Origin of the sequence: Bacillus cereus group sp. BfR-BA-01311, from assembly GCF_022664295.1 — a bacterium.
In the GTDB taxonomy this organism is placed as follows: domain Bacteria; phylum Bacillota; class Bacilli; order Bacillales; family Bacillaceae_G; genus Bacillus_A; species Bacillus_A cereus.
The window spans coordinates 1-57671 of the sequence record NZ_JAKUHC010000003.1 but is presented as its reverse complement, the minus strand read 5'-3'; the positions used below and the strand labels follow the sequence as shown (position 1 = coordinate 57671).

Sequence of the window (57671 nt, the reverse complement as noted above, 5' to 3'; positions counted from 1 at the left end):
TTCGGTAGGAAGAAACCGATGTAACTCAAGGCTTAACAAAGAAAAATAGAGAATTAATCAAACGTTTGTTTAAGCTGTATGTTCGGTAGAAAGAAACTCCTGTAGTTCAAAGGTTAAGAAAGAAAATGGAGAATTAATCAAACGCTTGTTTAAGATATATGTTTGGTGCAGAATCTAAAAAATTTATATATTTATTTTTTTCTTAACAAATGGCGGAAAAATAAGAAAAATTCGCAGGATTATTAAAAATTATCACGAAATAAGTAAAAGTTTAGCGAATAATGGTTTGAAATAATAAAACGTTTTCTATATGATAAAGGTAAAGGTTAGTAAAAAAGTAGGTGAATTTATGACAGTAACATTTTATTCATATCCAAAGTGTGGCACATGTCAAAAGGCAAAGAAATGGTTTGAGGCAAACGATGTAGCATATGAGATGATTCATATTGTTGAAAATCCACCATCAAAAGAAGATTTACGTAATTTACATGAAAAAAGTGAATTACCATTAAAAAAATTCTTTAATACAAGTGGAATGCGTTACCGTGAACTTGGTCTAAAAGATAAGTTGAAAGATGCAAGCGAAGACGAAATGTATGAGCTTTTAGCATCTGATGGCATGTTGATTAAACGTCCAATTGTAACAGATGGAACGAATGTAACACTTGGTTTTAACGAAGAGCAGTTTGAAAGTGTGTGGAAAAAGTACCAATAAGGTATTTTTACATAATTAATACATTCACTGGAGGTACAGTCATGAGCATTCCAAATAATTTACGTTACTCTGAAGAACACGAATGGGTAAAAACTGAAGGTAATGAAGTTGTTATCGGTATCACTCACTTTGCACAAGGTGAGCTAGGCGATATCGTATTCGTTGAACTTCCTGAAGTAGGTGCAACAATCGAAGCTAACGAGCCATTCGGAAGCGTAGAATCTGTTAAAACAGTTTCTGAGTTATACGCACCTGTAAGCGGTAAAGTTGTAGCAGTAAACGAAGAATTAAGTGACCAACCAGAACTTGTTAACGAATCTCCATACGAGGGTGCATGGATGGTTAAAGTTGAACTTTCTGATGCAAGCCAAGTTGAGAAGTTATTAACTGCAGAAAGATATGCAGAAATGACAAACCAAGACTAATTATAGTCGACTAAAGGACAGCCTTTGTGCTGTCCTTTTTTATTTTTTGTGAAATAATGAAATTCAAGTTATATGTAAATAAATAAGCTATTATGAGAAAAACTGTTTTGTGGTAAGGTTTCATAAGTCTTCACAATCTAAACGAGCCGCTTGCGCTTTTCTTTTGCAAAAATAAACAGGAAACAACATGAAAATAACGAATATACTATATACTAAGTTCAAGGTTGTATAGTATATGGTGATCGGGTGATGACATATGATTTATGTAGAAAAAGTCATTATTGTAGAAGGTACATCAGATAGAAGAAAGATTGAATCTATTATTCGTGAACCGGTGGAAATTGTTTGTACAAATGGTACAATTGGTTTGTCGAAAATGGATGAGCTCGTTGATCAGTTTTTTGATAAGGAAGTGTATGTGCTAGTGGATGCTGATGATGCTGGAGAAAAGTTAAGGAAACAATTTCGAAAAGAATTCCCGCAAGCCGAGCATATCTATATTGATCGCTCGTACCGAGAAGTGGCAACTGCGCCATCTACACACTTAGCAAATGTATTATGGGGAGCCGACATTGACGTTTATACAGAATATTTACGGTAAGGAATGATAGAAGTGATTGATTGGACAGGAGCCGAAGCTACAGCCCTAATAGAGAACGAAGAAAAAACAGTATTATATGTATATACTCCAATGTGTGGAACATGCCAATTAGCAAAAAAGATGTTAACAGTGGTTGAGATGACAATTGAAGATTTGAAAATTGGGATGTTAGATTTAAATTATGCTCCGCATTTAGCAAAAGAGTATGGGATTGAAAGTGTACCTTGTTTACTTGTTTTTGAAAATGGGACACTGATGAAGAAGATATACGCATTTCATTCGGTTGAATATTTATATACGGAATTAAAGTAGGCGGCAAAAATTTTGCCGCCTCGACATATTTCTTGGGAAATATGTCGAGATGCAGGATGGATACAGTATTTGTCGAGCGAAAATAACAGGATTGCTCTTTAGTTAGAGGGAATGGTATGTAATAGAAAGTGATATGAAGGATGTGATTTAGGGTGAGATTATATTCTTTGCTTCAATCATTTGTAAATTACGCTAATGGTCAATATCATTTAGAACCGCTTTTAAGACAAGAAGAAAAAACTGTTAATTTTCGCTTTGGAGATGAAAGTTGTTCGTTACAAATTTCAAGAGATTATATAGAGTTGGTACATGAGGAAAGAGGAACGGAACAAATCATTTGCTTAGATGAAAAGGATATAGAACAATTGGTGAATGGAAATGTACGATTGCAAATGCTAATGAATGATGGACGTGTACAATATTCGGGAACGTACCGAACGATGTTATTAGTGGAATCGATGTTTCATATATGTAAACCGATGTCAGTAGGTGCTTAAAATTCTGAAGTTTCATTTTTTGCGAAAATTTCTGTTGACATGGTGAGTGTATATTGATACAATTCAAGTCATAAAATATAGACAATTTCATAAATTTCAAATCAGACGAAAATTGAATCTGATTTCTCTTATCAAGAGAGGTGGAGGGACTGTGCCCTGTGAAGCCCGGCAACCGTCAACTTATGTTGAAATGGTGCCAATTCCTGCAAAGCAAATGCTTTGAGAGATGAGAGAGAGGGATAATGTTGTTATATACGCATAAAAACCTTTCTGCTTCTCTAAAGCAGAAAGGTTTTTTTATTGTTTGAATGTGGAGGACATTCAAATAATAAAAGTAATGATAACAGTGGACTACACGCATTAAAAATAAAAAATTGCGGAGTCGACCTAAAATCTTTATGAAATCTAGCTCCAGCGGCTAGAACAGTCGGTCGTTTCATCCCTTCCTATGAGGCAAAAAGCGCCTCTACGTCAGGGATTCAAACGCCCTCTTGTTCTAAACGAGCCGCTTGCGCTTTTTATTTAAAAAAGGGGTGATACACCATGATTCTATTAGAGAATGTAAAGAAAATATATAAAGCAAAAAGCGGTGATGTCACTGCTGTAGATAATGCCAATTTAAAAATAGATAAAGGTGAAATATTTGGTGTTATCGGATATAGTGGCGCTGGAAAAAGTTCTTTAATTAGATTGTTCAATCAGTTGGAGAAACCAACTTCTGGCCAAATTACAATTGCAAATCGTGTCATTTCAGCAATTACAGGAAGCGAACTTCGTAAGGCAAGGCAAGAAATTGGAATGATTTTTCAGCACTTCAACTTACTTTGGTCACGAACAGTACGTGAAAATATAGAGTTTCCACTTGAAATTGCAGGTGTTGATAAAGCGAAGAGAAGAAAACGTGTTGATGAATTAATTCATCTTGTTGGATTAGAAGGAAGAGGAGACGCGTACCCATCTCAGCTGAGCGGGGGACAAAAGCAACGCGTTGGGATTGCAAGAGCATTAGCTAACAATCCACAAGTGCTTTTATGTGACGAAGCAACGTCAGCTCTTGATCCGGAAACGACAGATCAAATTTTGGATTTACTATTAGACATTAATAAGCGCCTTGGTTTAACAATTGTACTCATTACACATGAGATGCACGTAATTCGAAAGATTTGTAATCGTGTTGCGGTAATGGAGAAAGGAAAGATTGTAGAAACAGGTCCAGTACTTGATGTATTCCGTAATCCGAAGCAAGATATTACGAAACGATTTGTACAGCAGTTAACGGATTCTGAAGATACAAATGAAACGATTGAAAGTTTAATTGAAAAATATCCAGATGGAAAAGTAATTCGTTTGCAGTTTATCGGTGAGGCTGTAGAAAGACCAGTGCTTCAACGATTGATGCAACGCAGTGATATAGAAGTTAGCATTTTGCAAGGAAATATCGCACAAACGAATAACGGTTCTTACGGTAGTTTAGTTGTTCATTTAAATGGTGAGGAAACAGCGATCCAGCAAGCAATAGAAGGAATTCATCAAGATCAAGTAGAGCTGGAGGTGATTGCACATGGATAAGTTACTCACAAATGTTGATTGGAATCAAATGTTAGAAGCAACTGGTGAAACGTTATATATGACGGCAATCGCAGCTCTTGCGACATTTGTTTTAGGACTCATTTTAGGATTGTTACTCTTCATGACAGCAAAAGATAATTTATGGGAAAACAAATCAATTAATACGTTGATTGGAGCATTCGTAAATATATTCCGTTCTATACCATTCATCATTTTAATTATTTTATTAATCCCATTCACAAAGATTCTTCTTGGAACAATTCTTGGAGCAAGTGCAGCTTTGCCGGCTTTAATTATTGGAGCAGCACCATTCTACGCGAGAATGGTTGAAATCGCACTTCGCGAAATTGATAAAGGTGTAATTGAAGCTTCAAAAGCAATGGGAGCAAAAACAAGCACAATTATTTTGAAAGTGTTAATTCCAGAATCGTTACCAGCATTAGTATCTGGTATTACGGTTACGACAATTGCTTTAGTAGGCTATACAGCAATGGCAGGAGTTGTTGGTGCTGGTGGCCTTGGAACACTTGCTTACTTAGAAGGATTCCAAAGAGGGAATAACGATGTAACAATCGTTGCGACAATTTGTGTATTACTAGTTGTATTTTTAATTCAGTGGATTGGTGATAGTTTAACGACTCGAATAGATAAACGATAATGAAAAACGGGAGGATGTTTCAAATGAAAAAATTGTTACTTACGGCACTTATTTCAACTTCAATTTTTGGATTAGCTGCTTGTGGCGGGAAAGATAAAGATGAAAAGAAACTTGTTGTGGGTGCTTCTAACGTACCGCACGCTGTTATTTTAGAAAAGGCAAAACCGTTACTTGAGAAAAAAGGAATTGAGTTAGAAATTAAAAAATTCCAAGACTACGTATTACCAAATAAATCGTTAGCGGATAAGGATTTAGATGCAAACTACTTCCAGCACATTCCGTATTTAGAAAAAGAAATTAAAGATAAAAAATATGACTTTGAAGTAGCAGGAAAAATTCATTTAGAACCAATTGGTGTGTACTCTCAAAAGTATAAGAGCTTAAAAGAGCTTCCGGACGGAGCGACAATTATTATGAGTAATTCAGTTGCTGACCATGGACGTGGTTTAGCAATTTTACAAAAAGAAGGTATTTTAAAAATTAAAGACGGAATAGATCCAGTTAAAGCAACTCCAAAAGATATTGCAGATAATCCGAAAAATCTAAAATTCAAAACGGATATCGAGCCTGGTTTATTGCCACAAGTGTATAACAATAAAGAAGGCGACGCTGTTTTAATTAACTCTAACTATGCAATTGATGCAAAGTTAAATCCGGAAAAAGATGCAATTGCAATTGAAGGAAATGATTCACCATACGCAAACATAGTAGCTGTTCGTAAAGGCGATAAAGATAAGAAAGAGATTAAAGCTCTTGTAGAAGTATTGCATTCTAAAGAAATTGAAGACTTCATTAATAAAGAATATAAAGGGGCAGTTGTTCCTGTAAAAGAATAATTGCTGAAAAGGGCTGGTGTATGCCGGCTCTTTTTATAACTACATAACCATTGGGGAGAAGGGGAAATCATATGAAAAAGGTTCTACTGTCAGTTGTTACAGCGCTGTCTGTATTTACATTAGCTGCTTGCGGAGGGAAAGAGGAGAATAAGCTTGTTGTTGGAGCTTCTAACGTGCCACACGCTGTTATTTTAGAGAAGGCACAGCCAATATTAGAGAAAAAAGGTATTAAGTTAGAGATTAAAAAGTTTCAGGATTATGTACTGCCAAATAAAGCGTTAGCGGATAAAGAAATTGATGCGAACTACTTTCAGCATATTCCTTACTTAGATAAAGAAATTCAAGAAAAGGGATATAAAATTGTAAACGCAGGAAAAATCCATTTAGAACCTATGGGCATTTATTCTAAGAAATATAAAAGCTTAAAAGACTTACCAGATGGCGGGACAGTGATTATGAGTAATAACGTAGCGGAGCGTGGCCGCATGCTAGCACTGTTACAAAAAGGCGGCGTTATTAAATTAAAAGACGGAGTAGATGTTGTTAAAGCAACAGTAAAAGATGTTGTAGAAAACCCGAAAAACTTAAAATTTAAAACAGATGTTGAACCTGGACTTTCACCGAAATTGTATGAAAATAATGAGGGAGATGCTTTATTTATTAATTCAAACTATGCAATTGATGCAAAATTAAATCCAACAAAGGATGCAATTGCGATTGAAGGATCAGACTCTCCGTATGCAAACATCATTGCAGTTCGTAAAGGTGATGAGAAGAAAAAAGAAATTAAAGAGCTAGTAGAAGTGCTACATTCAAAAGAAATTCAAGATTTTATTAATAAAGAATATAAAGGTGCTGTACTTCCGGTAAGTGAATAAATATAAGGAAAGGGCTGGAAAATTACCAGTCCTTTTTTCTTTATATAAATAAGAAGAAAGGTGTATCATAGAAAGATGTGAAGGAAATACTTATATACATTTGTGAAAAAACGGTTACTTTTTTTCGTCGTTTGCGATATCATTTTATTTGATATAAAATTAGAATGAGAATAAAATGAGAATATGAACGTTTTAGGAATTTTTAAAATGTATATATAGGATTAATGGAGGTATTGAGATGGCTGGTTCTACATTAACGGTTAAAGACTTACACGTATCAATTGATGGCAAAGAAATTTTAAAGGGTGTAAACCTTGAAGTAAAAGGTGGAGAAATCCACGCAATTATGGGACCTAACGGAACAGGTAAATCAACTTTATCTTCTGCAATTATGGGTCACCCAAAGTATGAAGTAACAGAAGGTAGCATCATCATCGACGGTGAAGATGTATTAGAAATGGAAGTAGACGAGCGCGCACAAGCGGGTCTATTCCTAGCAATGCAATATCCAAGTGAAATTAGCGGAGTAACAAACGCTGACTTCTTACGTTCTGCAATTAACGCACGTCGTGAAGAAGGCGATGAAATTTCTCTTATGAAATTTATCCGTACATTAGATAAAAACATGGAATTCTTAGAAATGGATCCAGAAATGGCACAACGTTACTTAAACGAAGGTTTCTCTGGTGGAGAGAAAAAACGTAACGAAATTCTTCAATTAATGATGATTGAGCCAAAAATCGCAATCTTAGATGAAATCGACTCAGGTCTTGATATCGATGCATTAAAAGTTGTATCTAAAGGTATTAACGAAATGCGCGGCGAAGAGTTCGGTTGCCTAATGATTACGCATTACCAACGTTTATTAAACTACATCACTCCAGACTTCGTTCACGTTATGATGAACGGTCGTATCGTTAAATCTGGTGGCCCTGAGCTTGCACAACGTCTAGAAGCTGAAGGTTACGACTGGATTAAAAAAGAATTAGGTATTGAAGACGAAACAACAGAGCAAGAAGCGTAAGAGAGGAGCATAAACATGACAATCGGTACATTACCTTTCGATCAAGAAACAATCCGTCAACGCGCAAGCGAAGTAAACGAAGCAGCTTGGTTGACTGAGTTCCGCTTACAAGCTCTTGCACAAGCAACTGAACTTCCAATGCCAACGCCTGATAAAACGAAAATTGACAAATGGGACTTTATCGGAAAAGGCGACGCTGCTAAGCAAGAGCCTGTAAGTTCTTTAACTGAACTTCCAGAAGCAGTGAAAAACTTAATCGATGAAAATAACAGCGTATTAGTGCAACGTACTGGTACAACTGCATTCGTTTCTTTAGCAGACGAAGCAAAAGAAAAAGGTGTTATTTTTACAGACATCGTAACAGCAGCAACTGAGCACGCTGAACTAGTACAAAAGTACTTAATGAAAGACGGCGTGAAGGTAGACGAGCATCGTCTAACTGCACTTCATGCTGCATTAATCAACGGCGGTGCATTCGTATATGTTCCGAAAAACGTTGTTCTTGAAACTCCACTTCAAGCTGTATTCTTAGTAGACGGCGAAGAAGCTAACGTATATAACCACGTATTATTCGTAGCTGATGCGAACAGTACTGCAACTTATGTAGAAAACTACGTTGCAAATGAAAATGCTAAAGGTATTGCAAATATCGTAGCAGAAGTAATCGTGGAACAAGGCGCACAAGTGAAATTCGGTGCGGTTGATCTATTAGCAAAAGATGTAACAACTTACGTTAACCGCCGCGGCACAGTAGGACGCGACGGCCGTATTGATTGGGCTCTAGGCCTTATGAATGACGGAAACACAATTTCAGAGAACGTTACGAACTTAATGGGCGACGGTTCATATGCTGATACGAAAACAGTAACAATTGGCCGTGGTAACCAAACACAAAACTTTACAACTAAAGTTGTTCACTTCGGTAAACACTCTGAAGGTTGGATTTTAAAACACGGTGTACAAAAAGATAGTGCAACATCTATCTTTAACGGAATTGGTAAGATTGAACACGGTGCATCTAAATCAAATGCACAACAATCTTCTCGCGTTCTTATGTTAGATGAAAAAGCTCGCGGTGATGCAAACCCAATTCTTTTAATCGACGAAGATGATGTAATGGCAGGTCACGCAGCTTCAGTAGGTCGCGTAGATCCAGTCCAACTATACTACTTGATGAGCCGTGGTATTCCAAAACGCGAAGCAGAACGTTTAGTCATCCATGGATTCTTAGCACCTGTAGTTAATGAGCTTCCAATTGAAGGAGTAAAAGCACAGCTTGTTGAGGTAATTGAAAGGAAAGTTCGCTAATGAATATTCATGAAATACGCAAACAGTTTCCAATTCTTGATCAAAAAGTGAACGGCAAACAACTTGTTTATTTCGATAGTGCAGCAACTTCTCAAAAACCAATTCAAGTCATTGAAACGTTAGAGCGTTACTATAAAGAATACAATTCTAACGTGCATCGCGGTGTTCATACGCTCGGTACGAAAGCTACCGACGCGTATGAAGGTGCACGTGAGAAAGTTCGCAAGTTTATCAATGCGAAATCAATGGAAGAGATTATTTTCACACGCGGAACGACAACTGCATTAAATACAGTAGCAGCTAGCTATGGTCTTGAAAATGTAAAAGAGGGCGATGAAATCGTTATTTCTTACATGGAGCACCATAGTAATATCATTCCGTGGCAACAAGTTGCGAAGAAAACTGGTGCAACTTTAAAATATCTTCCGCTTCAACCAGATGGGACAATTTCAATAGAAGATGCTCGTCAAACAATTACACCGAATACAAAAATCGTTTCTATCATGTATGTTTCTAACGTACTTGGAACGATTAACCCTGTAAAAGAAATCGGAGCAATTGCACACGAAAATGGCGCAATTATGGTCGTTGACGGTGCACAAAGTACACCTCACATGAAAGTGGATGTACAAGATTTAAACTGTGATTTCTACGCATTATCTGCTCATAAGATGTGCGGACCTACAGGTATCGGCGTATTATATGGTAAAAAAGAATTGCTGAACAATATGGAGCCAATTGAATTTGGCGGTGAAATGATTGATTTCGTAGATTTACAAGAATCTACGTGGAAAGAGCTTCCGTGGAAGTTTGAAGCAGGTACACCGATTATCGGTAATGCAATCGGACTTGGTGCGGCAATTGATTTCCTAGAAGAAATCGGTCTTGATAATATTGAAAAGCATGAGCATGAATTAGCGCAATACGCTTTAGAAAGACTATCAGAAGTAGACGGCGTTACAATTTATGGTCCAAAGCATCGCGCTGGTCTTGTTACATTTAATATTGAAGACGTACATCCTCACGATGTAGCGACTGTATTAGATGTAGAAGGCATTGCAGTTCGCGCAGGACATCACTGTGCACAACCGCTTATGAAGTGGCTAAAAGCTTCTTCAACAGCACGTGCGAGCTTCTATTTATATAATACAAAAGAAGAAATTGATACATTTGTTGAATCGCTAATCAAGACAAAGGAGTATTTCACAAATGTCATTTAATAATTTAGATACGTTATATCGTCAAGTTATTATGGATCATTACAAAAATCCTCGTAACCATGGCGTGTTAGAAGATAGTGTTACCGTTAACTTGAACAATCCAACTTGCGGCGATCGTATTCAACTTACGATGAAAGTAGAAGAAGGTATTGTGCAAGAGGCGAAGTTTGAAGGTGAAGGATGTTCAATCTCAATGTCTTCAGCTTCAATGATGACACAAGCAGTAAAAGGTAAGAAAATTGAAGAAGCACTTCAGCTTTCGAAAATTTTCTCTGACATGATGCTAGGAAAAGAGTACGATGACAGCATCGATTTAGGAGATATTGAAGCATTACAAGGCGTATGCAAGTTCCCTGCACGTATTAAATGTGCAACATTAGCGTGGAAAGCGTTAGAAAAGGGCTTAAACGAAGATAAGTAATGTTAAAGGTTCCTAAAAACGAGGTTATCTAAGGAGGGACACACCAACATGGCGAAGCAACTGCCAGATATCGGCGATTATAAATATGGTTTCAAAGACAAAGACGTTTCGATTTTCCGTGCTGGACGCGGTTTAACAAAAGAGATCGTTGAAGAAATTTCACGTATGAAAGAAGAACCACAGTGGATGTTAGACTTCCGTTTAAAATCACTGGATAAGTTCTACGAAATGCCAATGCCACAATGGGGCGGCGACTTAAACGACTTAGATTTCGATGAAATTACGTACTACGTAAAACCATCTGAGAAATCTGAGAAGTCTTGGGATGAAGTACCTGATGAAATTAAAGCAACATTTGATAAATTAGGTATTCCAGAAGCTGAGCAAAAATATTTAGCTGGTGTATCTGCACAGTACGAATCTGAAGTTGTATACCACAACATGAAAGAAGACCTAGAAGCTCTAGGAATCGTCTTCAAAGATACAGATAGCGCATTAAAAGAGAACGAAGATATTTTCCGTGAGCATTTCGGAAAAGTAATCCCACCAACAGACAACAAATTCTCTGCATTAAACTCTGCAGTTTGGTCTGGTGGATCATTCATCTACGTTCCAAAAGGTGTTAAAGTTGATACACCACTTCAAGCGTATTTCCGTATTAACTCTGAAAATATGGGACAATTCGAGCGTACGCTTATCATCGTAGACGAAGGCGCACACGTACACTACGTAGAAGGTTGTACAGCACCTGTTTACACGACTAACTCACTTCACAGTGCGGTAGTAGAAATCATCATTAAGAAAGATGCATATTGCCGTTATACAACAATCCAAAACTGGGCGAACAACGTATACAACCTAGTTACAAAACGTGCGGTTTGTGAAGAAAACGCAACGATGGAATGGATTGACGGTAACATCGGATCTAAATTAACGATGAAATACCCAGCAGTTATCTTAAAAGGCGAAGGCGCTCGTGGTTTAACATTATCTATCGCGATTGCTGGTAAAGGCCAACACCAAGATGCTGGTGCGAAAATGATTCACTTAGCACCAAACACGTCTTCAACAATCGTTTCTAAATCGATTGCGAAGCATGGTGGTAAAGTAACTTACCGTGGTATCGTACACTTCGGACCAAAAGCGAAAAACTCTCGCTCTAACATCGAGTGTGACACGTTAATCATGGATAACCAATCTACATCTGATACAATTCCTTACAACGAAATCAAAAACGATTACGTTTCACTTGAGCACGAAGCGAAAGTATCGAAAGTATCAGAAGAACAATTATTCTACCTAATGAGCCGCGGTATTTCTGAGCAAGAAGCTACAGAAATGATCGTAATGGGCTTCATCGAGCCATTCACTCGCGAACTTCCAATGGAATACGCAGTTGAAATGAACCGCCTAATCAAGTTTGAGATGGAAGGTTCTATCGGTTAAATAGAAATGCGGAGCCAACTGTTCAGACCCGTTGGCTAAGGTTCTTTCGCACAGAAGATGCTTTTTTCTTCTCGTGCGGAAGGTTCTTAGACATGAGGGTCTAGGAGGCGAAGCTGGACATATTTAAAGTGGAAGCGGCTCGTTCAGAATGTGAGGAAGAAGTGAAGCCACCGAACATTCTAGCCGCTGGAACTGGATAATATATGTATGAAGAAAGCGTCCTGCTGTGCAGGGCGCTTTTTTGTTTTGCGGATTTGTCTTGGCCGTGGGAGAGGATACCCGGGTGGGTGTTCAGCTAAATATATCAACGATTTTTCAAATATATCGATCATAAACGGGAATATATCAACGATTATTTCAATATATCAACGTTTCGACAAGGAATATCGATTTGTCGACAAGATAAGACAAAAGAAAATCCTCACATACCCCAAATATTTTATAAGAACAGAGAACGACTAGGTTTAAGACAAAGATACTGACAAATCCACTTGAACAACCACCCACTGAATTCTCTATTAAACTTTTTGACAAATCCACCCCTTCCTCCACTATCTGGAATTCTTTCCTGCATTAGCAAAAGTTTCTCATATAAAAAGGACAATCTTTTGCTTTTTCTCACAATGCGAGTACAATGTAAAATAGCAAGAAAAGACGAAAAGTATTTACAGGATTATTGTGTGCGCATAGCGTAAATGGCAGTAAGGAACTGAGAGGAGGTTTTTTCTCTGAATACAAATAAAGAAACAATCATCCACCTTTATCATACAAACGATATACATAGTCATTTTGAAAATTGGCCGCAAATTTCTCGGTTTGTTCTAGGGGAGAAAAAGCGAAGACAGGAAGCGGGAGAGACGGTTTTGACGATTGATATCGGCGATCATGTGGATCGTTTTCATAGTATTTCGGAAGCGACAAATGGGATTGGGAATACGAAGCTTTTAAATGAGGCGTTATATGATTATATAACGATCGGAAATAATGAAGGCATTACGTTAGCGAAAGAGCATTTAAATCGGCTCTATGATGATGCTGGATTTGAAGTACTTGTCGCAAATTTATTTGAAAAAGAAGGTGTACGTCCATCATGGGCAAAGCCTTATAAATTACATACAACGACAGATGGGATTACGATTGCTTTTATCGGGTTAACTGTTGCGTATCCAGAGTTTTATCAAATGCTCGATTGGCATATTGAAGATCCGCTTATCCATTTAGAGTCTATTTTAGAAGAAGTGAGAGATGAGGCACATATTACAGTTGTCCTTTCTCACCTTGGAAAAAGTATGGATGAGTATATGGCAGAGCATTATGATATAGATGTTATTTTAGGGGCACATACGCATCATTTATTTGAGCGTGGTGTTCTAATAAATAATACTTTACTTTGTTGCTGTGAAAAGTGGGGACGTTACGTTGGGCACGTGCAGCTTACTGTGGATAAAGAGACGAAGAAGCTGTTGAAAAAGGACGGTAGAGCGATTAAGACGGAACGGTTAGGTGCTTATAGCGAGCCGTTATCCACAATTGAAATACTGCAGGAAGAAAGTAAGCATATAATGGCAGAGCCTGTCGTTCATTTAAAAGAGTCATTACAGGTTGATTGGTTTCATGAGACGCCGTTTTCTCATATGTTAGCAAGTGCGCTGAAAACATGGTGCGGTGCAGAAATTGGCATGGTGAATGCTGGTGTACTTCTTGAAGGGTTAGAAGAGGGTGTCGTAACGCGCGGAGATATTCACAGAATTTGTCCACATCCAATTAATCCGTGTGCTTTGAAAGTTCCAGGAAAGATATTAAGAGAAGTTATTTTGAAAGCACGTAAGCCGAATATGGAGAATCTTGAGGTGAAAGGATTCGGATTTCGTGGGAAAGTGATGGGGAAAATGATTTACGCGGGTGTAGAAGTAATTCCAGATACGATTCCTGGGAATAAAATTTTACTCGAAGATGTATTAATTAACGGGGAATCGCTGGAATTAGATCGTATATATACAGTAGGAACAATTGATATGTTTACATTTGGCTACTTATACCCAGAGCTATCCACACTTTCTGACAAACAATATTATATGCCAGAACTACTTAGAGATGTGTTAACAGATATGTTAATAACTTATAAATCTTCCGTTAAACTATAGGCTAGTTAACTTGTAACACTCATTTTTCTCTTGTCATACAGATAAGAAAGAGAGGAGTGTGAACTATGGTTAATGTGGAGCCAATTATAATTGATAATTATACGTTTATTGCGGTTAGCGTGAAACTTCCAAAGACAAATTTGCTAGCTGTAATGAGCGATAAAGGATATATTATGTGTGGTGCATTAGATGTAGGTCTTTTAAATGAGAAGTTAGGTGATCGAGGAATTATTGCTGGCCGTGCGGTTGGTGTAAGAACGATTGAACAACTTCTTGAAGCGCCGCTAGAATCGGTAACGACTGGAGCTGAAGCATTAGGCATTCCAGCAGGAACGATTGGAAAAGAAGCATTATTAAAAATGAGATAAGCATATATCGTCCCTCCTTCTTGCATAGAAATGATATAAGAAGGAGGTTTTTTTATGAGTATATTTCGTTCGAAAAACTCGCGGTTTCGAAGGGGACCTATTGCCTTTCGGTATATACTGCTTATGTCGTTTATTCTTTTTGTTATATTACTTACGCAAGGGTTGTGGATTGTGAATAATAATATTCAGCCGACCTTAATTAAATATGGGGAAGTAGAGACGCATAAAATGGCGACGGCAATTATGACGAAGGCAGTAAAGGATCGAATTAATGAAGGATTCGATGTAGATTCATTAATGAAAGTACAGAATGATAAAAACGGAAAAGTATCCACAATTAATTTAAATACAAAGCAAGTAAATGAAATCGTAACGTCAACGACCACGTACATAGAAAAATATTTGCAGCAAGTAGAACAAGGGAAGTTGAAGGAGCTAGGTATTTCTGAAAAAAACGGGGCGACTATGGCAGTTCCTTTTGGGCGTGTAACTGATAATGCGCTTCTTGGTAATATAGGACCAGATATTCCGATTCATTTCACGCCAATTGGGCATGTGAATACAGATATTAAACAAAAAATTGAGCCGCATGGGATTAATACTACAGCGATTCAAATTGTTATGGAAATGGAAGTAACATTGCAAGTAATTATTCCATTTCATACGAAAGAGATAACGGTGAAACAAAATGTTCCGATTGCGACGCGTATCGTTCAAGGGGAAGTGCCTACGTATTATGGAAGTGGAAGTGTTGCTGTACCTGATAAAAAGAAAACAGATAGTTAGTTGTAAATAAAGTGAAACCCGGATCAGCCAGGCTTTTAATGGATAAAAAATAACCGTAGCAATGCAGCTACGGTTATCGTTTTGTATTTGCTCGTTCTTTTCGCTCCCAAAGGCTTAAATGCATGTATGGATCGAAGGCCCATTCTGTATAGCCATTGTCTTTATACATGCCAAAATGTAAGTGGGGCGGAAATTTTCCAGCTGTACCAGGAGGTCCATAACCAGTGCTACCAACAAATCCGATTACTTTCCCTGGCTCAACAATTTGTCCAAGCTGTATTTCTTTTGAGAACCCGCCTAAATGAGCGTAATAATGGTAATTGTTATGAAGGTCGCGAATACCAATGCGCCATCCACCAAGGCGGTTCCAACCTTTCGTTTCAATAATGCCATAGCAAGTCGATCTTACTGGCACGCCATATCCGGCGAAAATATCTGTTCCTTCATGAATCCTTCTGCCGCCAAAACTTCTTCCAGCGCCGAAAGTACTACGGTAGCTATGGTCACTACGGATCGGAAGAGGAAAAGCATTTCCCTCTAAATTAATACGGCCATAATGTTTATAAATTTGGGCATATTCGCTAATTAAATCAACTGTTTTTGCACGTCTATAATATTCCCAGAGCATAATTTTAATACGGTCTTCTGACGTCCCTTGTTTCCTTAAAATAGTCGCTGCGGTATGCAGAAGATCACGGTCGCTATTTGCATTTGCAAATCCATCTTTGTCACCATCTAAACCTATTCCGCCAAATAGAGAAATTGTATGGGGGAGAGTATCGTTACTATTAATAGGTCCAGCCCATATTTCTGGTTTGAAATAAAGGGAAATGATGGCATCTGGTTTTTTCGGAATATCTTTTCTTACGCTCCGTATATTTCTTTCATATTGATCCATTGCAGCTAAGTAATACCATGGAATGCCTGAAGACTGCTCGGTTTCTTTATATAGTGCCATGCGCTTTTCGTATATGCTTTGCTGATTATCTTCACCGTAAGCGATGTTTTGGTGGAGAAGAAAACAAATAGAAAGCAAAAGAGAAATTTTTCGAAGCATGAAATAGACTCCTTTCACAACATCACTCTTTTTAGTGTGGGATATACGGAGTATTTCATTATAGGGAACGATTGGAAAAAATCTTAGAATCTTCATTTGAGCAAATCGCTTTCATACGTTAGAATAGATATGTTACATTGAAAGAAGCGAACACGGTAAACTATTTCATATTGTGCGGAGTTGATAACCATGACAAAACAAACAGAATATAAGCGCAAGCCCGAATGGTTGAAAATTAAGTTAAACACGAATGAAAACTATACAGGCTTAAAGAAAATGATGCGTTCTAAGAATCTTCATACCGTTTGTGAAGAGGCAAAATGTCCGAATATTCATGAATGCTGGGCTGTAAGAAAAACAGCAACATTTATGATTTTAGGTGCGGTTTGTACACGTGCTTGTCGTTTTTGTGCGGTTAAAACAGGCTTACCAACTGAGCTTGATTTACAAGAACCAGAACGCGTAGCAGATTCAGTAGTACAAATGGGCTTAAAGCACGTTGTTATAACAGCGGTTGCACGTGATGATTTAAAGGACGGGGGAGCAGCTGTTTTTGCTGAAACAGTACGCGCAGTACGTCGTAAAAACCCATTCACGTCTATCGAAGTATTACCATCTGATATGGGTGGAGTAGAAGAAAACTTAAAAATGTTAATGGATGCAAAACCAGATATTTTAAACCATAACATTGAAACAGTACGTCGATTATCTGACCGAGTTCGCGCTAGAGCAAAATATGAACGTTCATTAGAGTTTTTACGTCGAGCGAAAGAAATGCAGCCTGATATTCCAACTAAATCGAGCATTATGGTGGGCTTAGGTGAAACGAGAGAAGATTTAATTGAAGCAATGGATGACTTACGTGCAAACAATGTGGATATTTTAACTCTTGGGCAATACCTACAACCATCTAAGAAGCATTTACCAGTTCTTAAATATTACCCACCAGCAGAATTTGCAGAGCTTAAAGAAATTGCACTTAGCAAAGGATTTAGCCACTGTGAAGCTGGCCCACTTGTGCGTTCTTCTTACCATGCGGACGAGCAAGTACGTTCTGCAAAAGAAAAAACAGCAGAAGCTAAATAATGAAAAAAGAGAGCTAATGATTAGCTCTCTTTTTGTTTGTACTCTAAAATGGTATTTGGACATGTTAATAAAATCTTTTTTAATTCTTCTGTGGATAATTCAATTGTAAATTCAGGAACACCAGGTGTAATTAAAATTTTATCGTACGTATAAATAGCGTTATCCACAATAATTGTTACATCGTGTGAATATCCGAAAGGAGCTACACATCCCGGCGTACAGCCAGTTTTGTCTCGCAGTTCATCAGGAGAACAGAGAGATAAGCGTTCTCCTGATAGTTCTTTCATCTCTCCCCGGTTGAGCCTTGTGCCCTCTAACGTAAAAAATACGTAATAATCTCCAGACTTTGATTTTAAAAATAAGCTTTTACTTGGAGTGCCTTGTAAGCCAAGCCTTTCACGTACGATCCGATCGGTCTCATAATCGAGTACCGGTTCGTGTTCGAATTTTTCATAAGAAACATTTGTTTTATGTAGTAAAGCAAGTACGTCTTCGTACATATGAAATGATACCCCTTTCTATTGTTAGAACAGTCTCTTCTCGTGGCGTCAACTGAATGTTTTGGAAAGGGATATTACTTGGACGATGCTTCCCATAAGCGTTTTATAATACATTGTTCGTCGATTGTAATTTCGTAAATATCAGGATTCGTTAAAGTTCTCCATTCATTAAAGCCAATCGTATGATCAAAATGCTTTAAAATGAGCGTAAGTAAATTGCCATGTGTAACAAGTAGTGTTGTCGTATGGTTTAATTGTAAAACGTCTTGAATAAGCGATAGGGCCCGGTCTGTTGCTTGTTTTGTTGACTCTCCGCCTGAAAAGGCAATATCTATATTTGTAAAAGTAGATTCTAGTTTTTGCATCCAATCATCCATTGGAATGTTGCTCAATATGCGTTCAGTTAATCGTTCATCTTCTTGGATAGATAAGTTAGCTTGGAGCGCATAGGGCCGAATGGAATCGATAGCTCGGACAAATGGGCTTGAAATAATATGATCGATTTGTAGATGATTTTCTAAGAGGAATGTAGCAAGGGTGTTTGCTTGGTCTTTTCCATCGGTCGTTAATTCATCATCACGTTTTTGCCCAATTGCTGAACAATGTCGTATTACAATAATTTTCTTCATAATTCATCCCCATCTTTCAAGTTGACGCTATATACTTCGACAAATGTAGAAATAATTCCTTTTTATTGGAAACAGCATATTGATTTAAATATGTGGAAAAGTAATGTGGATAATGAACATTTGAGGTGCAATCATGAATAAAATGATATGTATTGTATTTAGTCTTTGTTTTTTTATACACTTGTCCACAACTTATGCAGAGTCGAATCAAAAACTAAATTATCCAAGCAATCGAAATAAGTCATTTGTGAGTGAGGATGTTTTTTATAAACAGTTAGATAAGAAAATCTATAAAGAATACAATAATGCAGCATATAGTGTTCGGAAAAAAATCTTATTTAAAGAAGTGGCTGATGAGGAATTTTCTTTCCTACAAAAAACAACCATGGGTTGTCGGAGTAGTGTGATGCTTCAAGATTTTTTTGTTCATCCTGATCGCCAAGTTTATTTTTTCGCTTCCTTTTCTCAAAATGAAGTAGAAGAGTTCCATAAGTACATCGTTATAGATGCAGAAACAAAGAGGGAGCTGCAAGAAGGAAAAAGCTATCACCATTGCGACAATCCATAAAAAATAACCCACCAATCGGTGGGTTATTTTTTACTCCGGCGCACTCATTAATTTCGCTTTCATCTTGCGAATAAGAACGACAGCCCCAATTGTGAAGAGAAGGGTAATTCCTTCGGCAACAAAGATATTGATTGTTTTTGTTTGGTAAAGTGCCGCGAAAAAGTCTACAAATGCGTGGAATAGTATAGCGTATACTAGGAAGATATATTTCTTCTGTTTGACTGCGTATAAAACAAGCATTGTAAAGGCGATTTGAAGCACGAGTGCCATAATTCTTTCTAAGCTACCAAGGAAGTATAAGTAGGCAGGTTGCTGAATTAACATGTCCTGTAAAATGCTAAGCTCGGGTTTTTGTTCAATCAGTCGAGCGAAGCTACCATCGTTAATAGAATTAGCAAAGATTAATGCTTGTAATGCAGAAAAACCGCCAATTAAAATAGATTCAATTCCGCCGTGACCAATTCCATAAGCGAAGCCATCTTTATATTCTAGATATTTTTTTAGTAAGAAGAAGAAGGCAACGAAGCGTCCTAATTCTTCAAAAATACCAGCAGTCAATCCGCCATAAATTGCGAAGACAAACGGATTTTCTAAAAATGGAGCGATTGTTGGATTACCGCGCATAAATAGGTGGAATGGTGTTTCAAGAATTTGGGTGAATCCGATAAAGATAAGAACACCAACGCCGACCACTTTCCAATTCATATTATATTTTTTACGGAAATAAACGAGTACGATAATTGGGACCAGAATCGAGATAATGAGTTGAAAAATGATGCTGGCAATTACAGTATTTGAAACCATACTTTCACCGCTTTCTAATATATGTACATATCTATTATGCATGAAATAGGGGAGAGATGAAACTTTTAGAAAGAAAATGAATTTACTTATTGACTCTAACGTTGCGTCATACTTTATCGTATGTACTAAGGGGGAGATACAAATGACAATGAGAGTAAAAGAAGTAGCTGATTTAGTTGGAATTAGTGTGCGCACACTGCATCATTACGATGAAATTGGGTTGTTAACCCCAGACGAGACGACAGAGTCTGGATATCGTCTGTATTCCAATGAAAATTTAGAGACATTGCAGCAAATTTTGTTTTTTAAAGAGCTTGGCTTCCCTTTGAAGAAAATTAAAGAGATTATCATGAGTCCATCATTTGATCGCGAAGAGGCACTACAGCTTCATAAGAAGATGCTTCTTGAAAAGCGTGCCAGATTAGATAAGGTGATTGCGACGATTGATAAAACAATTCAGCATACAAAAGGAGAGATTGAAATGACGAATAAAGAGAAATTTGAAGGATTCGATTTCAGCCATAACCCATATGAAGAAGAAGCACGTGAAAAATGGGGAGACGCAGCTGTAGATAAAGCGAACGAATATGCAAAAGGTATGTCAAAAGAGAACCAAGAGGAGTTTAATGCTATTTATAGAAATTTAGCAACGCTTAGACACGATGCACCAGATTCTAAAGAGGCGCAGGCAGCTATTAAAGTATGGTACGATTACTTGCAAAACTTCGGTGAATATTCGTTAGATGCTTTTAAAGGACTCGGTCAAATGTACGTCGCTGATGAGCGCTTTACGAAAAATATCGATAAGTTTGGTGAGGGATTAGCGCAGTTTATGTGTGATGCGATGGAGGTTTATGCGGATCGTAATAAAAAATAAAAAGTAAAACAGGTGGAGATTTTCTCCACCTGTTTTACTTTTTAATCATATCATTCAAAGTCTGATCTCCCGTATTGTTCAAATGAGGATTTTTACTCATTTCTCGTTTTAACATATCGAGGCTTTGCGTATACTCTGTATCATTTAATGCGCCAGATTGAAGCCCTTGAATTTGAGAAATCAACTTTTGGTCTGTTGATACATATGCTTTATAATAGCGAGGGACGATGGACAAAGCAGCTCTATATACTTGATCCGCTACGAGTTTTGGATTCGTTGTGTTTGCACGATATACAACGAACACTTCATCATCAGTAACGAGTGTAGCAGCGTTTGTAACGTCAGGAAGTTTGACTGTCATGCTTGTAATCATTTCAGCGACTTTCTCGCGATTAATGGCCCCTACTTGTTTGTTAGATACTTCATGCTTTTGTTTAGAAGAATAACCGACTCTTGTGAGTCTTGTATTTGTATTTTCCGTATGATACATGTCGTTTTTATTGGAAACAAGAACACGGCTTCCTTCTTCACGTTCCATTTCAGCTTTGTTCGCTGATTGGCAGCCTGCAAATAAGGAAAGAGTGAGAAGGGAAAGTAAAATTTGTTTTTTCACGATGTATCACCTCCTTCTCCATAGCATGTACTAATTTGCAATTTTTTGTATTTGAAATTGTTGGTTGTTATGCTTTGTGATACGATAAAAAGAAGAATGCTTAGAGAGGAAGTTAATGATGGAGCAAAAGCAAGAGATTCATGCTACGGTGAGCATTAATAATGTTCAGTACGAAGTAATTAAAAACTTTCGTGACGGTTTTAGTGAAGAAGCATTTAAAGAGCGCTATGCAGAAATTTTAAATAAATATGATTACATCGTTGGGGATTGGGGATATGAGCAACTTAGATTGCGCGGATTCTTTGATGATAGTAACCAACGTGCGACATATGATACGAAAATTAGTACGTTAACGGAGTATTTATACGAGTACTGTAACTTCGGTTGCGCACATTTTGTATTACGAAAAGTGAAGAAATAAAAAAATCCTCTTACAATTGTAAGAGGATTTTTTGCATATTTTTGCTTACAAACAAATCGAGATATGATCGCCTTCAGAAAGTATTGTATTTGGCTTCATTTGTTGTCCGTTTAATTGAATATCCCCATTTTTAATTTTATCCACAATGCGTGTACGGCTCCAGTCGGAAATATATGTGGATAAGGCTTTATCGATGCGGTGGGAACCGAAAACAATATCTAATACGATTGTGATTTCGGTTATGCCGCTTTCTTGATGTTGCGTAATGGAAATGGTAGTAGTTGTTTCTGGCTGATCCTGCTGCGTCATATCGACTGTTTCAACGTGATCAGTAAATGCTTTATAAATACGAAGTTTTTGATTCCACGTATGGTCTTTCGGACATTTATAAATGGCAAAGCGGTATATGTTTTTTCCGTTGGCGTTATGCCTACGAATATTTGTGTCGGTAAATAGGGTAGTACGTCTGCAATTTTTACAATATTTTTCGATTGTGTTTTGCTCGTTTTCATATAAACTCCAAGAAAGTTGTACTTTCTGCATTTTCCTTCACCTCTTATAGTAGTGGTAAAGGAACGTAATACAGCTATTTGGATGTCTTGTAGTATGAAGGCATGAGAAAAAGACAAGAATAAAAGGAGGTCCCCAAAGAGGAACCTCCGTAAACATCATACTACAGATGCAATACGCTCCTTTGTAATGGGAATGGGCAGACTACTCCCTTGAAAAAGCACGGTGCTTTTTTGAGAGTAATGCTATCCAATTGCTGGTCCATTACAAAGTAGTTGTTGGCATACGTAGATAACGTCCTTTCTATCTAAATAGATTTATTCTTAATTATAACATAAAAGATTGAAAATTCGAAATAATAGTGATGAAAAAACACCAGCTAAAATAGCTGGTGCATACGATAAATTATATAAGTTCAAATAAAAATGAGCGTAATTCTTCTGCAATTTCTTCAGTCATAGAAAATGCGTGCTCTAAGTAGCCTGGTTCGTTTAAATCGTCAGCACCGATGATTGCAAATTTATTGCGTTGCATATCAAGGACAATTGTTTTACCGTAATGACGATCGGAGTATAATAGCGCTAAATCGTGACGCTCATTTTCTCCCATAAAGCTAACGAAACGAGTTTTTGTAGCGACAGTATCGTCGTACAGAAAGAAACGTTCTTCCATACACATGGCTCCTTTATTAAATATCTAAGTTTAAGTGTGGTTTATGATCTAAATGGTGATGTGTTTTAATGAATCGTACTGTTCTTGTTTTGTAACGCATTACGATAGAGTATGTTTCAGCTAAGTCTCCACCAAGGAATTTAACACCGTCTAATAACTCACCAGCAGATACACCAGTTGCTGAGAAGATTGCATCATCCCCAGATACTAAGTCATCTAACATAAGAAGTTGACGAGGATCTTCTAATCCCATTTCACGACAACGAGCTTCTTCTTCTTCGTTCATTGGAACTAAGCGAGCTTGCATTTCACCTTCAAGGCACTTTAATGCTGCTGCAGAAATAACACCTTCTGGAGCTCCGCCAATACCTACGAATAAGTCGATACCCGTTCCAGGTAGTGCTGTTGCGATTGACGCACCAACATCACCGTCACCAAATAATTTTACGCGTGCACCTTTTGCACGAACACGGTCAATAATATCTTGATGACGTTCACGTTCTTGAACGATAACTGTTAGATCGCGAATCTTTTTATTGTTAGCTTCTGCTACAATTTCAATTGTTTTTTCAATTGGATCATCTAAGCTAATTTTACCAGCTGCTTTTGGACCAACCGCGATTTTTTCCATGTACATATCAGGAGCATGAAGAAGGTTCCCTTTGTCTGCGATTGCAATAACTGCCATTGCATTTGCAAGACCTTTTGCAACGATGTTTGTACCTTCTAATGGATCAACGGCGATGTCTACTTCTGGACCGTTACCTGTTCCTAGTTCTTCACCAATATACAACATCGGTGCTTCATCAAGTTCTCCTTCACCAATTACAACTGTACCTGCCATGTTTACTGAATCGAACATATCACGCATTGCTGTAGTTGCTGCATCATCTGCTTCATTTTTCTTTCCGCGGCCCATCCACTGTGCGGATGCTAAGGCTGCTGCTTCTGTTACACGGACAATTTCTAGTGCGAGTTCACGTTCCAAGATTCCATTCCTCCAATTTCAAAAATCATACAAATATAACTATAACAAATAACGGAGAAAAGGTGAATTCGAAAAATTGTCGATTTTTTCAGAAGAAAGCGTTACAATTAAAATGTAAATGCTTTAATTTCCAGGTAGGTGACATTCATGTATTTTGTAGACAGAAAGAAAATAGAACAAATGCTAGTATGTTTAGAACGAGCAACAAGTACATTTCAAGAGAAAAAGATATATGAAACCGAGTTTGAATTTTACGCATTAGAGCGCATAGCCCATCTTATTATTGATTGTGTATTAGATGTAGGAAATGCGATGATTGATGGATTTATTATGCGCGATCCAGGAAGCTATGAAGATATTATTGATATTTTAATGGACGAGCGAGTGATAAGTGAAGAAGATGGACAAGGGATGAAAGAAATTATCCTTCTTCGAAAAATGCTTACGCAAGATTATATTCAAATGAATCATGATGAATTATATAAGACGATTCAAAAACATATTGCAGTGGTAGAGAAATACCCAGCAAATATTCGCAGTTATTTAGAAAAGGAATTAGGACCTGTATCTGCATTTGTACCAGAATAATTATGCTTATAAGATCCCCAGAGAATGCCTTTTGGGGATCTTATATTGTATGTGAGAAAGAAAAGGGAGAAGGGTGAAGTATGGGGGAAGCACGTACTACGAAAGACGAGATTGTACAATTGTTGAAAGTAAAGGGAGAGCACACGGTAGCGGAACTAGCTGACGTTTTAGAGATTACAGAAATGGCGATTCGAAGACATTTAAGTAATCTTGAGAAAGACGGACTCATTTATTCTAAGATGGTAAGGCAACATGTCGGAAGACCAACTTATTTGTATGGATTAAGCGAAAAGGGAGAAGATACATTCCCGAAAGAGTATAAGCAATTTGCGATTGATATGCTAGAAGATTTAGCTCGAATGGGCGATGAAAAAATACTTCGTTACGTTTTAAAAGAGAGAACGAAGCGAATGGAAGAACAGTTACAAAAGAGAGTGAGTAATCAAAAGAATTTAGCATATAAAGTGCAAGAGATAGCAGCTATGCAAGAGAAAAATGGTTATATGGTTCAAATAAAGAGAGATGGAGAGAAATCTTTCGTAATTGAAAAACAAAACTGTCCGTTAAAGGAAATTGCCGAGAGATTCCCGCAAGTGTGTGAAGATGAAAAAGAGATGTATAAGCGTTTATTTACGAACGCAGAAGTGAAAACGCTAGCAAATATGTGCGAGGGAGATTGTAGTTGTTCTTACCAAATAAAAGAGAAAAAATGAACGTTATGGGGCGCTTTAAGGTAAAGCGTTTTTTTCTTTTGGAAAAGCGGGTAATATAAGAGTGGTATGATAAGGTGAGAACGTTAGCATAGAAGGAGAGACATAATCGATGTATAAAGGTTACTTAATTGACTTAGACGGTACGATGTATCGCGGAGAAGAACAAATTGAAGAAGCAAGCGACTTCGTAAAAGCATTAGGAGAGCGCGACATTCCATATTTATTCGTTACGAATAACTCAACTCGCAAACCAGAACAAGTGGCAGAAAAGCTTGTTCGTTTCGATATTCCGGCGAAAGCGGAGCAAGTATTCACAACGAGTATGGCGACTGCGAACTTCATTTATGAACGTAAACAAGACGCAACTGTATATATGATTGGTGAAGAAGGCTTACACGATGCACTTGTGGAAAAAGGATTTGAACTTGTGGATGAAAATCCTGATTTCGTTGTTGTTGGTTTAGATCGTGACATCACATATGAAAAATTAGCAAAAGCGTGTCTTGCTGTGCGTAATGGCGCGACGTTTATTTCTACAAATGGGGATATTGCCATCCCAACTGAGCGAGGGTTATTACCAGGTAATGGTTCATTAACATCAGTTGTAGCAGTATCAACAGGTGTGGATCCAATCTTTATCGGAAAACCAGAATCAATCATTATGGAACAAGCTTTGAAAGTGCTTGGCATAGAAAAGAATGAAGCATTAATGGTTGGGGATAACTACGATACAGACATTTTAGCAGGAATAAATGCTGGTATGCATACTCTTCTTGTCCACACTGGAGTCACAACTGTGGAGAAGTTAACAGAATACGAAGTACAACCAACGCAAGTTGTGCATAACTTGACGGAGTGGATTGAGAAGATGTAATGAAGAAAGCTGTTCCAAACTTTGGAACAGCTTTTTTTTATTTCGTTGTGACTAGTGTCGATTTTTGTCGGTAAGTCGATATATTTGAAAAATCGCCGATATAATCTGAGTTGCGCTGATATATTTAGAAAATCGCTGATATAACTTTATTTAAAACGCACGATTCACAACGTCTTTAACCTCTTCAAGATATTGTTTACGCACACTGTCATCCACAGAAGGGACACTTGTATAGAATGTATGCTCAATTGTTTCAATGCCTGTAAATTCAAAAATACCAACATCCGCTGTTTTCTTCATTGCATCAAACATGCCCCCTGCTGTGTATGCTTCTTTCGTATTGCCCATTGTAGATAATAACAATCCTTTTTTACCGCTTAATAACTTTTTAATGCCGTTTTCACCGTAAGCATAAGCAAATCCATGGCTAAATACACGGTCAACGTATCCTTTTAAAATAGCAGGAAGTCCCGCCCACCACACTGGATAAATGAATGTAATGCTGTCAGCCCAAGAGATATGTTCTTGTTCTTCTTTAATATCTTCTGGTGTATTTCCTTGAGAAAATGAGATGAAATCGGAAGCGCCTAATACTGGATTAAAGTTTAATTCGTATAGATCGCGAACGCGTACTTCGTGACCTTTTCCTTCTAATTCACTTTTTACCGTTTCTAAAATCGCATGGTTGAAGCTTTCTGTATTCGGGTGTGCATAAACGATTACATGTTTCATTTTTCTTCCTCCTATTTGTGGATATGTGAATAGCTATTTGCATTTCTGTAACTATTATGGTTACTACTTTTATAGAAGTCAAGTAATACATATGTATGTATAAAAAGACGCTCGAAAATCGCCTTTTTATACCCCGCTCATACAAAGTACAAAGAAGACGAATAAAATGATAACAATACCAATGCCAAAGTTAAATACGAGAGTACTATCCATATATGTAGCCTCCTTGTTTGAAAGTAAAAAGCACTCTAGTTAAGAGTGCTTTTTTATTTTGAATCTACTTTATAACTTTTAGAAAGTGATTCATGCGTGTCATGATTTACATTATTTTATGTATTTATACTTTGAAATGAGTAAGTCCTTGTTGGATATAGAAAAAAAGACACTCGTTCGAGTGTCTTTTAAGATGACAAAATGTGCCAATTGCTTGAGGTTGATAAGACGCTAATTTCCGTGTTAACGCCTTTTCTCTAATCAAGAAGTGTAGCAACAGCGATTCAAATAAATTGTACCATCTGTTTAATAGCTGTGCGTATGTAATTCTGCATATTGCAATTAAAGGGAAATTTAATGTGAAAAATGAATGAGTAAATATATAGAAATTTGATAAGGAGTGAGAAGGTTGGATATACATGTGTTAACAAAAGAAGAAGCGATGGAGATAAATACGTGGACGTACGAGGAACCTTATAGTTTATATAGTTTTTCAGGCGAGAAAGAAGTAATAGAAGAGCTATTAGATGGAACGTATTATGGCTGTTGTGACGATCAAGGAGACCTCATCGGTTATTTTTGTTTTGGAGCAAATGCACAAGTGCCAGGTGGAAGAGATGCTAATTTATATGGTGGAGAAGATGTGATTGATATCGGACTTGGCATGAAGCCGGCGTTAACTGGGAAGGGAATAGGGAAAGAATTCTTCCAAGCTGGAATAGCGTTTGCCACGAAAGAGTTTAATGCAAAAATGTTTCGATTAAGCGTAGCAACATTTAATACAAGAGCGATTACGTTATATAAAAATATCGGATTTAAACAAGAGACTATTTTTTTGAGTCGCGGAAGAGAATTTATGCTTATGGAATACGAAAGGCCGTCAGCATGAAACTGACGGCCTAGAAAACATTATTATTCTGAGTGCTCAGCTCGGTGCGCTAAACGGCTTGAAGCTGCGGCAGCAATTCCGCCAACGATATCGTCAAGGAATGTGTGCACTTTTCCAGTTGATTTATCATTTAAGTATTCTAAAATACCAGGTTTTAATTTATCAATATATCCAAAGTTCGTGAAACCGATAGAGCCGTACACGTTTACGATAGAAAGTGCGATAACTTCATCAATTCCGTATAAGCCTTCATCACGTTTTACAATATCTTGTAACGGTTCACTTAGCATTCCCTTTTCAGCAAGGACATCGAGTTCGATACCAGTAATCAGTGCGTTTTGTACTTCACGTTTTGATAGTACACGTTCTACATTGTAACGGCATTCTGACATCTCTAAATTTGGATGATATTTTTTTTGAAGAAAATGAACAAGTTCAGCAATATCGTCAATTGTTACACCACGTTCTTGTAATAGTTGTAATGCTCTTTCTTGTAGTTGATTTGATTCTTTCATGTTTATCACCTTTTTTTCTTTTTAGTATTTGTATACGTTTCGTTGCTTTATCCTGTGCATAGGAATGAAAGGCGAGCACAAGCTCATATATATAAAGAAAAACCATAGGTGGCGACTGCGATGATTCAGCATATTTATGAGCATTATCACATGCATGTTAAAGAATTAATCCCCCTTGGCCCCTATAAAAGCTTTTGGATTCGCAACAAAATTTATGTACTTGTTCCAATTGGAGAAATGGAGGAAGAAGTACTTGTAGAGATGAAAAAGCTCAGTGACTATATGAACCAGCAAGGGGATATAACTGTAGCGACTTTCGTTCCAACTATACACGGCTACTATGTAAGTGAGATAGAAGAACAAAATTACTGCTTATTAAAAGGTATGCGAGCGTTAGAACGACATGCTACGTCATTAGGAAGTGAACTTTCTATATTCCATAAACGAGGTGCATTCTTTCCGGAAGAAATCGAGCAATTAAGCCGCATTGGTGAATGGAAAGCGTTATGGGAAAAGAGACTCGATCAGTTAGAAAAGTTTTGGCAATCACAAGTGATGAACCACCCTACAGACGTATTCGATCAATTGTTTATTGAATCCTTCCCGTATTACTTAGGAGTTGCAGAAAATGCCATTCAATATGTTGTTGATACAGAAATGGATGATACGCCGCAACTAACGGATGCAGCGACAATTTGCCAAGAACGATTCACACCTTTATTATGGCATCAAACGAAGCGTCTCAAACTTCCTTTTGATTGGGTGTATGATCACCCAACTCGAGATATAGCAGAATGGATTCGCTATATGATGATTGAAAAAAAGAAAGACTGGGATCAAACAATCGTTCAATTTGTTACAGATTATGAACGGAATTACTCGCTGTCCTCATTTGGTTGGCGTTTATTATTTGCAAGGCTCCTGTTCCCGCTTCACTATTTTGAAACGGTCGAACGATATTACCAAACTGGAAACGAAGAACAAAAAAGCATATATAGAGATCGCTTAGAAGCCATTTTACACGATGTGAACCGCTCAGAGCAATTTATGAAGCACTTTTATGGCTCACTTCGTTTACCAGTAGATAAGCTCGGGATTAGAAAATTAGATTGGTTATCTTAAAAATATAAAAAAGAGACCGAGTGAGGTCTCTTTTTTATATACCACAATTTTATGTAATACATTATGCCCCTACCTGTTGATCTGTACATATATTTAAAACGAATTGATGCCTTTCGAGCTTTTCATTTACTTTACCTAATAATTCTTGCTGGATTTCTTTAAATAAAAATTGATAGCTTGTATTCCATGTTGGTATAACGGATGAAAGGCCTAATAAATACTCTTTTTTCTTTTCTAGTTCTTGGATTGTTACAAAAGTGTTCCCCATTTTTGGCATCTGTCGTCCCCCCTATGTTTTTTTACTGTATATGTGTGAACGATTCACTATATAGTATTAATTATCGCATTTTTTGAGAAGGATTTCCAATTTTGTTTTATGATGTTAACGGATAAATGTGATTTGAATAAAAAAAGGAGACCAAATTTGGTCTCCTTTTAGAAGGCGATTCTGAACGAGCCGCTTCCGCTTTTAGATTAATATCCAGCTCCAGCGGCTAAAATGTTCGGTGGCTTCGCTTCTTCCGCCGAGGCAAAAAGCGCCTCTATGTCAGAAGCTCCATCCCCCTCACATTTTGAACGAGCCGCTTCCGCTTTTAGATTAATATCCAGCTCCAGCGGCTAGAACAGTCGGCCATTTCGCGCCTTCCTGTGAGGCAAAAAGCGCCTCTTCGTCAGGAGCTCCAATGACCTCCTGTTCTGAACGAGCCGCTTCCGCTTTTAGATTAAAATACTTGTTCTACTTCGATAACGCCTGGTACTTCTTCAAGTAACGCGCGCTCGATACCAGCTTTTAGTGTGATTGTAGAACTTGGGCAGCTTCCGCATGCACCCATAAGGCGTAGTTTTACGATACCTTCTTCAATGTCTACTAATTCAACGTCTCCGCCATCGCGAAGTAAGAATGGACGTAATTTATCTAATACTTCTAATACTTGTTCTTGCATATGTGGGTTTTCCATTTTTATCGACTCCTTTCATCAGTTTTATTATAATCAAGATAGAGGGGAAAATCTATTTTTTCTCTTCTTGTTTTATTGTCGAAATATTGTATCGTGTTTTTTCAGTATAGGGGTATGGAATAAGTTTGTAAAATGATGTGCTTATGTAATAAGACATCTGAATATACTGTTGGGACAAGAAGTGGGGGAGAAGAAATGGTTAATGTTCAAGTGTATGGGACGAAAGTAATTTGTGCGAGCTGCGTCGGAATGCCGTCTTCAACAGAAACGTTTGAATGGTTACAAGCGGCAATTGGTCGTAAATATGAAGGACAAGAAAATAAATTTAATTTCGAGTATATTGATTTCCAAGAAGAACAAGAAGATGCGGATAAAAAAGCATTCGCTGAGCGCGTAGTGGAAGAAGATTTATTTTATCCGGTCGTTCTTGTAAATGGAGAAATTGTTGGAGAAGGAAATCCTCGTTTGAAGGATGTTTATGAAGAAATCGAGAAATATTTATAAAACAAGAAGTCTTTGCGAATTTGCAAAGGCTTTTTTATTGGAGGGATAGATATGAAAAATGGAGTGAAGCATGCGTTACCAACGGAAGTACAACAGTTAATGGAGCGGTACACAGTAGAATTAAAAGAAATTTTTTTGGATGAAAAAATAGTCGGGGTATATATTTACGGATCCATCGCACTAGGTGCATTTCATAAGGAAACGAGCGATGTTGATTTTGTTACAGTGATAAATGATTCCGTGAATGAAGCTGAAAAACAGCAGCTTGTGGAACTACATAAGAAACTTAGTGACAATACGCTAGGTAAAAGAATGGACGGTATGTATATTCCGCTTGCTGACTTAGGGAAATACAATGATGAAATGAACGAGTACGTGTATTGTGCAGATGGTAAAGCTAATGTTGGTCATTGGGACATTAATGCGGTCACATGGTGGACGTTGAAAAATCAAGGCATTACAGTTACAGGAAAAGAAGCAGAAGATCTTCCGCTGCAAATACAATGGAATGATGTAGTAAATACGATGAAATACAACGTAGAACAGTACTGGAGTGAAAAGGTGAAGAAGCCATATTTATTTTTTATAGAAGAGTGGGTAGAATCAGCTGTCGTTACGATGGGACGTATTTTATATACACTAGATCATAAAACAATCGTTTCAAAAGATAGAGGATTGCAATACTTGTCAGAACGTTCAGCGGAAGAATGGGAGCTTTTATTAAAAGAAGTAGCGAGAATACGGCACAATCCAAAAGAAAAGAGAATGCTCTCAAGGTGGAGAAGAGCAGATATGACGAAGAGGTATTTACTGCATTTAATTGAGACGTGTAGAGAGAAATGGTAGGGAAGAAAATGGACAATACAGTGGGGGGTATTGTCTTTTTTATTTTGTAGTAGATAGAAAAGTATTTACAAGTATTGTGTAGAGGAAAGATAATAGAAAAAAATATGCGCATGGGGGAAGATGATGAGTAAATATAAATTACATATAGATAGAGAACAATTATGGAAAGGATGCGTTTTAAATTCGATTGCCCATGCAATTAATGTAGCGCATTGTCCAGATTTCTCACATGAAAGTTCATGGGATGGATTTAACTATAGTATGCAAGATAGCCAAGGCGGACAAGGGACAATTACGTTTCATCCGAATTACACGATTGTATGTCTTCAAGATGTGAATAGCGAGAGAATTGATGAGTGGATTGATGCGAAAAATTATTTTGAAGGGGCACCTTCGGAAGTAATAGATATTGCGAAAGAAGAAGCACTTCAATACGTATTAGAAGAAGTAGAAGGCGAAACAGTTCCTTTTATTACAACTGCATTTTGGATTGAGGATAGCGGTGCGTATTCAATTGATTCATTTGAAGAGATGGAAGAGCACGGCGGATTCTTATTAGAAATTCCATTACTTGATACAGCATCAGCAATAGAAAGACTAGAAGAAGAGTATGAACTGACAGAGGAACAAATAGAGCTTTTACAACTCGTGTATAAGAAAAAAATCCAAAGTCCAAATGAGGAAATTAAGTTGTCCAAAGAAGAAGTAGCAATGATTGGAACGGAAGATAGTAAAGGATTGGAAGTTAGTAAGGATTCATTTGAAGAAATGAATATTACTTGGGAGTTGTAGGGGGGATAACATGTTTCCGATTGGTGATCAGCCGAAGATTATGAAAGACTTAGCAGGTATAGCTGGTGATTTAGAAGAAGTAGCGATTGAGGGGAAAACAAAAAATATAGAACGACTAGCATCTTTGAAAGTTAAAAAGTTATGGATGTTCACAGTAAATCAAAAGCAGTTTGATCATATTCTTACGTATGTTTGTCCCGATATATTATACGTGTACGAAATGAGGGTCGAGGATTTAAGTAGCCTTCAGAAATTGTCTAATTTACAACAGTTGTATATGTGCTGGAATACAAAAGCGAAGACGTTATGGGACATTGATTATAATAAAAAACTCAAATCCTTACTAATTGATGATTTTTCTAAGTTAGAAGATTTAAGTGCTTTAAGTAAGTGCACACAACTTAATACCTTCTATATGGGTGGTGGAATAAATACAGCGATGAAAGTACAAACTTTAAAACCACTCGCTGAATTACAGCAGTTGCAAAAGCTTACTTTGATGAATTTAAAGGTTAAAGATGATTCATTAGAACCGTTAATGCAATTGAAAAATTTAAAGGAGTTAAGCTTATCTAATCAATTTAAAGTGGAAGAGTATGCAAAACTCTCTGTAGCATTGCCATATACGGTATGTGAGTCTTTTAAACCTTACGTATATATGAACGATGCAATAGATGGGAAAAATATAATGGTGACTGGGAGAAGAAGGCCAGTCCTTAATTCAAAAACGGATACTGTGAAGATGCAAAAGTATGAAGAACGATTTAAAAAGTTACAAGAGGAATATAAAGCACTAGTAGAAAGTACAATGTGAAATTACATTGTACTTTCTACTAGTTTTTTCATATACATATCAACTTCGTGAAAGAATATGGGCTCTTTTTCCTCGGTATTCAGATGCAAGGTGCAATGTAAATATTGCTGTAAGTAGCGATTAGCTTGTTCGTACTGTTTTAATTTGTAGAAAGAAAAACAGGTAAGAAGTAGAAACGCTTTTTCTTCTAATATTGGAACGACAGCTAGTACCGGAGTAATGGAATGTATATTTATTTCCACTAAATTTTCATAAGATGCCCACGTTTGAAACCAGTCGAAAATAGTAGAAAGGTAATTCGGAATGTTGATAGTTTCATGTGAAACATTGTGCAATAGCTGGTTCTGTTTGATATGTATAGGCTCTATTCTTGTTTGTAGAATGCAAGCGAATATTGAAGTGTTTTCTTTTATTTGTAATTGGTTCGTAATAAGCTGCGGGAGACCGATAGGGTGAACTCCTATATTTATATAAAAATCATCTCCAAACTGGCTTTTTTGTATGTTAATGAGCTTATAAAATCCGTTTTCAGCTTTGAAAAATGTATGTCTTTTTTTCTTAAAGCCGAGTGGTTTTAAAGTGGCGTGTAAATTTGTAATAAAATCTTGCTCCTTTTTAGAGCCAGGCTTATTCTTCATCATATTCATAAGTAGTTAAGTTTTGTAAGAAACTTTCAAAGTTAGGTGCTAATTCAATAATTTCCTCAAACTCATTATCGATAAATATAACTGGAGGATTTTCAGCTACATTTCGATAGTCTAATGCAATCCATGTATGTCCATCACCAGATAAAAGTACGATATTCTCAGGCATTTCCCATTCTCGAATTAAATAGCGGCTCTCTAAAATACTAGATTCATTTTCATTAAAAGAAATACCATATAAACCAGATACATTAACGTGATCGTCTGCCCAAGAATTTGGCTTTGAAGTAGGGTGAACATCGAGACGAAGAGTTCCCCCATTTTGTTCTTTTAGAAGGGTTATATATGATTCTGGAAGCTTTACGTTCAGTACTTCTTCTGCTTTTTTGATTAGTTCATCGTTAATGGGTGCTAGTTTTAAATAGTCATCGTCTGCCCAAATTGTACTCTTCATATTCGGTCACCTCAAATAATAGTTTTAAGAATCTTATGTCATATATTATAGTTAGTTTAGATAACACGCAATAGAGGGAGGAAATAATGAAAAAGTTTCAAATCGAACTAAATAAACTGCCGACAGAAAATGCTGGAGAAATAGTACTTAGTATAGATGAGAGAATTGTGTTTCAAGAAAAAACAGACATAATAGGACCGATTTGTCAGCTGTTTGATGCTTGTATCGAGGTTTTTAAATATGATGACGCTACAATTTTCTTAAATGAATATGAAAAAAAGATGGAATTTAAGAAGAAAGATGGGGAATTTCTCATTATTAATCAGAGAGGCAAGAAATTAGCTAGTGTTGATAGCGAGCAATTTTTACGAGTACTTTTTTCGTTTCTTAAAAAGGAGATAGGGCAGATTTACATGAGTGGATTTGATTCTTTTCGAATCAAAGATGCTTACCATAGAATGTTAGAAATTGATCCATTTGTTCCTAAACTTGTAAATGGAAATGACGAAATTATGTATCGAACTTATCATTCTACAAGTGACAAGTATGAATTAAAATGGAAGTATTTAAAAGGGAGAGAGGTTGAACCGATATTTACTCCGGTACTATCTCATGATAAGAAGAGTATCTTTTATGTAGAGGAAAATAACCACAGAATTCGTAAACTCGATAGTGAAACGAAAGAAGAGATTTGGCAGTGCCGTATTCCAATAGTAGAAGATTGTAATTGCATTACTGTGAATGGTGTCGTAATTATTTGGCATGCAAATAGATTTGGAGAAAGTATGGCGAAATTGTACGCTATTTCATCAAGTTGTGGGGAGCTTCTATGGAATTTAGAAATAGAAGGGCATATTATACAAGATGTAAAAACTACGGGAGAAGAGTTACCACGTTTACTAGTTATTACACAAGAAGGCTACAATGTTTTATTAGAGCTTGAAAGTGGAGTAAAAGTATGGGAAAAGAATGTTCGAGTCGGAGGAGAAAAATTGCAGTGCCATCTTGGCACAGATTACTATGTATTAGCAGGGAATCCTTTTGATGAAGATGGGGAAGTTGATGCATATAGTAATGTTGCAATTGCCATTCAATTATTAGATGCTTCTACACGATGGAAACAAATGATGGAAGATTGTAATCCAAATGAACCAGTTACTTTAACTAATGAACATTTTATATGTGTAGCAATGGAGGTATTACAAAAGTGGGAATATGGAAAAGAAGGCTGTAACTTAATTTTTGAAAAAGCTTTTGATGAGGTATGGTACTCTTACATTGAATCAAAGGAAGCAAAAATACTATTAACAAGAACTGAGTATGGATATGAAGGGGTAAGTAGACAAATACAATGTTATGATCATAAGAGCGGTCAAAAGTTATATGAAGTAAATATGTCTTTTGAAATTGAATTGCCTCCATTTCTTATCGGAGAGATGATGGTATTGTCCTTAGGAGAAGGCAGAATTTGTGGTATTAATATTCAAACAGGTAAAGTGCTTTGGAACAATACTACTCTACATGATATTACAGAGGTTCTGTTATATAAAGATGGAGAAATTTACATTGCAACTTCAAATTTAGAATTGATAATACTTGATGCTGAATGTGGCGAAGTAAAAAATATAATTAAACTCCCTAAAAATGTTGTTGTAATAGATTTTATTGTATCAATTGAGGAAGGTAATAATAGACTATTCATTAGTTGTGTAAGTGGAAATATGTTTGAAATAGTAGAAGGCTAATTTGTGAGCGCTCTTAAGTCGAGATGTTTGTTTTAAAATAGTAGTATATATTCACTAAAAAGGATGTATAAAAATGATTTTGATGCATCCTTTTTAGTGAATATATAAAATAATTAACTTAGTGTATTAAAGGTATGATACACGATTATTTTAATATATTTAAAAGTAAAATGAAATAAGAAACGGATAATTGTCGGAATATATTCGATTTCCGTTCACTTTTATGAAATATGTGTATTTTTTGTTAGATTCCTTCATTTTGTCCATATACAATAAATGTATATAGAAATAAGAAAAGGATGATGTACGTGAAGGACACGGTTTTACAAGAAACGATTTCTCCACAAGAATTACATAAAGTTGTTCAAAAGAATACAGCTTATTATGACTTTAAGTGGGGTAAAGTAGAAAATCCAGCGCAAGGGAATACATGGAATTGGGTAGCCTTTTTCTTCCCAACTTTTTGGTTAGCTTATCGTAAAATGTATAAGTTATTTATTATATTTGCGTTATTGGCTATACCTAGTATAGTTATACCCCCTTTTATAGATATTCCAGATGGGATTTATGTAACATTTAGTTTAGCTCTTCAATTAGGAATGATGATATTTACTGGATGGCAAGGAAACCGTTTATATTATAAGCAGGCTGTTCGTGTTTTTCGTAAGGGAGAAGATGCGTCTGATCATGAGAAGGCGTATTTCTTACAATCAAAGGGCGGCGTGAGTATTGCTGGTATGATTGGTTTACAGATTATAGTCGGGATTGTGTACGGATTAGCTGCGTTCGGGCTGTCCTTTTTACCAACTGAGCCGAATATTAAAAACGTTGTTCGTTCAAGTGGCGAAGGGGTTACTTTAGAGATTATGACTGATAATCCAACTTGGAAGTTTGTGAAGAAAGAAAAAGATTATGACGTAGTAGAGTTTACTGGTTATGATTATACAGAGAAGAAAAACGTGAAAATTAAATTTGCTGTTTATTTCGATGAAGATTATTTCGAGTGGCAAGAGGTATATGAAAATAATAAGAAGTTAAGTGAAGAAGAAGTAGAAGAATATCAAATTTACATTGAAGAAAATAATTGGGGTTTCTAGAGGGAACTCGTTCATTTTGAAAAGAAGAATCTTGTGAAGGTTCTTCTTTTATTTATTAAGGGAAGAGAAATAATTTCAGCATTAATAGAAGCTCTAATAGGATCGATTAGTTTAAGTACGGGTTTACACACGAAAAAGATTGATGCTAACATACGTTACTTGCAGCAGTATGAATGGTTTCGAATCATATATGAAGACGAAAAGTATCGAAAGTTATTTATTACGAACTACAAAGTTCGCTCATATTTACAAAGTAAGCTAAGAGTTCGATTGCTCGTAAAAAATAAAAATGCACAACGAAGATTTTTAAAATTAGTAGAAGAGCAAATAGAAAAACGGCATACAAATTGAAATTTTGTAAAATACAATAAAAAATGAGAATTTGAGGTAGGCTTGTCAATAACGTGAGACTATGGCACTATAAAGAAATGCTATACAAATTTTATTTATCGAGATGTAAACATCAATTTTGATTTTTACGTATAAATAATGAACGGAGGAAATGAATTTATGGCTACTTTACCAAATTGTCCAAAATGTAATTCAGAATATACGTATGAGGATGGCGTTCTTTTCGTATGTCCAGAATGTGCTCATGAGTGGGGCCAAGAAGCAGAAGCTGAAAATAATGATGGTGCGAAAGTTGTAAAAGATGCGAACGGAAACGTTCTTCAAGACGGCGATGCAGTTACTGTTATTAAAGATTTAAAAGTAAAAGGAACTTCTTCAGTTGTGAAGATCGGTACGAAAGTAAAGAGTATCCGTCTAGTTGATGGCGATCACGATATCGATTGCAAAATCGACGGCTTCGGAGCTATGAAGTTAAAATCACAGTTCGTTAAGAAGGCGTAAGTAAATAGAAGAGGAGGCAGATAGCCTCCTCTTTTTATTATGTCACTTTTTGTCGGTAAATCGATATTTCGTACAAAATCGTTGATATATTCTGAGTTATGATAGATATATTTGAAAAATCGTTGATATATTGCAAGTTATGATAGATATATTTGAAAAATCGTTGATATATTGCAAGTTATGATAGATATATTGAAAAAATCGTTAATATAATTTCATTCATCGTGAACTACGCACCATTCACCGTGCACCATAGTCAATTTCTTTCAATTGACATCGCCTATTAAAGAACGTTTTATATCCAAGCTGTAAAAAGATAATGACAGCAAAGGCAGTACTTCCAGAAATACCGAGTATGATGGCGATTTGATATTGAATGGCTGTGAATGGTGATACACCGGATAATATTTGACCAGTCATCATGCCTGGTAAGCTTATAATCCCCATTCCGACCATAGAATTAATTGTTGGTAAAATAGCAGAATCAAAAGCGTCTCGAATGAGCGGAGCAGCTGCTTCTTTCGGTGTTGCGCCGAGCATAAGTGCACCTTCAATTTGACCTCTTTGCGATTTCATATTGTTTAAGAACGTATTTGCGCCGAGAGAAACACCAGTCATGGCATTCCCAACTAACATTCCTGTAATAGGGACGATATATTGCGGAGCATACCACGGATCATGTCCGATAATAACAAAGATAAATAGTAGAAGTGGCCCAATTGATCCGGCGACCATGGAAAGGGCGGCTACTCGTTTTAATTCTTTAGACATTGGGATGTTAACTCGTTTATAAATATTAAAAATTGCAAAGGTAGTAATAGAAGTAATGAGAGCAATTGTATAAAATGGATTACTGTTTTCAAATACGTATGTAAGGACATATGCAACAAGTACGAGCTGAATGGTCATACGGAATGTTGCGAGAGCGATTTGTTTTTCGCGAGGTATTCCTTTTAATTTTACAAGTCCAATTAAAATAAGAATGAAAATATAGGCAGCTGCAAGTTGCCAAATTTGGAGTTCAATAACGCCCTTCAACAGAGAGCACTTCCTTTCTAGTTGCACCGTTTGCTTTACTAATCTCAATAATGTCGTCTGCAATTTCTTCTGGAAGTTGTTGTGAGTGTGTGATGAAGATAATTGTTTTTTTCTTTTTTCGTGCTAGTTCAGTAAATTGTTTCATAACGCGGCGCTCTGTATCGCTATCTAGCGCCGAAGTTGGTTCATCTAATAAATAAACAGGCGGATCCATAAGTACGATACGTGCAAAGGCAAGTCTTTGTTTTTCACCGCCAGATAGTGAGGAGGCGCTATCTTCTAATTGCTTGTCTAAGCTAACGGTTTGTAATGCACTCCGCAGGGCATCATCATTTGGAAATGGTTTTTCAGAAAGACGAAGTCCCATTAATAGGTTGTCTTTAACGGTTCCATCAAAAATAGGTGGAGTTTGCCCAAGCATAACTACGTCACGACGTAATTGAATAGGATGATAATCAGAAATTAATTTTCCGTTATATTCAATTGTGCCGGATGTTGGAGATTGTAAATCGTTTAACATGCGAAGCAACGTGCTTTTTCCGCTTCCGCTTTCACCGATAATGCAAGTAATCTTTTCTTTTTGAATCTGTAAATAAGGAATGTGTAGTATATCTTTATATATAACGTTTTTTAATGTAAACATAAATCGCTCCTTTCTGATTCTAGTTATATCGTATCAAAAAAGAGAAGATAACGGTTATAAAGAGCAACGTTTTTTCTTCGTCTTGAGTTTTATTAATAAGTTAAGTAAACGATCTAATTCTTGGCTGAAAGAAATCACTTTATGATGAGTGAATCCGTATCGTTCAACGAGATAGATTAACTCTTTCTTTTTCGCTTCTATTCGATTGTTTAGTTTCGATAAGTTCATAAGTGGAATATAATGCCTCCTACAAAAGTATTTATCACATAAAAAATAAGACCGAATGAATTCGGTCTTCAAGGAAATAATAAAACAACTTACAAATAGCATACACTGTTTATCCGTAGTTTTTAATATAAAAATGAAAAATAAATCATTATACATATTGAGAAAGATGTGTCTGATAATTTTTAAAAACTGATGCAAAGAGGCTGCCTACATAGTAGACAGCCTGTAAAGTATTAACCCTTATGATATTTGTACATCCAAAGAAGACCAGATTTTAATAATCTCGGTACACGTCCCATTAACGGTTGGTTTGCGAGTAAACCAAATCCGTGTTTTTTACCAAGAGATCCTAGAACACCTTTTAATTTAATAACAGGTAGTTCATCAGGGAGTGGTTCATTATTCCAACGTTTTAATAATATTTGGACAATTTGTTCTCCTTGACCTTCAGCAAGTTGGGCAGATGGTGCATGTGGAAGTGCTGCGCAATCTCCTACAACGTAAACATGCTCGTTGTTTGGAATATTGTGATATTTCGTTAAGACAACCCGTCCGCTACCATCTTGTTCAACTGGAAGGTTTCGAACAACTTCATTTGCTTGAATACCAGCTGTCCAGACAATTGCATCACATTCAAGTGGTTCATCGTGGTTGTACACAATATTTGGTTCTACTTTTGTAATGTTAGAGTTTCGTATAATGTTAACTTTATGCTTTACAAACCATTCTTCTACATATCTACTTAATTTCTCTGGATATGGGAATAAAATTCTATCTTTTCGATCAAATAAATAGATTTTTAAATCAGAACGGCTTTCACGAAGTTCACTTGCTACTTCAACGCCACTTAAGCCAGCACCAACAACAGCTACTGTTGCATTTGGTTCTAGACTATTTAATTGTTCATATGTTTTACGTGTTTGTTCAATTGATTGTAGACTATGTGTATATTCCCTAGCCCCAGGAACGTTATGATATTTATCTTCACAGCCAAGTCCGATAATTAAGTCATCATATTGGATTGCTTCGCCGCCATCGAGATGAACAGCTTTTTCTTCGAGGTCAATATTTGTTATTGTGCCGTATTGAATATTGAGGCGTGGGTGTTCAGGAAACGGTATACGAATATGCGTTTCTGAAATAGTACCCGCAACTAATGCATAATATTCAGTTTTGAAGCAATGATATGGTACTTTGTCGATTAATGTCACTTGTACATCATCTGGAAGTTGGTTGCTTGGAAGTAGCCTTTGCAGAATTCTCATTCCACCGTAGCCGCCACCTAGTATTACGAGGTGTTTCATGATGGATTACCCCTTTTCTGTTGAAATATCCCCTAATCATAAAATTTTATATTAATAAAATATTTTGACTTTACTCAATCAAATTATATCGAATTTGTGAACAAATAACAATGCATGAATGAATACTCTGTTGTACAATAAGAAGAAAAGTAAAATAAACTGTTTTTCCTTTGTAGTTACTATTTCATTGGAAGTAGCATGTTATATAGAAGAAGTCATCTACTTTGAAGTGAAGTAATGAAGTAACTAAATAGTTTAGACTGTGTAACGAAAACAACAAGAAACAGCTTAGTTTTCTTCTTATAGATAAAGTGAAAAGGTAATTTGTTTTGTAGTACAGGGGGGAGAATTTTGATTAAACCATTAATTGAATTTTGTGTAGGTAACCTTGCAAGTGGTTCACAAGCAGCTCTAGAAAAATTAGAAAAAGATCCGAATTTAGATGTAATGGAGTACGGTTGTCTAGGGTATTGTGGTATTTGTTTTGAAGGACCGTTTGCACTTGTAAATGGTGAAGTTGTACAAGGTACAACAGTAGAAGAGCTTGTTAATAATGTATATGAGTATTTGGATGAAAATCCAATGTTTTAAGGTGTTGCGAATTAGCAGCACCTTTTCCATTAGATAAAACTTTATTTTGTGGGGAAGACTAATGCTGATTATTAGCCTTCCCAATTGAAAATAGTGGGATAAATAAAAAAAGGCCCTTTTTAGAAGGGCTTTTTTCTTACACAAATTGTGTAAGAGTGGCTCATCGCCAAACGTTGTCAAATATGAGAAACGGGGGACATTCATATTGTGTTCTAAAAGCATGCATTTTATACTTAACATAACAAATTATTTTTGGAGTGAATATAAATGAGCCAATTTTCTTTTACAAAAATGCATGGTCTTGGCAATAGTTATATATATGTAAATATGTTTGAAGAGCAAATTCCTGAAGAAGATTTAGCCCTTGTGGCCGAAAAGGTTTCAAATATTAATACTGGTATTGGAGCAGACGGGATGATTTTAATTTGCCCTTCAGACGTAGCTCCGGTGAAAATGCGCATGTTTAATAATGATGGTTCTGAAGGAAAGAGCTGTGGTAATGGTTTGCGCTGCGTAGCGAAATATGCGTATGAGCATAAACTAGTAGAAGAAACAGTTTTCACAATTGAAACGTTAGCTGGTATTGTAACGGCTGAAGTAACAGTAGAAGATGGTGTCGTGACATTAGCGAAAATCGATATGGGGGCACCGCGTCTAACACGTGCAGAAATACCGATGCTTGGTGAAGGTGAAACGCCATTTATTCGTGAAAACTTCTTATATAATAATCATCGTTATGCATTTACAGCTGTTTCAATGGGAAATCCGCATGCGGTTATTTTGGTTGATGATGTAGAAAAAGCACCTCTTACAACACTTGGACCAGTCCTCGAGACACATGAAATGTTTCCAGAGCGAGTAAATGTTGAGTTTATCGAAATTTTGAATGATGACGAGATGAACTTCCGCGTTTGGGAACGTGGATCTGGTGTAACGCAAGCTTGCGGAACAGGAGCGTGCGCTGCAGTTGTAGCTGCTATTTTAAATGGAAAGATGGAACGCGGTAAGGAAATTACTGTTCATTTAGCTGGTGGCGATTTAATGATTGCGTGGACTGAAGAAGGAAACGTGTTGATGAAAGGCCCTGCGGAAGTAATTTGCCGCGGAGTGTATGAGTACAAGATAGAAGCGTAAAGATGTATAATGGACTAAGAACAGAAAGGAAGGTGTATTTCATGATTGAAGTAACAGAACAAGCAGCTTTTCAAATTAAAGATATGTTAAAAGATGCTGAAGATGGAGAGAAGTATGTGCGCCTTGCTGTACACGGCGGCGGATGTAGCGGTCTTTCTTACGGCTTAGGATTTGAAGTAGAACCAAAAGAAGACGACACAGTTCTTGAGTTTTTCGGTGTTGAATTTGTTATCGATACAGAAAGTGCTCCAATTGTTAAAGGAGTAAAAATTGACTATAAACAATCTATGCTTGGCGGCGGATTCACAATTGATAATCCAAACGCAATCGCATCATGCGGATGTGGATCATCTTTCCGTACAGCGACGAATGCTGGTAAGCCAGAAGAGTGCTAAGTTTTTAGCAGAAATAGAGAAAGACCTTTTTAGCGATGAAATAAAATCGTTAAGGAGGTCTTTTCTTTTGGCGTAAAAGTCCAATTGATAAGGGAATGACAGTCTCCAAAGTAAAGAAATAATTATTATCTTACAAAAGTGTAATGTTCATGTCATGTTTTTGAATTTCTTCTTTAAGCTCTGGGCTTTAAGATAAGACTATAAGAAAAAACATATGAGGTGAAGGAAATGAAAAGGTACATTGCACTATTTAGTATTTTAGTTGTATTTGCAAGTTTGTTAGTTGGTTGTGATTTAAACCGTATGGGTAAAGATGAGTACTACGTTCAAATTACAGTAGATGGAAAAGAAGTTCATAGTAAAGCTGATAATGGTCAAAAATATAAAGATTATGAGTATAAGCTAACTGGCTTTGATAAAGACGGTAAAGAGAAAGAATTAGAATTCACAGCTCAAAAAAACTTACGTAAAGATGCATTCCTACGCGTATACCACTCAGATAAAAAAGGTGTTTCGGCTTGGGAAGAAGTAAAGAAAGATGAGCTTCCAGCGAAAGTGAAAGAAAAATTAGGTGCAAAATAAGAAAGAAAAAAGGAATTGACGAACAGGGTCAATTCCTTTTTATATTTTCAAAATCCTCTTCTGAAATGACTGTAAGTCCGTGTCTTTTGAATAAAGCAGTTGTTACCCCGTAACCAGTTTGTTTATTCCCGTTAAATTCTCCGGTGTAAATTGTAGAACTACCACAAGATGGACTACGCTCTTTCAAAATAATATATTCTGGGTGCAAATCTTTGATTTGTTCTAGTGCTTTATAAGCACCACTCACGAAAGACTCCGTGACATCTTCACCGTCTTTTGTCATCACTTTCGCTTTTCCGTCTAAAACGTCGTCGCCATTCCCGCCAATAATTTCAGCTGAGGGGCGAGGTGTTGGCAATCCTCCTAATACTTCAGGACAAATGAGGACTGTATCTTCTTTTTGCAAAAGCTCCTCTATTTTTGAAACGAGATTGTCATTTCCATCATACCGACAAGCGATACCACCTAAACAAGCACTAATTACGATCATATTTTCATCTCCAATAAAAAATATTAACTATCACGCCAATTTTTCTTCCTGCCTCTTATTTATAAGTGAGGTGATAAAAATGGGAAGCTTATATAATTTAATGAAACCATATAGTGAATTTCAAAGTAAAGAAGAGTTTAATACATATCAAAAACAAGTTTTGAAATATTATCGATTTCAATTAAATAAAACGGATGCTACCATTATTCATTTTTTAGGAAAGTATGCGGTGAATGAGAAACAAAAAACAGTAGGGGTCGCTTGTCCGTTAATGGAGACGATTGCGACGAATGTTGGAAAGAGTATTCGTACAGTACGCCGTTCAATTGCAAAGTTAGAGGAACTAGGAATTATAAAGCGTGTTGCAACAAAAGAGAGACATAAGCGCGGTGGGTATAGTGCGAACTTATATGTATTTCTTACATCTGCGATTGACCGCATGGATGACCGTATGCAAATGTCCGCTTGTAAAAGTGAGGATAATGCAACTGGCTGTAGTAAAAATGAGCAAAAAAGCGCTGGGGAAACAATTCTTTCTAAAAACATTCCACAAATAAAAGAGAAAAGAAAAGGAACGTACGAGCTTGATGAGACGTATTGCCGTCATGATATACCGAAGCCTTTTATATATGCACTTCTGCCGATGACGAGTAATCCGAAGAAAATTAATATATTTTGGAGTAAGGTGGAGCTTGCATATAAAAAGAGTGGGTTACTAGAACAAGGTGTTTTACTAGAGCAAATATTAGCTGACGAAGAAGTGTATGGAAATTTAATTTGGCGTGTGAAAAGTGTTGTAAGGGCATATAAATATGGGGAAATTCGTAAAGACATTGGGGCACTTTTATACAGTACAGTGCGAGATTTATTTTTAGAGGTTGGATTAGAATGGGGAGCAGCATTAAGGAGAAGTAAGGGAATATCACTATTTGATCCATTCAAAAAAGAGCCATGTGTATAATACATGACTCTAATTAGCTAATCGAACTTCCTTACAACTGGAACACGAATCGCTACAAATAGTACGAAGACGATAACAGCTATTGCACCGCTTTTCATAACGGTTACGATTGGAATTCCTATTGCAAGCGCGATGGATGTGAATGCATAAGAAAGCGGGATAAAGCCCATTGATGATAGCATAAGCAAACTCATTACGCGCCCCATCATTTCTTCTTTTACTGTCGATTGAATCATCGCCATCAGTGGAACGATAGCCATTGCGATTGTAATACCGTAAAACATGCCAGCTAATAATGCTTGCCATAGTACGGTACTAAAGTTGATGGATAAGAAGAAGACACCAGACAGTAGCATCATGATAATGCAAAATAGACCGCGTCTACGATTAATATTTTTTAAACCGACAATGACCGCACCGATTGCCATTCCGCCGCCGACAGACGCTTCTAAGTAACTAAACTGGAGCGAATCACCATGCAGCACGTTTTTAACAAAAAGCGGGAAACCAACTTGCATCGGGCCGATTAAAAATAAGTTTAAAAAAGCGCTACAAATAAGGAAAGTTGAAAGGAATGGCGATTCCTTTACATATAAGATTCCTTCTTTAATGGAAGTGAACATACCTTTATCTGTATCTTTTAGTTCTGGCATCGTAAATTGTATTTTTTGAACGAGTATGGCTGCGACAATCAGTAATAAAATTGTAATAGAAAATATTGTCTCGTAGTTTGTAAATTTGATCAGAATTCCGCCAAGTACAGGGCCTAAGATGACCGATGCTTGGTTCGTCATTTGTGTAAGTGAATTCGCTTGTGTTAACCGGCTTTTTTCTACCAATTCAGGTAAGATAGATCCATCTGCTGACCAGAAAAAAGCATCAGCAAGTCCAAAGAATAAAGCGAATAAAGCAAATGTATATAGTGTTACATCACCAACGATAAACCATGTGAGAATGGTTGCGACAAGAATCGCTCGAATAATATTGGAGTAAAACATAATATTTTTTTTCGGGAATTTATCAGCTACAGCGCCGCCGATAATCATAAAAATAAGCCTTGGAACACTAAGAGCTACGAAAACAACACCGAGTGAAGCTTCAAGGTTTAATGTTTTTGCTATGTACCACGTTTGTGAAAAAGTAAAAAAGGCTAAAGCAAAGCTTGAAAAAAGAGTAGCTGCCCAAAGAAAAAGGAAATTCGTATTTTTTAATAACGGTTTTCCGCTTCCTTCTAAAGCAGTTTTATTTTGTTGTAGTTCCTCCATATTGCTTCCTTTCTATGTGACAAATTTAAACTAAAAAACCAGTAAACGCCCGATTGGTGAGGGCTAATACTTAATGGGAGATGCCCCCACTGATTATAGTTTCACTTTATACAGTTTCTAATATTTCTATACTGCACTTTCTCATTGTAGACAATAATAATGAATTTGCCCAGTAGCTATTTAACGACAAAAAAAGATGCCGAATGGGCATCTTTTTTTAGGCTAACGCAATATAAATATCCAATTGTGCATGATTTGGGTCTAATGCTCTTTCGTCGTAAAGCTCGAAGTCTGTTGTGAAGGCACGTTTATTTTCTTTCGACCATTGCCAAATATATTCCCAAGCTTCGCAAACGACTTCAGCAACTGGTCCCTTTCTCGTTATAAATACCGCATATGTAGCAGCAGGTATTGTTAAAGTTGTCATATTTTCAGGAACGTCTTCTAATGAAGAAACGGTCGTACCGATTGTGAATGTATATGTACCAGTTTCATCTGATTCGTAGTTTGAGTAGAAAGCAAATGTTGCTTTCGTTTTTTGGTTTGGGATGTGATGCATCATTTGTTCTTGAAAGTATCGGTTCCAGAGCTCGGGAATTTTTCCTTCAGTAGATGCCTCTCTTTCGTTAGTCGTCGTAATCGAAACGCCGATTGCTTGGAAAGCTTCTTTTTTTACGATAATGGGTTCGTTTATCATTACAAATTCCTCCTTTAAAATAAGAACATATGTTCCTCAATAATATAACATATTTTTACATGTAACGGTTATTGTTTTTTGAAAATTTTAATCATAAATAACAAACTGAAATTACTAAAAATGGTAAAATTTCTATTGTATGTATGAATAGATTAAGAGATATGTTAAGCTTTTTGTGTATCCTTAAACTGTTATATAAACCTATACAATAGGGCATTTTTTACTATGTTAAAAAATGGTGAAGGTTTGTATAAGTGTCCGATATATATATGCTATTTTTGATAAATTAAAATAGTAATATTCTATGAGATTTATATTGTTGACATTGGGATTTCAACGATACATTTTCGTAGGTCGGATTGTTGCGAGTGGATATATATTGCTATGTATACGGCTACGAAATTAAGTAGACGGATAGCAAGCATATAGAAAGGAGAAAGGTAGAAAATATGAAACAAGTATTGAAGTGTTTTAATGTCGTAACAATGATCACACTTCTCCTATCCATCATATTGCCTTCACCCAGTGCTTTTGCAGAGATAAATAAAAAAAGCTGGGATGAGTTACAAGGAAATGATGTGAAAATTAAGGCAGAGCAAGTAAATGCCGAAATATATAAGGGGGAAGTAGCTAAGAGGGAGCACGTTTTTCAATATACGATTGAAAATACGGGAGATACACCAATTCAAGAATTGGTGCTTAAACAAAGTAATGAAAATGAAATTACGTTCCTCTCGCAATCTGTGAAAGTAAACGGAGAGAAGTTACCTGAAAATAAAGTAGCGGATTTCTATGTAGAAGAAAAAGATAAGGGAGGAAAACTTCTTTCTTCTAATCTTAAAATTCGAGATTTAAAATCACACGAAAAAATGACGGTGCTAATAAAGGCTAGCCGCACGCAGCATTTTAATAAAGAATACAAACAAAAGATTAGTGTGCAAAAAGATCAAGTACAAATAGGAAACATGTCTGTAGATGTTGAGGGAATCCCTTCTGAAGAAAAGGTAGCAGCTAATGCCGATGAGGAGGCTGACAGTAGTAAGAAAGAAGTTGGCCCATCAGCTAATAATACAATTAAAAAAGTTGATGAAAAGCTAAAAGTATCTGTGGAAGATAAAAATAACCCTACATCAAAAACAGAACTACCAAAACAACCAGTAACCGAAGCTGAGAAACAGCCAGAAAAAGAGGCAGTAAAGCAGAGTGTTGCAGAAGTACAAGCTGCATCAGAGAATGCTTCGAAGGTTCAAATGCAAACAGGGGATAAGCAAGGATTTGGAGATCCACTGTATTCTACAATTACTGCTGGTAATTTAGTACAGACTGGTAATGTAACACTTGGTTTGACGACCGATCATTATGGCAGACAAAGTCTGGGGTATAAGACGAATAAAATGACTGTGGACGTTGATAACGATGATAGTACTTTTAATTCGTCAACAGGAGCTTTTCCTAACATTCCTGCTGGAAGTAAAGTGAAAAAGGCTTATTTATTTTGGACAGCAGCTATGGGAACGCCAACTTATCCATCTAAAGAGTATAGAGTTAGCGATGCAGATGTAAGAGAGCCCGTTAAAATGAAAATGGGGAATAAAGGATACGCTGAAGTAAGTGCTGATAGTATACGAAAAGCGGATTATTTACCGTATATTTCAAATTACTCGGGTGCTGGTGCCGGTTATGTTGCATATGCTGACGTAACAAATGTAATTGCACAGCAAGGTATTTCTCAAACGGTGACAGTTGCGAATGTGCCACAAATTAAATTTGAAAAAGGCAGTGGTTACTACTGGGGCAACTGGAATCTTATATTAGTTTATGAAAACCATAAAGAAACCGTAAAAGATATGAAGATTTGGGAAGGGCTAGTCTCTCAAAAAAGTACAGCCTGGACAGATATTAGTGTTAATAAAATAAACACACCAAAAGAAGGTGCTTTTAAAGCAAAATTTAGTTATTTTTCATCGCAAGGTGATCCAGCTGAGAAAGATGGATATGCCTATGATTATGGAGAATATGATTTTGGCGCTGGATATATAAAGATAAAAAATATTAACGGTAAAGATAATGATGCGAATGATTCTTCTATGACAGAAGTACAAGTAGACGGTACTAACGAGTTTGTTACAAAAAAATATCCAGGATATAACCCGGATTGGACAAATTCATTCAGTACTGACATTCATACGTATCATCTTGAAGGACCGACTCAAGTAAAGAATGATTTGAAAGAAGGAAAAATGCGTTTTAGAGCATATGCTGGTACTGGTGATATTTACGTATTAAACAACGCCACATTTGTTACAGAACATAATGCTCCAAACTTACAAGTTGATAAAAAGGCATTAGATAGTACCGGTAAAGAAATTAAGGAAATTAAAGCTGGTGAAGAGTTTACGTATCAAATTGAAGTGAAAAATGATACGAAAAATAATCAAGCGCCGGTATCGAATGTAAAAGGTTTTGATAAATTAGATGATCGTTTAGAGTATGTTCCGGGATCTATACAATATATTTCTGGAAGTAATAAAGGAAATAAAACAGATGATGCAAGCGATGATGAAGCGGAGTTTGTAAATAATCAAATTGATTTCCGTGTTGGTGAAGGTGCTAATGCTAAAGACGGCGGTGTTTTAAAGCCGGGGGAAAGTGCCGTTATTACATTCAAAGTAAAAGCGAAAGAATCTATAAAATCAGACACAACAATAAAAAATATTGTTGTTGTAAAGGGAGAAGATAGCGCCGAGATAAAGTATGAAACCGAAGATGAGGCAAATGTTCCGGTTACTACTCCAAAAGAAGTTCCGGGAGAAATAGAAGCTAAAAAAATAGCATCTAATAAAACACCGAAGCTAGGTGACGAGGTAGAGTATCGTATTACATTTAAAAATAAGACAAAAGATGGACGTCTAGATGTATTAACCATTGAAGATGAATTACCAAGCAATCTTGAATACGTGAAAGATAGTTTGAAAGCAGAAGGTGCAAAACCAGAGCCAGTAGAGCTGAAGTTTGAAAATGGAAAAGTAATTGCAAAGTATCCAGAAATTATGGATATGGAAGAAAGAAGTATCGTCTTTAAAACAAAAGTAAAAGAAACTGCAAAAATTGGTGAAGAAATTGTTAATAAAGCAACCGTTAGTGATAAAACAAATCCACCAAAGAATCTAGAAGAGAAGATTACACCACAGCATAAGGCCGGTAAAATTGCTGCAAAGAAAAAAGCAACAAATAAGAAGCCAAAGCTAGGAGAAGAATTTGAATATCAAATTAGCTTCCAAAATACGGTGGAAAACGGAAAACTAGATGCAGTTACAATAGAAGATGAAATTCCAGCTAACTTAGAATTTGTTCAAGGCAGTGAGAGAGCTGAAGGTGCTGAACCAAATCCAGTAGAGTTAAAAGTAGAAAATGGTAAGGTAATCGCAAAATATCCAGAGATTACGGATACAAAAGAGCGAAGCATTGCCTTTAAAGTGAAAGTAAAAGAAGAGGCAAAAGCCGGAGAAACGATTGTTAATAAAGCGGTTGTGAGTGAGCCGAATGGACAAACTGAGCATCCAGAAGAAAAGATTACGCCGGATTATAAATACGGTAAAGTGGATGTTGAAAAAAGCGTAACGAATCAAACACCAAAACTAGGAGAAGAAGTGGAATACCGAATTACATTTTATAATACGGTAGAAAACGGAAAACTAGAAAAGGTGCTAGTAGAAGATACACTACCTAAAGGTGTTGAATACGTGAAAGATAGTTTGAAAGCTGAAGGTATAAAACCAGAGCCAGTAGAACTAAAAGTGGAAGACGGCAAAGTAATGGCAAAGTATCCAGAAATTACGGATACAGAAAAAAGAAGTATTGTTTTTAAAGTGAAAGTAAAAGATTCGGCAAAAGTAGGGGAGGCAATCGTAAATAAAGCAATTGCAAAAGATCCGAAAAATGAGCCTGTTGAATCAAAGGTTGTTATTACACCGCAAAGTAAAAAAGGTGAAATTGCTGCTACAAAGGTAGTTAATAATAAGAAGCCAAAGTTAGGCGAGGAAATCGAGTACCGCATTAGTTTTCATAATACGGTTGAGAACGGAAAACTTGAAGAGGTGCGAGTGGAAGATACAATTCCAAAAGGTCTTGAATATGTAGAAAATAGTATCAAGGCCGAAGGAGAAGCACCTGGACCAGTAGAATTAGCTGTTGAAAATGGAATAATCAAAGCTAAGTATATCGATATTATGGATATGAAAGAAAGAAGTATCGTCTTTAAAGTAAAGGTGAAGGAAGAAGCAAAAGTAGATAAAGAGATTGTCAATAAAGCAATTGTTGATGATACGAAAAATCCACCGATTGAGCCGGAAGAAAGAATTACTCCGCAACATAAGGATGGAATAATTGATTCGAAGAAGACAGTAGATAATCTATCACCAAAACTAGGAGAAGAAGTAGAATACCGAATTAGCTTTAAAAATACGGTAGAAAACGGAAAACTAGAAAAGGTAACGATAGAGGATACAATTCCTAACGGTTTAGAGTATGTAAAAGGCAGTGAAAAGGCTGAAGGTGATAAACCAGCTCCATTAAAGTTAAGTGTGAAAGATGGAAAAGTCATTGCTGAATACGACAATATTACAGATATGAAAGAAAGAAGTATTGTCTTTAAGGTAAAGGTGAAGGAAGAAGCGGAAGTAGGTAAGGAAATCATCAATAAAGCAATTGTTGATGATATGAAGCATCCGAAAGAACCAGAAGCAAAAATCACACCATTACACAAAGATGGAAAAATTAAAGCGAAGAAAATCGTAAATAATGAAACACCGAAGTTAGGAGAAGAAGTAGAATACCGAATTAGTATGAAAAATACGGTTAAGTACGGAAAGCTAACAGACGTGATAATAGAGGATACTTTACCAGAAGGTTTAGAGTATGTAGAAAATAGTTTGAAAGCAGAAGGTGCCGGAACAGATTCAGTAGAGCTGAAATTTGAAAACGGTAAGGTAATGGCAAAATATCCAGAAATTATGGATACAGAAGAAAGAAGTATCGTTTTTAAAGTGAAAGTAAAAGAAGAAGTAACAGTTGGTAAAAAAATCATTAATAAAGCAACTATTGATGATTCACAAAACAAGCCAGTTAATCCGACAGCGGAAATTATTCCTCAGTATAAAGATGGAAAACTTGAAGCGAAAAAGATGGTAAATAATGAAACGCCGAAGTTAGGAGAAGAAGTGGAATACCGAATCAGCTTTAAAAATACGGTAGAACATGGAAAGCTAACAGAGGTAAAAATAGAAGATGATTTACCTAATGGATTAGAGTATGTGAAAGATAGTGTAAAAGCAGAAGGTTCTAAGCCAGATCCAGTGGAATTGAAATTTGAAAACGGTAAGGTAATGGCAAAGTATCCTGAGATTACAGATACAAAAGAGAGAAGTATTACCTTTAAAGTGAAAGTAAAAGGTAAAGTGAGCGATTCAATTGTTAATGAAGCGATTGTGAGCGATACGAAACATCCGCCAGAAACACCGACAGCAGAAATTATTCCGCAACATAAAGACGGAAAAGTGAAAGCGAAGAAGACGGTAAATAATGAAACGCCGAAGTTAGGAGAAGAAGTAGAATACCGAATTAGTTTTAAAAACACGGTAGAAGCTGGAAAACTAGCAGAGGTGAAAATAGAAGATACTTTACCCGAAGGTTTAGAGTACGTAGAAAACAGTGTGAAAGCAGAAGGTTCTAAGCCGGATCCAGTAGAATTGAAAGTGGAAAATGGTAAGGTAATGGCGAAGTATCCAGAGATTACGGATACAGAAGAAAGAAGTATCACTTTTAAAGTGAAAGTAAAAGATGAAGTGAAAGTCGGTAAAAAAATCGTCAATAAAGCAATTATTGATGATACGAAAAATGAGCCAGAAACACCGACGGCAGAAATTACTCCACAGCATAAAGACGGAAAAGTGGAAGCGAAGAAGACGGTAAATAATGAAACGCCGAAGTTAGGAGAAGAAGTGGAATACCGAATTAGCTTTAAAAATACGGTAGAAAACGGAAAGCTAGCAGAGTTAAAAATAGAAGACGATTTACCAAATGGATTAGAGTATGTGAAAGATAGTTTACGAGCAGAAGGTTCTAAGCCAGATCCGGTAGAACTGAAAGTGAAAGATGGAAAAGTAATCGCAAAATATCCAGAAATTACGGATACAGAAGAAAGAAGTATCGTCTTTAAAGCGAAAGTAAAAGAAGAATTTAAGGTTGGTGAAGGCATTGTCAATAAAGTAGTTGTTGATGATACAAAAGATCCAACAACTTCAGAAGTAACAATTACGCCAGAATATAAAGACGGTAAGCTTAAAGCAGAGAAATTTGTAAACAATAAAAAACCGAAATTAGGAGAAGAAGTAGAATACCGAATTAGTTTTAAAAACACGGTAGAAAACGGAAAACTAGTAGAGGTTACAGTAGAAGATGAAATTCCAGCTGGATTAGAGTACATGGAGAACAGTTTACAAGCAGAAGGATCTAAGCCTAGTCCAGTAGAATTGAAATTTGAAAACGGTAAGGTAATGGCAAAGTATCTAGAAATTACCGATACAAAAGAAAGAAGTATTATCTTTAAAGTGAAAGTAAAAGAAGAGGTAGAAATAGGTAAGGAGATTGTTAATAAAGCAATCGTAGTAGATACAAAAAATAAGCCAGAAGAGCCTCATGTGGAAATTACTCCGCAATATAAAGATGGTAAAATTGCTGCGCAGAAAGTAGCAAATAATCATAAACCGAAACTAGGAGAAGAAGTAGAATACCGAATTAGTTTTAAAAACACGGTAGAAAACGGAAAACTAGTAGAGGTAAATATAAAGGATACATTACCAAATGGTTTAGAGTATGTAGAAGGCAGCATCACAGCAGAAGGTTCTAAACCGAAACCAGTAGAGCTACAGGTGAAAAATAATAAGGTAATGGCAAAGTATCCAGAAATTACAGATACAGAGGAAAGAAGTATTGTCTTTAAAGCGAAGGTAAAAGAAAGCGTAAAAGTGGGAGAAGAAATCGTAAATGAGGCAATTGTAGATGATACAAAGAATCTGCCAGAAGAGCCTTATGTACCGATTACACCACAATATAAAGATGGGAAAATTGAGGCAAGAAAAGAAGTAAGTAATCATGAACCGAAGTTAGGTGAGGAAATCGAATATCGAATTATTTTTAATAATACGGTGAAAGATGGAAAACTAGCAGAGGTAAAAATAGAAGATGAAATTCCAGCTGGATTAGAGTTTGTAGAAGGAAGCGAAAAGGCTGAAGGTGAAGAGCCAAAACCAGTGGAGTTGAAAGTAGAAAATGGTAAGGTAATGGCAAAGTATTCAGAGATTATGGATACGAAAGAAAGAAGTATCGTCTTTAAAGTGAAGGTGAAAGATTCAGTTGCAATAGGTAAAGACATCACAAATAAAGCGATTATCCATGTTGATGATCCGAACCATCCAGTAATTGATCCGACAGCAAAAATTACACCGCAATATAAAGACGGTAAAATTGCTACTCATAAAAAGGTGAATAATCATAAACCGAAGCTAGGGGAAGAAATCGAATACCGAATTTCATTTAATAATACGGTGAAAGATGGAAAACTGGCAGAGGTGAAAATTGAGGATGAAATTCCGTCTGGTTTAGAGTATGTGAAAGATAGTCTAAAAGCAGAAGGTGATAAGCCAGCACCAGTAGAGTTGAAAGAAGAAGCTGGTAAGGTTAGTGCGAAGTATGAAAATATCACTGACATGAAAGAAAGAAGCATTATCTTTAAAGTGAAGGTGAAAGATTCTGTTGAAGTGGACAAAGCAATTGTAAATAAAGCAATTGTTGATGATACAAAAAATCCACCAGAGCGACCAGAAGTAGAAATTACCCCGCAGCATAAAGACGGTAAAGTTAAAGCTGATAAAAAGGTAAATAAAAAAGATCCAAAGCTAGGAGAAGAAGTAGAGTACCGAATTAGTTTTAAAAATACGGTAGAAAACGGAAAACTAGCAGAAGTGAAAATTGAGGATCAATTACCAACTGGTTTAGAGTATGTGAAGGATAGTTTAAAATCAGAAGGTAATGAGCCAGCGCCAGTAGAGTTAAAAGAAGAAGCTGGGAAAATTACAGCGAAGTATGAAAATATTACTGATACAGCTGAGCGTAGTATTATCTTTAAAGTGAAAGTAACGGAAGTAGCAAAAGTCGGTAAGAAAATCGTGAATACGGCAATTGTGGATGATGACAATCCGAAGAATCCGCCGCAAAAACCAGAAGCGATTATTACGCCGGAGTATAAGGACGGAAAACTAAAAGCTGAGAAAACAGTAAATAATCCAGCTCCAAAATTAGGAGAAGAAGTAGAGTATCGAATTACTTTCCGTAACGTAGTAGAGCATGGAAAAGTAGCGAAGGTGAAGATTAAGGATGAATTACCAACTGGCTTAGAGTTTGTAGAAGGTAGTGAAAGAGCCGAGGGAGAGAATCCGAAACCGTTGTATGTGAAAGTGAAAAACGGAACCGTCCTTGCGGAATATCCAGAAATTACGGATATGAAAGAAAGAAGTATCGTCTTTAAAGTGAAAGTGAAAGAAAAAGCTAAAGTAGGCGAAGAGATTGTGAACAAGGCGATTGTGGAAGATACAATAAATCCACCAGAGCAACCGAATATCTCTATTCAGCCTCAATATAAAGATGGTGCATTACAAGCAGAAAAAACAGTAAGTAATCATGAACCAAAGTTAGGAGAAGAAGTAGAATATCGAATTAGCTTTGAAAATACGGTAGAGAACGGAAAACTAACTGAGGTAAAGGTAGAAGATGAAATTCCAGCCGGTTTAGAATATGTACAAGATAGTATAAAGTCTGATGGGCCGGAACCACATCCGGTGGAACTGAAAGTAGAGAATGGAAAAGTAACAGCAAAGTATCCAGAAATTACGGATACGAAAAAAAGAAGTATCATCTTTAAAGTGAGAGTACAAGAGACGGTACAAGTAGGAAAAGAGATTGTAAACAAGGCGATTGTTGATGATAATAATCCGACGACGCCGCCAGTTGAGTCACTTATACCAATCACACCGCAATATAAAGATGGGAAACTAGAGGCAAGGAAAGAAGTAAGTAATCATGAACCAAAGCTAGGGGAAGAAATTGAATATCGAATTACTTTTAACGGCACAGTAGATGGCGGGAAGTTAGTTGATGTAAAGATTGAAGATGAAATTCCGTCTGGTTTAGAGTATGTGAAAGATAGTCTGGAGGCCGTAGGTGATAAGCCTGTGCCTACAGAACTTAAAGTAGAGAATGGAAAAGTAACAGTGAAGTATCCAGAAATTACGGATACGAAAGAAAGAAGTGTCATCTTTAAAGTAAAGGTAAAAGAAACAGCAAAAGTTGGAGGAGAAATAACAAATAAAGCGATTATTGAAGTGGATGATCCGAAACATCCAGTTATAGAACCGACAGCGAAAATAAAGCCAGAATATAAAGATGGTAAGTTAACAGCAGCGAAGACAGTAAGTAATAAAGAGCCAAAGCTAGGAGAAGAAGTAGAATACCGAATTAGCTTCAAAAATACGGTGGAAAACGGAAAACTAGATGTAGTTACAATAGAAGATGAAATTCCAGCCGGTTTAGAATACGTGCAAGGTAGTATTAGATTTGAAGGGGCTGAGCCAAATCCAATAGAGTTAAAAATGGAGTTTGGAAAAGTAATCGCCAAGTATCTAGAAATTACAGATACGAAAGAACGTAGTATTATTTTTAAAGCGAAGGTAAAAGAAGCGCCGAGTAAAGGGATAACAAATAAAGCAGTAGTGGACGATAAAATAAATCCGCCACTTGAGCCTACAGTTACAATTTTACCGAAAATAAAAGAAGATTTTAAGATACCAGAAGATCCGAAAGAACCGAAGGAGCCAGAAGTGAAACCGGAAGATCCGAAAGAACCGAAGGAGCCAGAAGTGAAACCAGAAGATCCGAAAGAGCCGAAGGAGCCAGAAGTGAAACCGGAAGATCCGAAAGAGCCGAAGGAGCCAGAAGTGAAACC

Annotated in this window: 61 protein-coding genes and 1 riboswitch; of the genes, 40 read left to right on the top strand and 21 right to left on the bottom strand. The window is 36.5% G+C overall.

The window, feature by feature from the left end; all coding sequences use genetic code 11:
- The first annotated feature begins 349 nt into the window (after positions 1–349).
- The 17 genes from MR136_RS08250 to yunB all read left to right on the top strand — a co-directional run bounded on the left by MR136_RS08250 (position 350) and on the right by yunB (position 15208).
- A complete protein-coding gene (locus MR136_RS08250) occupies positions 350–715 on the top strand; it encodes an arsenate reductase family protein (RefSeq protein ID WP_000218968.1) in 366 nt (121 codons plus the stop codon).
- A gap of 41 nt (positions 716–756) precedes the next feature.
- Positions 757–1140 (top strand): glycine cleavage system protein GcvH, encoded by a 384-nt coding sequence (gene gcvH, locus MR136_RS08245; RefSeq protein ID WP_098584629.1) that lies wholly within the window; start codon positions 757–759, stop codon positions 1138–1140.
- A gap of 256 nt (positions 1141–1396) precedes the next feature.
- Positions 1397–1741, top strand: a complete 345-nt coding sequence (locus tag MR136_RS08240) for a toprim domain-containing protein (RefSeq protein ID WP_000640870.1) — start codon at positions 1397–1399, stop codon at positions 1739–1741.
- A 3-nt stretch (positions 1742–1744) separates the two neighbouring features.
- Positions 1745–2053 carry a thioredoxin family protein gene (locus MR136_RS08235; RefSeq protein ID WP_002008881.1) on the top strand — a complete coding sequence of 103 codons (309 nt, stop codon included), beginning with the start codon at positions 1745–1747 and terminating at the stop codon, positions 2051–2053.
- A 152-nt stretch (positions 2054–2205) separates the two neighbouring features.
- Complete coding sequence (locus tag MR136_RS08230; protein ID WP_001242139.1) at positions 2206–2550, top strand: hypothetical protein; 345 nt, start codon at positions 2206–2208, stop codon at positions 2548–2550.
- Positions 2551–2675: 125 nt separating this feature from the next.
- A riboswitch (SAM riboswitch) is annotated at positions 2676–2783 on the top strand.
- Between the two features lie 310 nt (positions 2784–3093).
- Positions 3094–4119 carry a methionine ABC transporter ATP-binding protein gene (locus MR136_RS08225; protein ID WP_000601754.1) on the top strand — a complete coding sequence of 342 codons (1026 nt, stop codon included), beginning with the start codon at positions 3094–3096 and terminating at the stop codon, positions 4117–4119.
- Positions 4112–4777, top strand: a complete 666-nt coding sequence (locus MR136_RS08220) for a methionine ABC transporter permease (RefSeq protein ID WP_242259317.1) — start codon at positions 4112–4114, stop codon at positions 4775–4777. Before MR136_RS08225 ends, MR136_RS08220 begins: the two co-directional genes overlap by 8 nt.
- A gap of 23 nt (positions 4778–4800) precedes the next feature.
- Positions 4801–5613 (top strand): methionine ABC transporter substrate-binding lipoprotein MetQ, encoded by an 813-nt coding sequence (gene metQ / locus MR136_RS08215; RefSeq protein ID WP_000735099.1) that lies wholly within the window; start codon positions 4801–4803, stop codon positions 5611–5613.
- 71 nt (positions 5614–5684) lie between these two features.
- Entirely contained in the window at positions 5685–6491 is an 807-nt protein-coding gene (gene metQ / locus MR136_RS08210) for a methionine ABC transporter substrate-binding lipoprotein MetQ (RefSeq protein ID WP_000757013.1), read from the top strand.
- Between the two features lie 238 nt (positions 6492–6729).
- The gene (gene sufC, locus MR136_RS08205) at positions 6730–7515 is read left to right on the top strand and encodes a Fe-S cluster assembly ATPase SufC (protein WP_000929160.1); all 786 of its coding nucleotides are present in this window, start codon (positions 6730–6732) and stop codon (positions 7513–7515) included.
- 15 nt (positions 7516–7530) lie between these two features.
- Positions 7531–8823, top strand: a complete 1293-nt coding sequence (gene sufD, locus MR136_RS08200; protein WP_017674513.1) for a Fe-S cluster assembly protein SufD — start codon at positions 7531–7533, stop codon at positions 8821–8823.
- Positions 8823–10043, top strand: a complete 1221-nt coding sequence (gene sufS / locus MR136_RS08195; protein ID WP_001020761.1) for a cysteine desulfurase SufS — start codon at positions 8823–8825, stop codon at positions 10041–10043. The genes sufD and sufS overlap by 1 nt, the downstream gene beginning before the upstream one ends.
- The gene (sufU, locus tag MR136_RS08190) at positions 10033–10464 is read left to right on the top strand and encodes a Fe-S cluster assembly sulfur transfer protein SufU (protein WP_000009523.1); all 432 of its coding nucleotides are present in this window, start codon (positions 10033–10035) and stop codon (positions 10462–10464) included. The genes sufS and sufU overlap by 11 nt, the downstream gene beginning before the upstream one ends.
- A gap of 48 nt (positions 10465–10512) precedes the next feature.
- Complete coding sequence (sufB, locus tag MR136_RS08185; protein ID WP_001118827.1) at positions 10513–11910, top strand: Fe-S cluster assembly protein SufB; 1398 nt, start codon at positions 10513–10515, stop codon at positions 11908–11910.
- A 728-nt stretch (positions 11911–12638) separates the two neighbouring features.
- The gene (locus MR136_RS08180; protein ID WP_255794571.1) at positions 12639–14054 is read left to right on the top strand and encodes a bifunctional metallophosphatase/5'-nucleotidase; all 1416 of its coding nucleotides are present in this window, start codon (positions 12639–12641) and stop codon (positions 14052–14054) included.
- A 65-nt stretch (positions 14055–14119) separates the two neighbouring features.
- Positions 14120–14422 (top strand): YunC family protein, encoded by a 303-nt coding sequence (locus MR136_RS08175; protein ID WP_000248466.1) that lies wholly within the window; start codon positions 14120–14122, stop codon positions 14420–14422.
- 54 nt (positions 14423–14476) lie between these two features.
- Positions 14477–15208, top strand: coding sequence for a sporulation protein YunB (gene yunB / locus MR136_RS08170; protein ID WP_000021803.1), 732 nt, complete (start codon positions 14477–14479; stop codon positions 15206–15208).
- A 73-nt stretch (positions 15209–15281) separates the two neighbouring features.
- Here yunB and MR136_RS08165 read toward each other — a convergent pair whose 3' ends face one another.
- Positions 15282–16265, bottom strand: coding sequence for a M23 family metallopeptidase (locus tag MR136_RS08165; protein ID WP_000944665.1), 984 nt, complete (start codon positions 16263–16265; stop codon positions 15282–15284).
- 189 nt (positions 16266–16454) lie between these two features.
- On the opposite strand from MR136_RS08165, the gene lipA reads away from it, so the two are divergent.
- The gene (gene lipA, locus MR136_RS08160) at positions 16455–17351 is read left to right on the top strand and encodes a lipoyl synthase (protein WP_000166372.1); all 897 of its coding nucleotides are present in this window, start codon (positions 16455–16457) and stop codon (positions 17349–17351) included.
- A gap of 20 nt (positions 17352–17371) precedes the next feature.
- On the opposite strand, the gene MR136_RS08155 is transcribed toward lipA, so the two are convergent.
- Together MR136_RS08155 and MR136_RS08150 are read right to left on the bottom strand one after the other, a co-directional pair.
- Complete coding sequence (locus MR136_RS08155) at positions 17372–17851, bottom strand: YbaK/EbsC family protein (RefSeq protein ID WP_000272745.1); 480 nt, start codon at positions 17849–17851, stop codon at positions 17372–17374.
- Between the two features lie 74 nt (positions 17852–17925).
- Positions 17926–18480, bottom strand: coding sequence for a histidine phosphatase family protein (locus MR136_RS08150; protein ID WP_000721022.1), 555 nt, complete (start codon positions 18478–18480; stop codon positions 17926–17928).
- A gap of 133 nt (positions 18481–18613) precedes the next feature.
- Here MR136_RS08150 and MR136_RS08145 point away from each other — a divergent pair, with 133 nt between their 5' ends.
- On the top strand, positions 18614–19048 hold the full coding sequence (locus tag MR136_RS08145) for a hypothetical protein (protein WP_001038433.1): 435 nt from the start codon (positions 18614–18616) through the stop codon (positions 19046–19048).
- Positions 19049–19078: 30 nt separating this feature from the next.
- Here MR136_RS08145 and MR136_RS08140 read toward each other — a convergent pair whose 3' ends face one another.
- Positions 19079–19894, bottom strand: a complete 816-nt coding sequence (locus MR136_RS08140; RefSeq protein ID WP_031312445.1) for a YhfC family intramembrane metalloprotease — start codon at positions 19892–19894, stop codon at positions 19079–19081.
- 100 nt (positions 19895–19994) lie between these two features.
- Here MR136_RS08140 and MR136_RS08135 point away from each other — a divergent pair, with 100 nt between their 5' ends.
- Positions 19995–20729, top strand: a complete 735-nt coding sequence (locus MR136_RS08135; RefSeq protein ID WP_000178775.1) for a MerR family transcriptional regulator — start codon at positions 19995–19997, stop codon at positions 20727–20729.
- A 34-nt stretch (positions 20730–20763) separates the two neighbouring features.
- Here the strand turns inward: MR136_RS08135 and MR136_RS08130 are convergent, their stop codons facing one another.
- A complete protein-coding gene (locus MR136_RS08130) occupies positions 20764–21342 on the bottom strand; it encodes a YhcN/YlaJ family sporulation lipoprotein (RefSeq protein ID WP_242259316.1) in 579 nt (192 codons plus the stop codon).
- Between the two features lie 118 nt (positions 21343–21460).
- On the opposite strand from MR136_RS08130, the gene MR136_RS08125 reads away from it, so the two are divergent.
- Complete coding sequence (locus MR136_RS08125) at positions 21461–21763, top strand: YutD family protein (protein ID WP_000435943.1); 303 nt, start codon at positions 21461–21463, stop codon at positions 21761–21763.
- Positions 21764–21808: 45 nt separating this feature from the next.
- Here the strand turns inward: MR136_RS08125 and MR136_RS08120 are convergent, their stop codons facing one another.
- The 3 genes from MR136_RS08120 to glpX all read right to left on the bottom strand — a co-directional run bounded on the left by MR136_RS08120 (position 21809) and on the right by glpX (position 23933).
- Positions 21809–22306: a hypothetical protein gene (locus tag MR136_RS08120; RefSeq protein WP_001174567.1), complete on the bottom strand. Its 498-nt coding sequence runs from the start codon at positions 22304–22306 to the stop codon at positions 21809–21811.
- Positions 22307–22678: 372 nt separating this feature from the next.
- Positions 22679–22945: a DUF3055 domain-containing protein gene (locus MR136_RS08115; protein ID WP_000392606.1), complete on the bottom strand. Its 267-nt coding sequence runs from the start codon at positions 22943–22945 to the stop codon at positions 22679–22681.
- Positions 22946–22961: 16 nt separating this feature from the next.
- Positions 22962–23933, bottom strand: a complete 972-nt coding sequence (glpX, locus tag MR136_RS08110; RefSeq protein ID WP_000439090.1) for a class II fructose-bisphosphatase — start codon at positions 23931–23933, stop codon at positions 22962–22964.
- A gap of 147 nt (positions 23934–24080) precedes the next feature.
- On the opposite strand from glpX, the gene MR136_RS08105 reads away from it, so the two are divergent.
- From MR136_RS08105 to MR136_RS08095, 3 genes are all read left to right on the top strand, one after another.
- Positions 24081–24521 (top strand): DUF86 domain-containing protein, encoded by a 441-nt coding sequence (locus MR136_RS08105; RefSeq protein WP_000274006.1) that lies wholly within the window; start codon positions 24081–24083, stop codon positions 24519–24521.
- A gap of 80 nt (positions 24522–24601) precedes the next feature.
- Positions 24602–25234, top strand: a complete 633-nt coding sequence (locus tag MR136_RS08100) for a helix-turn-helix transcriptional regulator (RefSeq protein ID WP_000503345.1) — start codon at positions 24602–24604, stop codon at positions 25232–25234.
- A 109-nt stretch (positions 25235–25343) separates the two neighbouring features.
- A complete protein-coding gene (locus tag MR136_RS08095) occupies positions 25344–26108 on the top strand; it encodes a TIGR01457 family HAD-type hydrolase (RefSeq protein ID WP_006918861.1) in 765 nt (254 codons plus the stop codon).
- Between the two features lie 150 nt (positions 26109–26258).
- Here MR136_RS08095 and MR136_RS08090 read toward each other — a convergent pair whose 3' ends face one another.
- A complete protein-coding gene (locus MR136_RS08090; protein WP_017674508.1) occupies positions 26259–26840 on the bottom strand; it encodes an NAD(P)H-dependent oxidoreductase in 582 nt (193 codons plus the stop codon).
- Positions 26841–27462: 622 nt separating this feature from the next.
- Here MR136_RS08090 and MR136_RS08085 point away from each other — a divergent pair.
- On the top strand, positions 27463–27942 hold the full coding sequence (locus MR136_RS08085; RefSeq protein ID WP_017674507.1) for a GNAT family N-acetyltransferase: 480 nt from the start codon (positions 27463–27465) through the stop codon (positions 27940–27942).
- A 23-nt stretch (positions 27943–27965) separates the two neighbouring features.
- Here the strand turns inward: MR136_RS08085 and MR136_RS08080 are convergent, their stop codons facing one another.
- Positions 27966–28457 (bottom strand): phosphatidylglycerophosphatase A family protein, encoded by a 492-nt coding sequence (locus MR136_RS08080; protein WP_000665103.1) that lies wholly within the window; start codon positions 28455–28457, stop codon positions 27966–27968.
- Between the two features lie 120 nt (positions 28458–28577).
- Here MR136_RS08080 and yutH point away from each other — a divergent pair, with 120 nt between their 5' ends.
- Positions 28578–29579, top strand: a complete 1002-nt coding sequence (gene yutH / locus MR136_RS08075; RefSeq protein WP_000614215.1) for a spore coat putative kinase YutH — start codon at positions 28578–28580, stop codon at positions 29577–29579.
- Between the two features lie 61 nt (positions 29580–29640).
- On the opposite strand, the gene MR136_RS08070 is transcribed toward yutH, so the two are convergent.
- Both MR136_RS08070 and MR136_RS08065 read right to left on the bottom strand, forming a co-directional pair.
- Positions 29641–29856, bottom strand: coding sequence for a hypothetical protein (locus MR136_RS08070; RefSeq protein ID WP_001125507.1), 216 nt, complete (start codon positions 29854–29856; stop codon positions 29641–29643).
- Positions 29857–30301: 445 nt separating this feature from the next.
- Positions 30302–30538, bottom strand: coding sequence for a NifU family protein (locus MR136_RS08065; protein ID WP_000431159.1), 237 nt, complete (start codon positions 30536–30538; stop codon positions 30302–30304).
- A gap of 195 nt (positions 30539–30733) precedes the next feature.
- Between MR136_RS08065 and MR136_RS08060 the strand changes: the two genes are divergently transcribed.
- From MR136_RS08060 to MR136_RS08045, 4 genes are all read left to right on the top strand, one after another.
- A complete protein-coding gene (locus MR136_RS08060; RefSeq protein WP_000248588.1) occupies positions 30734–31042 on the top strand; it encodes a YuzD family protein in 309 nt (102 codons plus the stop codon).
- Between the two features lie 51 nt (positions 31043–31093).
- A complete protein-coding gene (locus MR136_RS08055; protein ID WP_242259315.1) occupies positions 31094–31888 on the top strand; it encodes a nucleotidyltransferase domain-containing protein in 795 nt (264 codons plus the stop codon).
- Between the two features lie 123 nt (positions 31889–32011).
- Entirely contained in the window at positions 32012–32680 is a 669-nt protein-coding gene (locus tag MR136_RS08050) for a hypothetical protein (protein ID WP_061457841.1), read from the top strand.
- Between the two features lie 10 nt (positions 32681–32690).
- Positions 32691–33494, top strand: a complete 804-nt coding sequence (locus tag MR136_RS08045; protein ID WP_000483944.1) for a leucine-rich repeat domain-containing protein — start codon at positions 32691–32693, stop codon at positions 33492–33494.
- A 2-nt stretch (positions 33495–33496) separates the two neighbouring features.
- Here MR136_RS08045 and MR136_RS08040 read toward each other — a convergent pair whose 3' ends face one another.
- Together MR136_RS08040 and MR136_RS08035 are read right to left on the bottom strand one after the other, a co-directional pair.
- On the bottom strand, positions 33497–34135 hold the full coding sequence (locus MR136_RS08040; protein WP_242259314.1) for a DUF4304 domain-containing protein: 639 nt from the start codon (positions 34133–34135) through the stop codon (positions 33497–33499).
- Positions 34122–34592: an SMI1/KNR4 family protein gene (locus MR136_RS08035; protein ID WP_002025033.1), complete on the bottom strand. Its 471-nt coding sequence runs from the start codon at positions 34590–34592 to the stop codon at positions 34122–34124. Before MR136_RS08035 ends, MR136_RS08040 begins: the two co-directional genes overlap by 14 nt.
- 86 nt (positions 34593–34678) lie before the next feature.
- Here MR136_RS08035 and MR136_RS08030 point away from each other — a divergent pair, with 86 nt between their 5' ends.
- The 4 genes from MR136_RS08030 (at position 34679) to phnA (ending at position 38286) form a co-directional block, all read left to right on the top strand.
- Positions 34679–36337 (top strand): outer membrane protein assembly factor BamB family protein, encoded by a 1659-nt coding sequence (locus MR136_RS08030; RefSeq protein ID WP_242259313.1) that lies wholly within the window; start codon positions 34679–34681, stop codon positions 36335–36337.
- A 299-nt stretch (positions 36338–36636) separates the two neighbouring features.
- Positions 36637–37434: a DUF2628 domain-containing protein gene (locus MR136_RS08025; protein ID WP_002026505.1), complete on the top strand. Its 798-nt coding sequence runs from the start codon at positions 36637–36639 to the stop codon at positions 37432–37434.
- A 69-nt stretch (positions 37435–37503) separates the two neighbouring features.
- Entirely contained in the window at positions 37504–37785 is a 282-nt protein-coding gene (locus tag MR136_RS08020; RefSeq protein WP_031312441.1) for a hypothetical protein, read from the top strand.
- 159 nt (positions 37786–37944) lie between these two features.
- Positions 37945–38286 (top strand): alkylphosphonate utilization operon protein PhnA, encoded by a 342-nt coding sequence (phnA, locus tag MR136_RS08015; protein ID WP_000212737.1) that lies wholly within the window; start codon positions 37945–37947, stop codon positions 38284–38286.
- Positions 38287–38526: 240 nt separating this feature from the next.
- On the opposite strand, the gene MR136_RS08010 is transcribed toward phnA, so the two are convergent.
- The 4 genes from MR136_RS08010 to MR136_RS07995 all read right to left on the bottom strand — a co-directional run bounded on the left by MR136_RS08010 (position 38527) and on the right by MR136_RS07995 (position 41499).
- Positions 38527–39324: an ABC transporter permease gene (locus MR136_RS08010; protein ID WP_242259312.1), complete on the bottom strand. Its 798-nt coding sequence runs from the start codon at positions 39322–39324 to the stop codon at positions 38527–38529.
- Positions 39308–39967 (bottom strand): ABC transporter ATP-binding protein, encoded by a 660-nt coding sequence (locus MR136_RS08005; RefSeq protein ID WP_078421540.1) that lies wholly within the window; start codon positions 39965–39967, stop codon positions 39308–39310. The genes MR136_RS08010 and MR136_RS08005 overlap by 17 nt, the downstream gene beginning before the upstream one ends.
- Before the next feature lie 54 nt (positions 39968–40021).
- Positions 40022–40195, bottom strand: a complete 174-nt coding sequence (locus MR136_RS08000; protein WP_135277695.1) for an aspartyl-phosphate phosphatase Spo0E family protein — start codon at positions 40193–40195, stop codon at positions 40022–40024.
- A gap of 233 nt (positions 40196–40428) precedes the next feature.
- Positions 40429–41499: an NAD(P)/FAD-dependent oxidoreductase gene (locus MR136_RS07995; RefSeq protein ID WP_000682068.1), complete on the bottom strand. Its 1071-nt coding sequence runs from the start codon at positions 41497–41499 to the stop codon at positions 40429–40431.
- Between the two features lie 351 nt (positions 41500–41850).
- Here MR136_RS07995 and MR136_RS07990 point away from each other — a divergent pair, with 351 nt between their 5' ends.
- From MR136_RS07990 to MR136_RS07975, 4 genes are all read left to right on the top strand, one after another.
- Complete coding sequence (locus MR136_RS07990) at positions 41851–42090, top strand: YuzB family protein (RefSeq protein ID WP_088338249.1); 240 nt, start codon at positions 41851–41853, stop codon at positions 42088–42090.
- 267 nt (positions 42091–42357) lie between these two features.
- On the top strand, positions 42358–43224 hold the full coding sequence (gene dapF / locus MR136_RS07985) for a diaminopimelate epimerase (protein ID WP_000077400.1): 867 nt from the start codon (positions 42358–42360) through the stop codon (positions 43222–43224).
- A gap of 41 nt (positions 43225–43265) precedes the next feature.
- Positions 43266–43619 (top strand): HesB/IscA family protein, encoded by a 354-nt coding sequence (locus MR136_RS07980; RefSeq protein WP_000573826.1) that lies wholly within the window; start codon positions 43266–43268, stop codon positions 43617–43619.
- A gap of 228 nt (positions 43620–43847) precedes the next feature.
- Positions 43848–44201 carry a YxeA family protein gene (locus MR136_RS07975; RefSeq protein WP_000833150.1) on the top strand — a complete coding sequence of 118 codons (354 nt, stop codon included), beginning with the start codon at positions 43848–43850 and terminating at the stop codon, positions 44199–44201.
- A gap of 28 nt (positions 44202–44229) precedes the next feature.
- Here the strand turns inward: MR136_RS07975 and MR136_RS07970 are convergent, their stop codons facing one another.
- On the bottom strand, positions 44230–44691 hold the full coding sequence (locus tag MR136_RS07970) for a 2-thiouracil desulfurase family protein (RefSeq protein ID WP_088338248.1): 462 nt from the start codon (positions 44689–44691) through the stop codon (positions 44230–44232).
- A gap of 79 nt (positions 44692–44770) precedes the next feature.
- Here MR136_RS07970 and MR136_RS07965 point away from each other — a divergent pair, with 79 nt between their 5' ends.
- Positions 44771–45652, top strand: coding sequence for a helix-turn-helix domain-containing protein (locus tag MR136_RS07965; RefSeq protein ID WP_088338247.1), 882 nt, complete (start codon positions 44771–44773; stop codon positions 45650–45652).
- Between the two features lie 17 nt (positions 45653–45669).
- On the opposite strand, the gene MR136_RS07960 is transcribed toward MR136_RS07965, so the two are convergent.
- Complete coding sequence (locus MR136_RS07960) at positions 45670–46917, bottom strand: MFS transporter (protein ID WP_000391929.1); 1248 nt, start codon at positions 46915–46917, stop codon at positions 45670–45672.
- 217 nt (positions 46918–47134) lie between these two features.
- On the bottom strand, positions 47135–47614 hold the full coding sequence (locus tag MR136_RS07955; protein ID WP_242259311.1) for a GyrI-like domain-containing protein: 480 nt from the start codon (positions 47612–47614) through the stop codon (positions 47135–47137).
- Positions 47615–48063: 449 nt separating this feature from the next.
- Here MR136_RS07955 and MR136_RS07950 point away from each other — a divergent pair.
- A partial coding sequence (locus MR136_RS07950) for an isopeptide-forming domain-containing fimbrial protein (protein WP_242259310.1) occupies positions 48064–57671 on the top strand: 9608 nt, incomplete at its 3' end.

Excerpts from the sequence above, each read along its gene's own strand:
- MR136_RS08045 (WP_000483944.1), top strand. The coding sequence starts at position 32,691 with ATGTTTCCGATTGGTGATCAGCCGAAGATTATGAAAGACTTAGCAGGT.
- MR136_RS08090 (WP_017674508.1), bottom strand. The coding sequence starts at position 26,840 with ATGAAACATGTAATCGTTTATGCACACCCGAATACAGAAAGCTTCAAC.
- MR136_RS08155 (WP_000272745.1), bottom strand. The coding sequence starts at position 17,851 with ATGTACGAAGACGTACTTGCTTTACTACATAAAACAAATGTTTCTTAT.
- MR136_RS08165 (WP_000944665.1), bottom strand. The coding sequence starts at position 16,265 with ATGCTTCGAAAAATTTCTCTTTTGCTTTCTATTTGTTTTCTTCTCCAC.
- sufD (WP_017674513.1), top strand. The coding sequence starts at position 7,531 with ATGACAATCGGTACATTACCTTTCGATCAAGAAACAATCCGTCAACGC.
- MR136_RS08070 (WP_001125507.1), bottom strand. The coding sequence starts at position 29,856 with ATGCCAAAAATGGGGAACACTTTTGTAACAATCCAAGAACTAGAAAAG.
- MR136_RS08025 (WP_002026505.1), top strand. The coding sequence starts at position 36,637 with ATGATGTACGTGAAGGACACGGTTTTACAAGAAACGATTTCTCCACAA.
- MR136_RS08095 (WP_006918861.1), top strand. The coding sequence starts at position 25,344 with ATGTATAAAGGTTACTTAATTGACTTAGACGGTACGATGTATCGCGGA.
- MR136_RS07980 (WP_000573826.1), top strand. The coding sequence starts at position 43,266 with ATGATTGAAGTAACAGAACAAGCAGCTTTTCAAATTAAAGATATGTTA.
- MR136_RS08000 (WP_135277695.1), bottom strand. The coding sequence starts at position 40,195 with ATGAACTTATCGAAACTAAACAATCGAATAGAAGCGAAAAAGAAAGAG.
- MR136_RS08135 (WP_000178775.1), top strand. The coding sequence starts at position 19,995 with ATGACAATGAGAGTAAAAGAAGTAGCTGATTTAGTTGGAATTAGTGTG.
- MR136_RS08125 (WP_000435943.1), top strand. The coding sequence starts at position 21,461 with ATGGAGCAAAAGCAAGAGATTCATGCTACGGTGAGCATTAATAATGTT.
- MR136_RS08175 (WP_000248466.1), top strand. The coding sequence starts at position 14,120 with ATGGTTAATGTGGAGCCAATTATAATTGATAATTATACGTTTATTGCG.
- MR136_RS08235 (WP_002008881.1), top strand. The coding sequence starts at position 1,745 with ATGATAGAAGTGATTGATTGGACAGGAGCCGAAGCTACAGCCCTAATA.
- MR136_RS07975 (WP_000833150.1), top strand. The coding sequence starts at position 43,848 with ATGAAAAGGTACATTGCACTATTTAGTATTTTAGTTGTATTTGCAAGT.
- yutH (WP_000614215.1), top strand. The coding sequence starts at position 28,578 with ATGATTCAGCATATTTATGAGCATTATCACATGCATGTTAAAGAATTA.
- MR136_RS08040 (WP_242259314.1), bottom strand. The coding sequence starts at position 34,135 with ATGATGAAGAATAAGCCTGGCTCTAAAAAGGAGCAAGATTTTATTACA.
- MR136_RS08115 (WP_000392606.1), bottom strand. The coding sequence starts at position 22,945 with ATGGAAGAACGTTTCTTTCTGTACGACGATACTGTCGCTACAAAAACT.
- sufS (WP_001020761.1), top strand. The coding sequence starts at position 8,823 with ATGAATATTCATGAAATACGCAAACAGTTTCCAATTCTTGATCAAAAA.
- MR136_RS08100 (WP_000503345.1), top strand. The coding sequence starts at position 24,602 with ATGGGGGAAGCACGTACTACGAAAGACGAGATTGTACAATTGTTGAAA.
- MR136_RS08030 (WP_242259313.1), top strand. The coding sequence starts at position 34,679 with ATGAAAAAGTTTCAAATCGAACTAAATAAACTGCCGACAGAAAATGCT.
- MR136_RS08140 (WP_031312445.1), bottom strand. The coding sequence starts at position 19,894 with ATGCATAATAGATATGTACATATATTAGAAAGCGGTGAAAGTATGGTT.
- lipA (WP_000166372.1), top strand. The coding sequence starts at position 16,455 with ATGACAAAACAAACAGAATATAAGCGCAAGCCCGAATGGTTGAAAATT.
- MR136_RS08145 (WP_001038433.1), top strand. The coding sequence starts at position 18,614 with ATGAATAAAATGATATGTATTGTATTTAGTCTTTGTTTTTTTATACAC.
- sufC (WP_000929160.1), top strand. The coding sequence starts at position 6,730 with ATGGCTGGTTCTACATTAACGGTTAAAGACTTACACGTATCAATTGAT.
- MR136_RS07970 (WP_088338248.1), bottom strand. The coding sequence starts at position 44,691 with ATGATCGTAATTAGTGCTTGTTTAGGTGGTATCGCTTGTCGGTATGAT.
- MR136_RS08005 (WP_078421540.1), bottom strand. The coding sequence starts at position 39,967 with ATGTTTACATTAAAAAACGTTATATATAAAGATATACTACACATTCCT.
- MR136_RS08105 (WP_000274006.1), top strand. The coding sequence starts at position 24,081 with ATGTATTTTGTAGACAGAAAGAAAATAGAACAAATGCTAGTATGTTTA.
- MR136_RS08250 (WP_000218968.1), top strand. The coding sequence starts at position 350 with ATGACAGTAACATTTTATTCATATCCAAAGTGTGGCACATGTCAAAAG.
- yunB (WP_000021803.1), top strand. The coding sequence starts at position 14,477 with ATGAGTATATTTCGTTCGAAAAACTCGCGGTTTCGAAGGGGACCTATT.
- MR136_RS08225 (WP_000601754.1), top strand. The coding sequence starts at position 3,094 with ATGATTCTATTAGAGAATGTAAAGAAAATATATAAAGCAAAAAGCGGT.
- MR136_RS08080 (WP_000665103.1), bottom strand. The coding sequence starts at position 28,457 with ATGAAAGAATCAAATCAACTACAAGAAAGAGCATTACAACTATTACAA.
- phnA (WP_000212737.1), top strand. The coding sequence starts at position 37,945 with ATGGCTACTTTACCAAATTGTCCAAAATGTAATTCAGAATATACGTAT.
- MR136_RS07965 (WP_088338247.1), top strand. The coding sequence starts at position 44,771 with ATGGGAAGCTTATATAATTTAATGAAACCATATAGTGAATTTCAAAGT.
- MR136_RS08050 (WP_061457841.1), top strand. The coding sequence starts at position 32,012 with ATGAGTAAATATAAATTACATATAGATAGAGAACAATTATGGAAAGGA.
- MR136_RS08150 (WP_000721022.1), bottom strand. The coding sequence starts at position 18,480 with ATGAAGAAAATTATTGTAATACGACATTGTTCAGCAATTGGGCAAAAA.
- MR136_RS07955 (WP_242259311.1), bottom strand. The coding sequence starts at position 47,614 with ATGATAAACGAACCCATTATCGTAAAAAAAGAAGCTTTCCAAGCAATC.
- MR136_RS08060 (WP_000248588.1), top strand. The coding sequence starts at position 30,734 with ATGGTTAATGTTCAAGTGTATGGGACGAAAGTAATTTGTGCGAGCTGC.
- sufU (WP_000009523.1), top strand. The coding sequence starts at position 10,033 with ATGTCATTTAATAATTTAGATACGTTATATCGTCAAGTTATTATGGAT.
- gcvH (WP_098584629.1), top strand. The coding sequence starts at position 757 with ATGAGCATTCCAAATAATTTACGTTACTCTGAAGAACACGAATGGGTA.
- MR136_RS08035 (WP_002025033.1), bottom strand. The coding sequence starts at position 34,592 with ATGAAGAGTACAATTTGGGCAGACGATGACTATTTAAAACTAGCACCC.
- MR136_RS07960 (WP_000391929.1), bottom strand. The coding sequence starts at position 46,917 with ATGGAGGAACTACAACAAAATAAAACTGCTTTAGAAGGAAGCGGAAAA.
- metQ (WP_000757013.1), top strand. The coding sequence starts at position 5,685 with ATGAAAAAGGTTCTACTGTCAGTTGTTACAGCGCTGTCTGTATTTACA.
- dapF (WP_000077400.1), top strand. The coding sequence starts at position 42,358 with ATGAGCCAATTTTCTTTTACAAAAATGCATGGTCTTGGCAATAGTTAT.
- metQ (WP_000735099.1), top strand. The coding sequence starts at position 4,801 with ATGAAAAAATTGTTACTTACGGCACTTATTTCAACTTCAATTTTTGGA.
- MR136_RS08220 (WP_242259317.1), top strand. The coding sequence starts at position 4,112 with ATGGATAAGTTACTCACAAATGTTGATTGGAATCAAATGTTAGAAGCA.
- MR136_RS08120 (WP_001174567.1), bottom strand. The coding sequence starts at position 22,306 with ATGCAGAAAGTACAACTTTCTTGGAGTTTATATGAAAACGAGCAAAAC.
- sufB (WP_001118827.1), top strand. The coding sequence starts at position 10,513 with ATGGCGAAGCAACTGCCAGATATCGGCGATTATAAATATGGTTTCAAA.
- MR136_RS08065 (WP_000431159.1), bottom strand. The coding sequence starts at position 30,538 with ATGGAAAACCCACATATGCAAGAACAAGTATTAGAAGTATTAGATAAA.
- MR136_RS07995 (WP_000682068.1), bottom strand. The coding sequence starts at position 41,499 with ATGAAACACCTCGTAATACTAGGTGGCGGCTACGGTGGAATGAGAATT.
- MR136_RS08240 (WP_000640870.1), top strand. The coding sequence starts at position 1,397 with ATGATTTATGTAGAAAAAGTCATTATTGTAGAAGGTACATCAGATAGA.
- MR136_RS08055 (WP_242259315.1), top strand. The coding sequence starts at position 31,094 with ATGAAAAATGGAGTGAAGCATGCGTTACCAACGGAAGTACAACAGTTA.